This window comes from Streptomyces sp. NPDC059740 (assembly GCF_042733155.1).
GTDB lineage: Bacteria > Actinomycetota > Actinomycetes > Streptomycetales > Streptomycetaceae > Streptomyces.
Genome location: NZ_JBHWGP010000006.1, coordinates 157,767 through 215,437, shown reverse-complemented (window position 1 = coordinate 215,437; position 57,671 = coordinate 157,767). Strand labels below are relative to the sequence as shown.

Here is a 57,671-nt window from a genome sequence, read left to right as displayed (position 1 = left end):
GGCGTCAGCCATGATCTTGGCGACGGCCGTGCCCCACGATCCGGCCGAGAACACCGCCGCGCGGACCGCGTCGTGCTTGCTCACTTCAAGGGGTCCTTCCGGTGGTCGCCATCCTGCCGCCGCGTTCACCTTCGGGGCCGCGGCGCATCGGTGACCGGCTTGAGCGTGTGGGTCATCGGCGGATGGGGTCTGCGCTCAACTCGTCGCGCACCTGGGAAGGCAGTACTCGGTGCGTGGCGAGCGTCTCCTGGACGACCGCGCGCAGGCCGTCGTTGTCGACGCCGGCCGGCGCGGCGCCGCGGATCTCGGTCCACGCTCGGACGGTGCGCTGGGCGAGGGCGAGGAGCGTGGTGGGGGAGGACAGGTGGAGGTGGTCGCGGGCGACTTTCACTCCGTCGTCGTCGACCATGCTGCGGGGGGAGGCGATGACGGTGATGCTGCCGGGTGCGGGCTCGTCGAGGCCCTCGTCGGCGGCGAGAAGGTCGAGCTGGGTGTTCGCCTGGCGGATGTACTTCAGGCTGACGCCGCCCTCGGTCTTCTGCTCGCTCTTGGCCTCGATCGTGATCCAGGCGGACGGCCACATCCAGGCGGCGTCGGTGCGTCCCTGGCCCTGCGGTTTGTACGAGCGGGCGCCGAGGAGGTCGCCCAGGGTGACGAGGGCTTGCTCGTAGCCGGTGGCGTCGGGATCCCCCAGTGCGCGGATCATGGTGTTGGCGAGCTCGTTGAACTTCGCGGTGCTCTTCAGTCGCGGCATGGCCAGGGCGGCGATGACGCCGTCGACGCCCTCGGCGTCGAGGACGTCCAGGTCGCCGGCGGTGGCGCCGGGGCCTTCGATCTCGCGGAGCCAGGTGGTCCGGTTCGCGGCCTGGCGGGCGCGGCGCATCAGCTGGTCGGCGCGTTCGGCGGCGGCCGGCGCGTCGACGGCGAGGGAGGCCCAGGCGCTGCCGAGGTAGGCCCACAGGGCCTGGTAGGGGCGCAGTTCCTGGCCGGTGAGCTGGTTGAGGACCTCGACGGCTTCGCGGGAGGCGCGGTCGAAGTCCTGCTGCCACGCGGCCTGCCAGGCGGCGATCTCCCGTCGCACGCTGCCCGCCAGCTTCCCCGCGTACGGGGGGAGTTCCTTGGTCGCCTCGTTGCGCAGCTCGGTGATGTACGGCTCGGCGTCCTCCTGCCAGATGTGGTCGCGGTCCAGGGCGCTTTGTGCGAGTGCGACCAGGTCGTCGGCGGGCACCTCGCTGTTCTCCCGGCCGAAGGCGATCTCCGCCTGGAGTTCGGGCGGCATCCCGGCGCGGACGTCCGTACGGGAGAGCAACCGCTGCAAGTCGCGGCCGACGGCGATGACGAGCGCGAAGTCGCGCGGCCCGCGGGTGCAGCGGCCGGCGCCCTGCACGACCCGGGTCCGTACCCGCTCCAGGGCGACGTTGCTCGCGCCGAGCCGGGTGATGAGGAACCGGTCCTGGAGGTGGACGGCGTCGGGCAGGCCGTGCATCAGGATGATGTTGCACGTCTCGTCGGGCAGGTCCATGCCGTCGTAGCGGCTCGCGGCCAGGAGCATGCCCCGCTCGGCGTCGATGAACGGGCGCAGCCCCGTCTTGGCCTCGCCGGGACGGAACCGCTCGGCGGCCGGCACCCCGATCGTGCGGGCGGTGGCCTGCGCCGTCCGGTCGTCCGGGGTCAGCAGCACGCTCTTGTTCCGCAGCCGAACCAGCCGCCCGACAAGGCCGCCCTTCTGCGCGGCCGCGCCCTCTGACGCTTCCGTGGCCGGAGCGTCGGGCGTCGCGTCCTTGGCCGTTGTGGCCGGTTCGGCGGGCCCGAAGACCGGGTCGTCGGTCTCGGCGAGGTCGGGGAAGACGAAGAAGCGCCGGCCGCTGCCGGTCCGCTCCCATCCCTCCGGCGCACGGACCCGCGCGATCGGACTGCGGCCGAAGGCCCGCTCGAGCTCCCCGCCCTCGCCCAGGGTGGCGGACAGGTAGACCCGCTGCACGGGGCCGGTGAAGGCGTCGTGGTCGAACGTCGGCGGGATCATCGGCCGGATGTACCAGCCCTGGGAGCTGACGTAGAACAGGCACGAGCGCAGCTGCTGCCGGACCATGCTGAACCGGTACTTCGCATCCCCGCTCAAGGTGATCAGGACCTTGTCCAGGGCCTCGGTGCGCTTGGCCACCGTCGTCACCGGCAGCAGCCGCACCTCCGACTCCGCGGCCTGCCCATCCGTGAGTCGGGCTACCAGATGCCGGTCCAGGTCCGCACCGAAGGCGTCGATCAGCCCGTTGAACTGGTCTGTGCCGACCGGGATCTCCACCGCCCAGGCGTCGGCGACGTAGTTCTCCGCCGCGTGCGCGTCGTCGAACAGCAGACTCTGGGCACCGGCGAAGACGGGGTTGGTGTTGAACACGTGGCTGTAGACCGTGATGGCCACGGCCTCGGCGCCCTCATAGCGGGCCAGGTCCCGGTCGTCGAAGTCACGGGTGCGTCCGACGAACAGGGCAGCCGGAACGCCCTGGGCCTGCGCCGCCTCCCATACCTGGTGAGCGAGTTGCTTGGTCGGGCAGGCGTAGACCGATCGGTGTTTGAAGAACCGGCGCCGCCACTCGGCGATCAGCAGCCCGACCAACGTCTTGCCGGAGCCGGTCGGCAGCTCCAGGGCGACATCGGCCTTGTCCCGGAACACCGCCGAGGAGTAGTCGCGAAGGATGTCCGCCTGATGCGACCACAGCGCGCCGTGCCCCCCGGGCGTGCGCGGCAGCTCCCCGAACAAGGCCTCCGGCGTCGCGGGAGCGGGAATCTCCTTCGCACGGCGCCGGAACCGAGGCCGCTCCTGCTCGCTACTCACTCCACGACCTCCGAGCCCTCCGCCGCGGCCGAGCCCATCCCTTGCCGCCAGAGGACGGATCGTAGTACCTGACCAGGCATCTCGGAGCCGACACAGTGCCACACGCCCTGAGTCGCTCCGGGTGCAGGGTGCGAGCGTCTGCGCCAAGTTCACGTTCTGGCGCGCGCGAAGGCATGCCCCGCCACGACGGCCGCCGCCCCGGCCCCGCATCCGACGATGCCCGCTGCCCCGGGGGAGCGCCGGATGCCGTCCGAGAGATACCTCCGTACGATCGAGGCGCACTGGCAGGCTGTCCGCATCCCGGTAGATCCAGCAATCGCGGAGGCGGTGGAACGGCAGACCCGATGCGGGCGCTGAGCTGCCGGGCCTTCCCCGAGCCCGACATCGCCACGGCCGATGTGTCGGCCCCGGCTGAGCAGGCCCGCGCACAGCGCCACACTGAACCCTCGCGGACTGCATGCGCGGAGGCGCCACGCACACGGCGGCCTGCGGGACGCCCCCGTCAGGACGTCTGCGCCTGGGCGGGCGCGGGGCCCAGGGAGTCGAGGAGCTGGCCGAAGGTGATCTTCTCGTCGTCGTAGTCGAAGGTCATGGCGGCGGCGAGGGCCTCCCACCGGTCGGTGCTGCGCCCGCAGTGGTCCAGCAGTATCTTCAGGGCGACTTCGGGTTCGTGGCGGGCGAGGACCTCGTCGGCGGGGATCTGGCGCAGGTGCTCCAGGGTGCGGTAGCGGGACTTCACGACGGCGCGGTAGACCTCGGAGCGGGAGAGGATCTCACCGGCGGCGGGGGAGTCGAGCCAGGACTGCAGGACAGCCGCTGGGTCGGGGTGCTTGCCGAGTTCCTCGTCGTCCACCAGCCGCACCACACCGTCGTCCTCGTCTTCGGGCACCGGGACGGCGGCCGCCGCGGCCAGGAACCAGTCGGGGCCGCCGGCCTTCTCGGCGATCCAGGCCAGTTCGGCGGGGTGCAGCCCGGTCAGGACGTCCGCGACGGCGGCGGTCGGGGTGTGTGGGTTGGCGGCGAGGACGGTCAGGGCCTGGACCCGGCGGTGCTCGGAGTGGCGTTCCAGGAGCCGGGCCGGGCGGTCGTGGTCCGGGTCGACGTTGTCCAGGACGCGGATCAGGGTCCGGCTCGGCTTGGGGGAGACGACGGCCGGCGGATCCAGCCTGGCGAGCTGGGCGCAGGCCCCGGCAAGGTGGTCGGGGTTGGCGCTGAGGAGGGCCAGATCCTCAGCGAGGCGCAGGACGCGGCCCTCGAACTCGTAGTCGTTCTCCTGCTTGTCGGACCAGGTGAGCAGCTGGCCGCGGGTGACAAGCGCGTCGGCGGCCGCGTGCAACTGGTCGGCGGCGAGGTCGGCCAGGCGCGGGTTGGTGTGGACGCGGTTTGCGAGGTGGTGCAGGGTCCGGCGGGCGGTCACCTGCGGGTTGGGCAGGTCGGCCAGTTCGGGCAGGCACAGGGCCGGGAGACAGGCGAGCAGCAGTTCCTCGCTGAGCGCGGGCGCCGGGTCGGCGGGCAGTTCCTCACCCTCGGGGTCGGCGGCGCGGAGCCGGGCGTCCTCGAGGGCCTGCGTCTCGGCCTGGTCCAGCAGCAGGTGCTGGACAGCCGCCCCGAGCTCGGGGTGCGCGGTGAGCTGCGCCCACCGCTCGGGGCAACGGGCCAGCATCGCCCAGCCGTCGCGGCCGCTCAACTCCAGCGACCAGTCCTTCGAGTGCGCGGACACGGCCTCCCAGCCCTCTTCGGGCTCCGGGTGGAGCAGGTACGCGGCGAGAGGGGTGAGGCAGGCTTCCAGGACGGCGTCGAACAGCTTCTGCGGCACGGGCGGGGCCGGCGGAGTGTTCTTGGTGCGGGTGTAGCGGTCGGGGTCCCAGTCCCGGACGACCTGCTCCACCTCATGCTGGGGGAGGCGGGGCAGGAGCGCGATGGCCGCCTCGACCTGGCCGGGGTGCCGTGCCAGCGCGGAGATGAGCCCGGCCCAGGCCCGGCGGTGCCGGAGGATGGCGGGCACGTCGGCGGGGGTCACGGTGCCGTCGGCCGCCAGGGCTGCCAGCGTCTTCTCGTCGGCGTGCACCAGGAGCCGGCCGCGCAGCCGCTTGGCCGGGGTCCGGGCCAGCAGCGCGGGCAGCGCGTCCTTGAGGGCTTCCTCCCGCCACCGGTCGGCCTGGACGTCGAAGCCGTCCGGCGTCGTTGCCGGAGTGCACAGGGCTTCGATCACCGTCTTGAGGGCTTCGTTGGGGAGGTCCTCGCTCATCGCGAGATCCCGCCACAGTGGGTACGTACGGGCGTTGACCATCCTCGGATTCCCCTCCCATACCTGTCCCGGCGTCACCGCCTGGTCGCCATCCGTAGAAGCGACCGTACGGCGCACCCGGGCCCGAGCGGGGCGTGATCCACGAAGTCGCCTCGCCTTCATGCGCTGCGCCGGACCCCGGGAGGGCGCGGCGGGTCAGGAACGCGGGATGAGTTCGGGCATCGAGTGGGCTTCGGCGATGTCCGCGGGGTCCCCTTGACGGTGCCGTGCGACTTCTAGGGAACCTTAGCGAGGCTACGCCGCCTTCCGCAGCACAGCATGGCCACGCAGTGACGAGTGGCTCCCGCCCAGGACCGACTGTGGCGGGCGCCCCGGCCGGGTCAGGGGTCAGCTCTCGGCGCTCGACCCGCTTGCGTCTCCTGGCGGCGTGCGCATCATCCCTTCGAGGGCTCCCGGGCGGGAGGCGCAGCGCCAACCCCTCTGCGCGGGCCTAGAGTTGTCTCACGACATGCCCACCCGGGAGGTCCCCGTTGCATCACCGGTACCGCCCTGCCGCCGCTCCCACCGTGCCGGTCGCCCGGCTCGCCTCCTCATGACCTCGGCCCGCACCCCGCAGTCCTTACGGATCCTGTGGCTCGGCACTTCGATCATGGAACACCGCCAGGCCCACAGCCCTCGTCTGACCGACCCTGCCACGCTCGCCCAAGTCGGCGAGACGGTCCGGATCACGGAGCACCGCTCCACCGGCTACGTCCACCGCGTCCGCCTGGCGCTCCAGCTCGCTCACCCCCGCGTCTCCTTCATCTGCGACAACCGCGGTCAGGGCGGTGCAACCTCCCGCGACCTCGCCACCGCCGCCCAGGCTCTCCCGCCACACCTGCGGTACGACCTCGCGGTCTACGGTTGCGGCATCAACGACGTCTGGCGCGCCCACCAGGGGCGCACGGCCGAGGAAGTGTCCATCCAGGAGTACGCCGAGCACTACGCCGCCACCCTCACCATCCTGACTGATCGAGCCCGCCGCATCCTGTGCGTCTCCGAGACACCGTTCGGGCCCGTCGGTCCTCCGGCGGCAGTCGCTGCGATGAACCACGATCTCGAGCTCTACAACCGCGCCGCCGCCCAATGCGCCGCCACCGCCGGCGTCCCCTTCGTCGACGTCTGGACGCCGTTCGTCCAGATCGCCCGCGATTTCGCGCATCAGCCAGGGCGGGAGCGGCCGACGCTGTGGAGCGACGGTGTCCACCTTTCCGACCTCGGCGTCGCTCTCCTTGCGCAACACGTGGCAGGCCACCTGCGCGAAGAGCGCGTCATCGAGCAGTTTCTGCGAGCACCCGCCGACCCCAGCGAAGGGATGCGGGGGAGGAGGGCGACCACCCCGTGTACCGACGGACGCTGATCACGGGCCTGGCGGCCACCGCCGCCGCAGCCATTGCCTCCCCTCTCCCGGGAACCGCCGCATCCGCCCAGGTGGACCAGGCCGTCCTCGGCTCGCTCCTTGTAGCCCGTCTGCGCGACGCCATGCTCGGGGTCGGCCAGGCGCCCGCGGAGCCGCCACCCAAGTCGCTCGCCGAGCACTTCGTCGGCGCGCTCGCCGACTTCGACGCCTGCCGCTACGCCCGTCTCGCCGTCAGCCTGCCCCGCCTGCTCCGCGCCGGCCACGCGCTCACCCTCAGCGGAGGGGACACCGCCCCGTATGCGCTGCTGTCCGAGGCCTACCTGCTGGCCACGCGCATGCTCGTCAAACTCGACGAACTCCAGCTCGGCTGGCTGGCCGTCGATCGCGCCCGCCAGTTCGCGGAGGCGGCCGACGTAGCCCTCGCGGTCGCTGAAGCCGCCCGCCAGGCGGCCGTGCTCGCGAGGAAGGCCGGCCAGCACGACCAGGCACTGGCCCTCGCACTGTCCGCCGCGGACCGGCCCGACTTGCGCCGCGCCGGCCGGGCCGGCACCGCGCTGCGCGGCCTTCTGATCCAGAGCGCGGCGTACACGCTCACCCGCTGCGGCGACCGCGACGGAATGCGGGAACTGACCGATGAGGCCGCCGCGATCGCCGACGAGATCGGCCGTGCCACGCTGCCCGGCAACCAGGGCGGCTTCAGCCCGCTAACCGTTCGACTCCACCGCATTAGCGCCGAGAACCACGCTGGTGACCCGCGGGCCGCACTCGATGCCGCCCACTCGCTCCCGCTCAACGCGCTGCCCAGCGTCGAACGCCGCTCTCGTGCACTCGGCGACATCGCTGTCACCTACTCCTATCTCGGCCGACGAGCCGACTGCATCCAAACGCTGCTCGCCGGCGAACGGTTGGCACCCGAGGAGACCCACGCCCGCCCGGCGACGAAGTCGCTGATCTCCAGCCTGCTGCGCTTGGGCCCGACATCGACGGACCTGCGAGGCCTGGCCGAGCGCAGTGGCGTCCTCGTCTGACAACCGAACTTCACCGCAGCAACCGGACTCCGGCCGTGGCGTTGACGGTTGGGCAGAATGTGAACCCACCCGCCGTTCAACCACCCGGGGGATGTGTGCCTGACACGCGTGAGATAGCCGAAGCGATGATTCTCGTCGACAGGGCAAGGGCCGACGCAGGACGCACCCACCTGCGCAGCCTCTTCCGGGGCAAGGAAGTCGACGGTGCGGGCGCCCAGCGGCGCGAGGCCGAACGGGACGCCTTCGCGGCGGACATGGCGGTACTGGAAGGCTCGCCCACCCGGGCCGACATCGCGCGGGTAACCGCGCGCTGCGCGCACGTCCACGTACAAGCGGTCCGCGGTGCCGCGGTGGAGCCGCCCGCCGCTGCCCCGCCTGCGGGTGCCGCCGAGGCGGTGCTGCTGGACTGGGCGGGCACGGTGGCGCACCTGGAGAGCACCGACGAATGGCTCTCGGGTGCGCTGGCCGAGGCCGGGATCACTGTTCCGGCGCAAGACCGAGCCGCGTGGGTCCGCCAGGCGGAGGCCGCCGGGCTGCCGGGTGGCCGCCGGCCGGCAGATCTCTCCCCGCACGCCCTGGCAGCGTGGTGGCGGCGGGATCTGGACCCACAGGCCCACCGGTCCGTGTACGACCGCCTCCTGGAGGAGGCCGGGTTGCCCTGGCCCGAAGCGGCGGGGGCGTTGTACCGAAGGACGATGAGCGCCGATGGATGGCGGATCGACCCGGCCGCGCGCCGGGCGGTGGTGGGACTGTGCCGGGCTGGAGTACGGCTGGCGGTGGTCAGCAACATCGGCTGGGACCTGCGGCCGGTCCTCCGCCAGCACGACCTGATGACCTGGATCTCGGACTGCGTGATGTCCTACGACATCGCCGCCAGGAAGCCGGCGCCGACCATCTTCGCCGTGGCCTGCCAGCGGCTGGGCGTACAGCCACGCAACGCCCTGATGGTGGGCGACACCCCGGAAGCAGACCAGGGAGGCCAGGCGCTGGGAATCCGAACGATCATCCTGCCCAAGCTCAGCGGCGAGGACCGATGGGAGCCGGTACTCGACGCCGCTCTCGGGTCCAGCGCCGAGACCAGCAGCTGACTGCTGTCCTGCCGGACGCTGCGCTCGGAGAGCCCGCCCGGCACGCCGGTCTGCGCACACGCACGGTGGTCAGACGAACGCGCGGGCTCTCCCGGCCGGACCCCACGATCGGCTACTTGCCCTTCCGCTTCCGCTTTGAGGAGCGCTTGGGCTGGTTGCGCACCACGTTGCTGCGGTCCGGCCGGGGAGGGGTGCGCTGCGGGGTTGTTCCTGCCCGGAGGACCGTCTTGATTCGGGCGTCGAGGGCTTGCCGCTGTTCCGGAGTGGTGGCGTCCGCCGGGCACTCCAGGAGGTGCTGCGCTGCGATGGCGACGACATCGTGTTCCCACACCGTGCGTTCGCGGGGATCGCGCGGGATGGGGTAGTCGGGCCCGTAGAGCTGTTCGAGGAAGGCAAGTGCCTCCTTGTCGCTGACGGTGATGATCTCGCGATCGGGGACGCGCAGGGCTTTGGCCTCGCTCTCGCGGATCTCGGTGATCAAGTTGAGGCGGGTGCGCTCCTTGGGGAGCGGGAGCCGGCGGTTCTGGGTCAAGCCGGCGGCCATCGCGGCGAACGCCACGAGCCCGGCAGGACTGTTCGCGACGGCCTGGTTGAAGTCGACCCCCGGCTCTCCGGCGCCCCTGAGCGCTTGGACCAGTTCGCGCGCGGCTTGTTTGTACTCGTTCGGGGCGTATCGGTCGATCAGGGGGGCGGCGCCGTCGGCGGCTTCACGGTTGGTGATGTGGACGCCTGCCATCTCGCCCAGGCGCAGAAGCTGGTTCGCGAAATCCAGAGCTTGCTGGTTGGGGAACTCGAAGCGGAACTGCGGGGGTGGCGTGCGGCCGGGATCGTCGTCCCAGGTGGCGACCCGGTCGATGACCGCAGCGAGTGTCTCGGCGTCACGGTCGATGTAGGCGAGGATCGCGCGGCGGGAGAACGCGTACATGCGACCGGTCCGCTCGACGACGTCTGCGGGCAGCTCGTCCATGATGGCGCTGACCGCGCTGCGCAGCGCCTCGTCTTCCTTCGTCTCGCCGAGGGCGGCACGCCGTGCCGTCCGTCGGGAGGGGAGGGTACGAACGGCGGCGATGGCCCCTGCGAGCTCGAAGCACAGCATGCTCTGGTTGCCGGGGTCCTGGTCCCGGAACTCGGCGACGGCGTTCTCGGTCTGGCGTTCGTCGCCGGTGTGGACGGCCTGTACGGCGCGCAGCCAGAGCCCGACCGGGTAGCGGGGGAGGCCGGGGTCGAGGGGAGCGTCCATTTTGTCGAGGAACGCGGTGGACATCATCGAGGCGGCGACCTTCGGCCAGGTGTGCCACAGGTTGACGCCATGCCCGTCGTCGACCAGGCGCGCGATCCTGTCCGAGGCCAGGGTCGTCACCGTGGTGTTCTGGGCGTTCTCGGTCAGCGCGCCCACGATCCAGGTGGCGCCGGCGACCCACCCGGCCTCCGTGCCGCCCGCGCACCTGCGGTGGAGCGCGGCCGCATCGAGCAGTTCGTCCAGCCCGCCGGCCAGCCGGATCAGCGGCGACACCGCAATCGCCAGTTGCGCGAGGAGCTTGGCGCGGCCGTCCGGCCCCAGTTCAGTGGCACACCGCAGGGCGGCCTGTTCCAGCAGGCCCACGGCGCCCTGGTCGGCGGTCGCGGCGAGTTCGGCGCCGAGCTTCGCCCACGGCTCGTCGGCGTCAGGGTGCTTCGAGAACAGGGGAACCGAGATATTGGTGCCGGCGGCGTTGACCTGGGCCCAGGCCGCGAGGATCTGCGCGCTGCGCTCGGCGTCGTACACCACGCCTCCGCTCGCCGCCACGAGCGCGTCCGCTGACCACAGGGCCGCGTTCTGCATGAGCGTCTCGGTTAGGCGCCGTTGTTCGGCCTGTTCAATCAGCATGCGCGCCATGCCCCCCACGTCGTGCCTCGCGCCGACCTCCAGAGCGGGGTGCGCGAGCGGTGATCTCGATGCTCCAGCGTTTCAGCCCGGCCGTGATCGCGGCAAGGCGGCGGGCGGAGCATCAGGGCGCGACACCGTGAAGGGCCTGGGTGATGATGCCGAGCGTGGTCCAGTCGACCGCCGGGGTCTCGGGATGCAGGAGGTGAGCGACGCGTGCCACTTCCACGTGCGTCCGCTCGGTCTCCGCGGCGTTGCCGTGGCCGGCTTGGTCGGCGCGGAGTTCGTCGATCTCGGTGTCGCTGAGTTCGACGGCGTAGACAGCCTGGACATGGACGGAAACGGTGCCCGCCGACTGGCGGACTCCGACCGCGTGCAGACGGCTGGGGTCCAGGCGCAGTCCGGTCTCCTCCGCGAACTCGTCCGCGGCCACCTGCCGTGGGTCGCCGGTCTTCGGCGCGGAGCCGCCGGGAAGCTCGCGGATGAAGCCATCCGCTGTGCGGGCGGGTGAGCGGAACTCGCGGACCAGAACGACTTCGCTGTCCAGCCACTGCGCAGCGGGGCGGAAGGCGACAACGGTCGAGAGGTCCGGGCGGCCGAGCACGACTTCGTTGGACTTCTCGCGCTGTTCGGCCGCCACCCACACGCGCGCCGCGTACGCCCAGAACAGCACGTGAGTCCGCGTGGGGCCCACACGGAACGTCCAGGCGATCCGGCCGCCGAGCAGCTGGTTGCCCGCTTCCTCCTGTGCGGCCAGCCATGCGCGGAAGGAGGGGGTGCGCCACAGCAGCAACGGCACGTCACGCTGTCCGGCGATGCGGGCGGCGCCAGGGCCGATGCGGTCCAGGGCGAGGGCGACCGTCTTGGCCAAAGTGTCCGCGACGGGCGCCTTCAGGTCGTCGGCGAGTGCCTGGAGGAGGCGCACGTGCACGGCGTGCTCGGGGCAGCCCAGGACGGCGCGGCCGCCGTCCATGTCCTCCCCGAACTCGACGTTCGTGGACAGGCCCGGCAACGTGTCCATCGCGCGCGGCACCCAGTACAGGATCTCGTCGGCACGCCCCCGGTTGACGCGCTCCCAGTCGAGCTGCCCAATGAAATCGCTGCTTCGTGCCCCGCCCCGGGCCTCGGGGACGAACACCACGAGCGTGCCGGGCTGCCGCCACTGCATGGTGATCTCACGCAGAGCCTCGGGCCGCCACGAGGGGGCCTCGGCGGTCCGCGGAGACGGGCCCGCGAGGAAGATGCTGGCCACGTACGTCTCGGGGGGCTCCTCGCCGGCGAAGACGGGCTGGACGTCGCTGGCTGCGGGCATGCTTGTCGTCACTGTCTGTCCTTCATGTCATCCGCGTTTTCCGAGTGTCGGCAGGCCGCCTGACACCGTTCGGACACTGTGCCCACGGCGGGCCGACCTCTTCGCCAGCAGCAACTGGCGGGCCAGCGTGCCCCAGTGGGCGGCTTCGTCACCCTGCCCCGACGCCCGCAGCAGCGCTCCGGCCGTCAGCATCGCTGCCCGCGTCCGCGCGTACAAGGCGTCGGCCACCGACGACATCGCGCCGTGGACCCGCACCGCGCCGGGTGCGCCCCGCGCGCACAGCACCAGCCGCCGGCCCGGATCTTCCTCGTCCAGGCGCGCGGCGTACAGGGCGGCCCGGCTGTTGCCCAGGGCGATCCTCCCGAGCAGGATCAGCAGTGCGGCGTCGCACGGCAGGAGAACCTCCTCGGGCCGAGTCCCGCGGGCAGGAGCGAGCGCGACCAGGACGGTGTGTTCGTCCTCTCGGCGGACCCACATCCGCAGGGTGGGCCAGGAGGCGCCGGGGGAGAGCGCGGGATGGCGGGGGAGCGCGTCCACGAGCCGGCCTCCGAGGTCACGGGTCACGGGCGGGGTCTGCGGCGAGGCGACGGATCTGGGCGTCCGGTCAGAGCAGGAGTCCGGTGTGCTGCTCGGCGAGTGCCTTCGCCTCGGACTCGCTCGTGGCGAGACGACGGACGGGCTGGTCATCGTGCAGGTGTTCCGTGGTGAGCAGTTCCCAGACCTCCGCACGCCCCGCCGGGTCGTCCGCGTACCGGTCGGTCAACTCGTACCAGTGCAGCAGCAGTTGTGCGGTCGCGCGGTGCGGTCTCGGAGCGGCCAGGCGCCTGATGTCGAGGTGGTGGTGGCGCCGGGCGCCCCGGATGCTGCTCCGCAGATCCTCGGGTAGGACTTCCGGGTTACTGGCTCCGGCCAGGAGGCGCTCCAGGTCTTCTGCGCAGGACGGCACCGGCGGCAGCGCGGCATGGAGTCCGGGGGGCGGACCGTCCTTGAGGGTGCCCTCCGGCCGACCTGCCCACCGGAGGTCGGATCCGGGCTGAAGAAGCTCGGCGTCGATCCGCTCGGTGCCCTCGGTGTCGTCCAGGTCGACGACGTAGCCCTCGGGACCGGTCACCTGCTGGTTCCCGTCGTCGAAGCCCCAGCCGATGTCCCGCACGTAGCCGCCCTGGCCGGCGAAGCTCCCGCCGTGCACGCGGACCCGCTGAAACACAGCGAGGCCGCCCTGCTCGGCGCTGAAGACGGCACTGACCGCGGCCGCGGCCCAGTGCGTGCACACCTCGATCGCGGGGTCCGGCAGAGCCTCGGCGATCCCGCGGCTCATCCCCTCCCACCGCGGCTCCGGCAGGGGGCCGTCCGCCGCGTCGCGTCCCCGCCGCATCAGGGCCTCCCAGGGCGGGGGCGGCACGTTGCGGCGCCGGATGGGAGCGTCGGGATCCCACGTCCGGTTCAGCCACCGCCATCGCGCGAGCAGCGGATCCGACAGCTCGTCAGCCGGGGTGGTGAGGGCCTGTGCCGCGGCCGGGAACGAGTCTTCCACGAGGGTGATGACGTGCTCGTCGTCCCACAGCCACCACAGGACTTTCGACCACGGCACCTCGTCGACCGGCGTCTCGTGGCGCACGTGCAGCGCGTACAGGACCACCGCGATGATGTCGCGGATGGCGACGTCCTCCCAGCAGTCTTCGTTCATCCCGCCGGGCCGCTCGCGGTCGGCGACGACCGTCGCGCGGCGCACAGCAGCCTCCCAGGTACTGGGTGCCGGGGTCGTCTCTGCGGTCACCTTCTCCTCCGGTCTTCTCGGGTCGGCGGCGCGGTGAGGCCGGTGCTCAAAAGCGGATGTTGTGGAAGGAACGCGGGCCGACAACCGCGGCGAGGCCCACCAGCAGAGCGGGCTGCCGCTTGTCGCTGTAGGAGTCGAGGTGCACCTCGGGGCGTAGGTGCCGCCACATCCGGGCGACCGGGTCGTCGCCTGCATCGAGGTCGTGGCCGAGGGCCTGAAGCCGCGCGCCCCAGCGGTCGGCCGTCTCGGCCGCGGTGTCGGCCGTGGCGTCAGCGTTCTCGGGCTCGATCAGGGTGAGGACCTCGTCCCGGCTGATCTGCTCGACGCCGATCTCCCGCTCGCGGGCCAGGAGGTAGAGGGCGAGGGTGAGCGCGGCGCAGCCATCGCTCAGCCGGCCGTCGCGCACCTGGTACTGCTCGAAGTAGCGTCCGGCGACCTCGACCGTGCGCTCCCACGCGTCCTGCCACCCCTGCGGTCCGCCCTCGTCCCGCCACTGCTGCAGCCGGTCCGGGACCAGCTGGCGGGCCGGCGCCCACCGGTCACTCTCCTGCTTCAGGTCGGCCAGGAACGCGTGGACCGCCTGGGCCAGCCGCCGGCCGTCGTCGCTGTCCCGGACCACCGGTGCCGAGAGCGCGTAGATGACCTCCAAAAGGAAGAGCGAGAGGGCGTTGCCGCCGTGCCGCTCGGGCAGCCGCGGGCGCAGAACCGCTGCCAGGGCCTGCGCGAGATCGTCCTGCTCCAGGTCGACCGCCTCGGCGAGCGCGACCGTGTCGGCCTCGGGACCCAGGTAGGAGCGGAAGGAACGCCGGCTCCGCTCACCCTCCTGGAGTTCCGCGAGCGGGGGCATGAGCCGGCGGGCGGCGTAGGCGGGATCGGCTTCGCACAGGATGAGCCTCTGGAGGAGGCGGTGGCCCAGGTCGTCCGGGGCCCCGTCGATGGGGGACATGATCGTCACGCCGCAGCTGCAGTGGAGCGTAAGCGGGTCGCCCCAACGCCCCTCGACCAGGAAGGACTCCTGGTTCTTGCAGGCCGGGCAGGCGAATTGCTCCAGGCCCGTCTCGTTGTCGTAGGGAGGGGTGCCGCTGATGGAGGAGTCGTCGGCGATGTTCTCATTCCATCGCGCGATCTCGGCGTCCCACCGTGTCAGCAGGATCCGGTCGACGTTGATGTGCCAGAGGTGATCGTCGGGGTAGCCCTCGGGGGCCCCTTCGGTCGGCCGGTCCTCGCGGTAGCCGATCCGAGGCAGTACGACACGGCGTCCCTCTGTCGGCGCACCGGGAGCGGGGGTGGACACCGGCGCCTGGCTGCCCCCGCTGATCGCGTCCATCCGGTGGCCGACGGTGCACTCGTGGCCAGCCTCGCGTAGCCCGTACGGACAGGCCTCGACGTGCAGCGTAAGCAGGTGCCGGGCGTGACTGCACAGGTCGGTGACGAAGGCACGGTCACGGCGCGCGAGCCGTTTGATCGGCGCGATGATGGCTTCCGTCTCCGGCGGCGCCACGAACACACGAAGGATCTCCTCGGCCCGCTCCGGCGCCTTCAGTACCGGCAACGCGCGAGTGAAGACGAGTCCGCCGATGGTCTCGGTGCTGACCTTGTCCATGCGCGCCTGATGGTGGAGCACCGCTCCGAGGAGCAGCGCCACCGCGGCCGCACCGGTGCCTTCCAGCCCGGCCTCACGCTGACCGAACTGATACCTCTGCCAGGCCTCGGTCAGCTCCTTTTCGGCCATCGGCGCCGCCTGGGATGACCAGCCGACCATCACGGCACCGACTCGGCAGCACACCTCGGCCAGCGTCGCCACCGAATCGTCCACGTCCTCCACGAAGCGCAGGTGACCCGCCAACGCTTCGAGTGCGTCTTCAGCCGCGCGCCGACGCTCCGCAGGCGTCATCTGCTCGCATAGCTCGAACAGCGGCTCGCCGACGGTCAGGGCCAGGACCAGGCGCTTGAACTCGGGGGCGTAGGCGCCGACCCCGTCATCACCATCGGTCATGTAGTCGGGCAGCTCGCCGTGGTAGACACGCAACGTCGTCAGCCGGGCAAACGTCACCAGCCGGACCAGGCCGGGCAGGTCGGCGGCAACCTCGTCCAGGTGCTCGCCTACACATTCCTGGCCCTGGAGTGCAGCGCTCACCAAGGCTCCGAGGGCCTCCTCGTCGACTTCTCGCCCCTCGTCGTCCGTCGGCCCACCGGGCAGTTCCACCGACCCGTGCTGGTGTGTGCCCATGCCCGGCCCCCTCCTCCGCCGACAACGCCCGGGAAGTGGGCGCCGCGCCGGCCTGTTTCGTTCAACCAGATCTCAGGTGAGAGGCGGCAGTCTGTGGCCCCTCCACCCGTCAACGACTCGTCGAGCAACGGCAGATGGCCGGCAGCCGGACTGGCGACGACAGCCGTGCTCGCACTCACGGTATTCGCTCGCGATCTACCCGTCGTCGAAATCGCGCAACCTGGCACCCGCAGCCCTATCCGCAGGGACGGGAGTGGACCGTCTGGGAACCGCGTCCGCCGGGTGGTGAGGCCCGGCTCAGGGCGCCGTCACCGGTCAAGGTCCGATCCTGGCGGTGCCCGCCTGCGCACACAAGATCGTTGGCCGGTTCCCGACCTCGCCCTGGCTGACAGTGTGTGGTGGCCCGAGGTCTGGTCCCGAGACGGACACCGCGGGGACGAGAACGCCGTCTAGGGTTACGCCATGGCCGTGCATCCCCTCGCTGATCTGGCCGCCACGTTGCGGTCCGAGACCCTCACTTTCCTGCGGGCACCGGTGAGCCGCGACTTCTGGGGCATGCTCTTCGAGCACGGGCACACGTTCGTGATGCCGGCCGCGTGGTCGACACTGCCCCGCTCCCGCCAGATCGAGCAACTGCTCACCGCAGAGGCGAAGCGCATCTCGGACGGCACGACGTTCGCGATGACCACCGGCCTTGTACGGGCAGCGCGCGAGATCGGCCAGGACCGTTCGATCCCCCTCCCGTTCACCCCGGACGTGCTGCCCGCCCCGGCGGGCATGCTCGTCTTCTCCGCCGACGAACCACTGTTTCGGCTCCCCTCGGGCGACCCGGCGGTCGCGGTCACCTGGGGACCGCCCATGGAGGGCTTCTCCCCAGGAGCGCACCTGACCTGGTGGTCGCTTCTGCGCGAGGATGAGAAGGAACCTGACGCAGCCGCCCGGGGCCGGCTGATCCCGATCGTTCCGGACTTCGACCTCCACCTGTCCTTCCTCCCGCTGTTCGACACCCGTCTGCACCTTGAGCAACTGCCGTCCGGGCTCATCTACTCGGCGGTCCCACTGCGCACCGTCGTGGCCGCCTGGTACGCCCTTACCGCGGCCGCCACCACACTGCGCGAGGAACGCCCGCAGGCCACCGTCACCCAGACCTTGAAGGAGCAGAAGGCGAAGAAGCGCGGCGTCCAAGTCGCCGACGGCAACCACGACAGCGCGCGGCGGGACGTCATTGAGCGCGCCGCGCAGAAGATGAGCGAGGTGAGCGCGGGCAACGTTTTCGAACCTTCGCCGGAGCTGGCCGCCACTCCGAAGAGAGCCGATCACGGGGTCTTCGACGCGAAGCTCGACCACCGTCTTGAAGCCGGCCACCGGCGCATCGCCTGTGTCTACCGGGAAGCGGCCGACCACTGGCACCGCCTGGAGATGCAGGCCACCCAGCGGTACCCCGGGATCTTCGAGGGGCTGGAAGAACTGCGCATCCAGGAAGGGTCGCAGTGGCAGCCGTGGTGCTGGATGCCGAGTGTCCGGGTGTCCGCGTGGCTCATGCAGATGTACGACGCGCCGGTCGAACAGGCGTCGTGGGACGGGCCCCGGATCGCCGCGCTCGGGGCCTGGCGCAGCGGAGGGCGCCACAGCGTCCTGACCACGCTCCCGCTACAGACGACTTTCAGTGACCGTGTCCCCGCAGATCTGACCGAGACCATGCCCGCCCCGGGGGTCGGCATGGTCATCGACGACGGCGGCACCGTTCACGTGCTGCTGGCCTACCTCGACGAAGCCGGTGACCGCAGCACCGCGGACGCCGAACTCGTGCTCATCTCCAATTACGGCGAGCCGAATCGCATGATCGAGGACATCACCAAGCTCACCGTGTTCCTCACCGGGGACACCCTCCTCGACGCGGTGAAGATCACGCAGGCGTACTACGATTACGCCGCGGTCCAGAACGGCACGCAACCCCACCCCAATGACGAGGCCCTGTACGCCGAACACGCCTACGCGCTGGGCCTGTTCACAGGGCTGCTCGCCACCGTGTGCGCTCCGGGCTCTGAGCTGCAGGACGCTGGAGCGTTGACCGGGCGCAAACTGCCGGCGCCCTGGCCACCGGAGCCGAACGTGCTCTCCGAAACGACACTCTGGCTTCTGACCAGCGTGCCTACGGCGCACTGAGGTGGGGCGAAGCGGGACAAGGCACCGCCGACGAAGGGCGACACCACGTGACTGACCTCCCTGAGCCCGAGATGGCCACCGTGCGGATCCCGAAGGCCGCTCGGGAGGCGTTCGCGGCAGCCGTCGCCGCCGAGGTCGTTGCGACCTTCAAGGACGACGGTGGCCTGGACTGGTACTACCCGTGGGGGACGCGAGAAGTCGATCATCTTGAGGTCGCCCTCCTGCCCGGCGGCGACGAGGTCATGCTGCGGATGTCCTCCGACCGGGCCGCGACCATCGTCTGCCCGATCGAGCGGTGGTACGAGCTGGTCGGCCGGATGACGCTGCCCGGGCAGGGACCGCAGGAAGGCTGATCCGGCGTACGCTGCACCGGCAACGGACAACAGGAGGGGGACGGGGACGATGGGCTGGCGGTTCGGCAAACGGCGGGGGATCCGACAGGCCGCCCACCGCGCCCAGTGGGCCATAGCCGTCAACACCGGGTATATGGCCTGGAGAAGCGCGTGGAGCAAGGATCCCCGACCGTTCACGACCGACTTCGCCGAGACCCCTCGCGCCATCGCCGGCCCGTTGCTCGCGCACAGCCAGGAGATCGACAAGGCGCTGGGGGCCTTCCTCGCGTATGCCCCGCCCGCAGAGGTCACTGAGCTCATGGACCGCACACGTAGCTCGCTGAGACCTCTCGTCGACCTGCAACCGGCCTGGACCGCGTATCTCACCTCCCGCCTGGAAGGCCGCCGGGTTCCCGCGGAGGACTGGGAGAGCGCACTGGGCATGGATCGCGACTTCGGCGGTTTCTTGCTCCGGGGCTGGCCGCACGAAGAGACCGCGATCAGCGCGGCGCTCCGCGTTGGCCCCCTCCTTGATCGGGTGCACGACGCCCTCGTCCCCTATTCGGGAGTCAACTGGCGGGCTACAGCTCGTTGACCTGTAGCCCGCCACTGATGGCCGCGGTCGCTGGAGCAGGCGGTCTTCCACGCCCCAGGGGCGAGGTTTCCCGGCCTCGGAAAGGGACGCTGAAGAGAGCCTCTGCTGGGATAGGCGGCACTCGATGGTCATCGCCGATAGACTCATAGTGACCCTTGCCGTCTGTTTGTGACGGCGGCCAGTTACTTCAACCGGGGCGCCCTCGGCGGCCCTTAGATTGAGGCGTTCATGCAGGACGACCGACCCGTGGTCGGCGTGATCGACTACCGCACCGGCAACAGTCAGAGCGTGGTCCACGCGCTGAACTTCCTCGGCGTGCCGAACCGTCTGCTCACCTCGCCGGAGGGGTTGGACGGCATCGACCGGATCATCCTTCCGGGTGTCGGGTCAGCCGGGACCACGATGACCTACCTGTCCGAGGCCGGATGGCCCGATGCCCTGTACGACCGCGTGGTTGAGGGCGGTTCCCCGTTCCTCGGCATCTGCGTGGGTCTGCAGGTCCTGTTCGAGACGAGCGAGGAGCAGGACGCGACCTGTCTGGGCTGGCTGCCCGGCACCGTGCGCGCGTTCGACGGAGGAACCGTCCGGGTGCCCCAGATGGGCTGGAACCAGGTGCACCGCTCCTCGGCCCATCCCTTCCTGGCCGGGCTGCCGGAGGCAGGCCACTTCTACTTCGTGAACAGCTACTACGCCGACCCCGCGGAGGCCGGGGACGTCGCGGCGACCACGGAGTACGGCCTGCCGTTCACCTCCGCCGTCGCGCGCGGCAACATCATGGCCACCCAGTTCCACACCGAGAAGTCCGGCCCTCTGGGGCTGGACCTGCTCGAGCGGTTCGCGAAGACCCCGCAGGAGGAACTGTGCCCGGCCTGACCAGCACCAGCACGGGGCTGACCACTCGGCTGATCGCCTGCTTCGACATCATCGACGGCCGCGTGACCAAGGCGCGCCGCTTCGAGGACAACATCGATGTCGGCGACGCCGCGGAGGTCGCCGCGTCGGTGTACGCGGACGGTATCGACGAGATCATCTTCTACGACATCCTCGCCAGCGCCCAGCGCCGCCAGGCGGACCTGGCCACGATCCGCAAGGTCGCCGAGACGGTGTTCGTGCCGCTCACGGTCGGCGGGGGGATCCGGTCGCTGGAGGACATGCACGCGGTGCTGGCCGCCGGCGCGGAGAAGATCTCCCTGGACTCGATGGCGGTGCGCAACCCCTCGATCATCACCGAGGGCTCGGCGGAGTTCGGCCGCCAGTGCATCGTGCAGTCCATGCAGGTCAAGCGTGTCCCGGTCACGGCCGAGATCCCCAGTGGGTACGAGGTGTTCATCGACGGCGCCCGGCAGGCCACTGGCATGGACGCCATCGCGTGGGCGCGCCGGGGCGAGGAGCTCGGCGCGGGGGAGATCTGCGTCAACTCCATCGACCAGGACGGTACGCATGAGGGATACGACCTGGAGATCACCCGGGCGATCGCCGAGGCGGTCAACCTGCCGGTGATCGCTTCCGGCGGCGCGGGCTCCGCGGAGCATGCGGCTGCGGCGTTCACCGAGGCGGGCGCGTCGGCGGCGATCGTCAGCTCGCTGCTGTACTCGCCGCGTATGGAGCGCACCGTCCCGGTGAGGGAGATCAAGGCTGAGCTCGCCAAGCGGTACGGGCTCCCGGTCCGCTTGACCTGAACACGCTCCTTCCCGGAGCGGAAGCTGGGCCCGGCCGCGCGACGCGGCCGGGCCCAGCTGCGTTTCCGGCACCGCCACCACCGCGGGGGTGCGGCGGGTCAGGGGCGGTGCGCGGTGACGAGGTGGCGGCTGCTGTCGGCGGTGAGCGGGCTGGCGTCGTAGCCGCCGAACTGCTCGTCGATGACGAAGCCGGCTGCGTGCAGCAGCTCGGTCAGTTCGGCCGGGGTGTAGAGGCGGACCGAGCTGTGGCTGGTGCTGGTGGTTCCGTCACGGTAGGCGGTGATGGTGTGCCGGTTCAGCCGGCGGGTGGCGGGGTCCCAGGTGATGTGCTGGGTGGTCTCGGCGTTGGCGCTGCGAACGGTGCGGGTGCCCATGCCGGTGGTGTTCGGGTGGGGGGTGAAGTGGTCCATGGCCAGTCGGCCTCCCGGGCGCAGGACCCGGCGGGCTTCGCGGAGCACGCCGAGGTCCTCGTCGGTGGTGTCGAGGAAGCCGAAGGAGTTGAACAGCAGCAGGACGGCGTCGGCGTGGCCGTCATCGAGAGGCAGATCGCGGATATCGGCGTGCAGGAGGCTGAGCGGTTCGCCGGCGGCCGCGGCGGTGGTGGCCGCATGGCCGAGCAGGTCCGGTGAGAGGTCGACGCCGGTGGTGCCGGTGTAGCCGCGGCGGGTGAGTTCACGGGTGTGCCGGGCGAAGGCGCAGCACAGGTCGAGGATCGTGTCATCGCCGCGCAGAGCGAGGTGGTCGATGAGGAAGTCGACATCGCGTCGGGTGGTGGCGCCGTCGTGGCTGCCGTAGCGCTCGACGTAGCCGGTCCCGCGGTAGTTGGCAATCCACCACGGTTCGCGGTCGGCGGCGCGGGTGGTGGCGGGCTCGGTCATGTCCGTGTCTCCGTGGGCGGGGTGCGGTGGAGGCGGCCGTCGGCGTCGGGCAGGCCGCGGGGGGCCGTGAGGTAGGCGCGGCCGACGACGGCGCCCCATCCGGCGTGCCACAGGCGCTGCAGGTCGGACCATCCGGTCAGGCCGCCGGCGTACCACAGGGCGGCGCGCGGATAGCGGCCGGCGATGCGGTCGAGGACCGGCCAGGGGGGCTCAGTGCGGTGGGTCGCCGCGCGGGCGTCGGTGATCAGGACGGGCTGGAGGCCGCCGGTCGCGTCGAGGAGGGCGTCCAGGGCGTCGGTCAGCGGCAGGCTGGTGGTGCGGGTGAAGCCGTCGGTGACGATCCGTCCGTCCACCGCGTCGAGGGACAGCATCAGCTGTCCCTCACCGGCGAGGGCGGTGAAGTCCGGCCAGGCCCGCGGGTCGAGGCGCCCGTCGGGGACCAGGCCGGTGGAGCCGAGCAGGACCCCGGCGGCGCCGGCGTCCAGGAGGCGGCGGACGGCCGGGTCATGCGGGACCAGGCGGCCGCCGGCCCACAGTCGGCCGGGGTGGCGGCGGACGGCCGTCTCCAGCAGTGCGGTGCTGGTGCTGGCGCCGGTGGAGCGGTCGAGGTCGATGACCGCGGTGGGCACGTCGTCGCTAAGCACCTCGGCGATCAGCCGTCCCGGGGGAATCCCGGGCTGGGCGGTGACAGCGCCGTGCTGGACGTCGATGTTGACTCGCCAGCGGTCGGCGGCCACCGGGGAAGACAGGGGCATGGGCGGGGGCTTCCGGTTCAGGCAGCGGCCACGAGGGCGGCCGGGCGGGGGATGGGCGGTTCCGTCCAGGCGGCGGCGTGGGCGAGCTCGGCGCGCATGGCGGTGAGCTGGCCGCCGCTCCAGGTGCCGGTGCTGACTGCGAGGTCGAAGGAGTCGGCCATCTGCTGGCGCAGCGTGCCGCGGGCGCGGTGCGCGGGGTCGCCGGCGTAGGCGCGGCCGTCACCGCGCAGCAGGTGTCCGATCAGGCGGGTCTGGATGCTGTGGTGGAGGTTCGGGCGCAGGCTCGGCAGGTCGGCGGCGTCGGCGATGTCGTGCCGGCCCGCGCGGTGGTAGAGGGCCCACGCGGATTCGACGCTGCGGGTGACGGCCCGGCCGCCGAGCTGCTCGACCAGCCGGCGGGCGGCGCGCAACGTGTCGCCGTAGCCCACGTTGTCGTCGACGACCAGGACGGTCGAGCCGGCCACGGCGTCGGCCAACTGCTGCCGGTAGGGGCCGGGTGCGGTGGGCCGCTGCAAGACAGCGCCGGTGGTGTCGAGGTAGGAGACGGAGGCCTGGTCGTGGAAGCCGATGCGCACCAGGTGCACGTCTAGAGGACGGCCGAGCCGCGCGGGCAGGACCGCCCGGGCGGCGACGGCCAGGGACAGTGACCCGTACAGCGGTGCGAGCAGGCTGGTGATCTCCGGGCGGGACGCGAGGAGGTGGTCGGCGAGGAACGCCAGCTCGTTACCGATCTTGGTGTGGTTGTCCAGTTCCCGGAAGGTGCGCCAGCCGCCGTCGGTGCGGGACAGCAGTTCCAGGTCGCCGGCCGGCACGGTGAGCGGCCCGCCCGGGGCCGGCAGGCCGTGCAGGTGGGCGGCGGTGGTGGTCGCCGCGGCGATCAGCCGTTCCAGCGCGGCCGGGCGGGGGTCGCCGGGCGGGGCCGGGCGGTCGGTGAGGTCGTGCCACAGGGCGTAGGCCCCGGCGGCGGCGAGGTTGTGGAGGTTGTCCAGCAGGGCGTGCCGAACGGCCGGGGCGTCGCCGGGAGCGCGTTCGTCCAGGGCGGCAACCGCCCGGGCCAGGGCGGTGGCCGCGGGCAGCGCGGTGCGGGGCCGGTAGTAGCAGGCGCCGCGGCCCAGCCGGACCCCGCCGCTTGCGGCGGTGGGGAAGAAGTCGTCCAGCAGCCGGCGGTTCAGGCCCGAGAGGCTCGCGGCGCGGATCTGGTCGGCGGGGATGCGCACGGTGCCGAGCAGGTCGGTGCGCACCGTGGTGTCGGCCGGTGCGGCGCCGGGCCAGGCGGTGGCCGAGAGGCCCGGGAGGGTGGGGCTGGTCATGATCGCTCCGTTGGGAGGGCAGCGTGCTCGGCCAGGGCGTTCAGGCAGGACAGGACGTCGGGGAAGCAGGCGGCCGGAGGCCGGCCGGGCGGAATCGGCGTGTCGTTGGGGATGATCCACACCGGGTGCATCCCGGCGGCGTGGGCGCCCACCACGTCGTTGGCCCAGCTGTCCCCCACGTACAGGCACTGCTCGGGGGCGACAGACAGTTCGGCGGCGGCGTGCAGGAACGGCGCCCGGTCGGGCTTGCGGGTGCCGATGTCCAAGGCGCACGCCACCGTCTCGAAGTGGGCGTCGAGCCCGGCATGTTCGAGCTTGGCGTGCTGGCCGGCACTGTCGCCGTTGGTGACCACGCCGAGCCTAAAGTGCGGCGCGAGCCGGTCCAGCGCGGCGGCGACCCGCCGGTCGGGGCGGATCGCGCGCAGTTGCCGGCGGGTGAAGTCCTTAACGAGGAAGGCCAGTTCGCTCTCGCCCAGCCGGATGCCGCATTCGTGCAGGGCGCGGCCCCAGACGTAGGCGCGGATCGCGGGCATCGGGCCGAGGTGGGCGAGAGAGCGTTCGTAGTCGTGCCACAGGACGTTGGAGATCCGCGTGTAGGAGGCGGCGATGCCGGGGCCGGTCGCGCCGGGGTGCGCGGCGGCGAGGTTCTGGCTGACCGCGTCCAGGGCGGTGCTCCAACAGGTCAGGTAGGGCACGAGGGTGTCGTCGAGGTCGAAGAGCACCGTGGTGATGCCCGTCGGCAGCACCGCCCGGCGCCCCGGCGCGCCGCCGGGGGAGGCCGGGGCACTCACCGGCCGGGCCCGTGGCCGGTCATCCGGGCGCCCAGGGCGAGAGCCGCCAGCCCGTACGGTCCGCCCGGGCCCGGGGCGTCCGGCGGGGTGAGGCGGAAGAAGAGGTCGGGCAGCAGCAGTCCCAGGATGCGACCGCGGTCCACCGGCAGGCCCTCGAAGCGGTCCAGCAGCCACGGCGTGGCCAGGAGTCGTTCCGCCAGCGGGCCGGCGAGCGTACAGGTGATGTCCACGATGTTGCCGCGGACGGTGGCGGCCGGCTCGCTCATGAGGCCGGTGTGCTTCAGGCAGGACCCGACGAGCTTGGACAGCGACTGGTCCAGGTCGTGCAGCCCGGCGAACTCCGCGTCGATCACCCGCCACCGGCGCGGGTCGGCGCGGTCGACCAGGACGTTGCCGAGGTGGAGGTCCCCGGTGTTGTAGGCGAGGTGGGTGCCGGGGGCCAGGGAGCGGCGGGCGAGGTGGACCAGTCCCGCACAGGTGAGCTGGGTGGGCTCGCCGTTGAGGTGGAGGGGGTGGTTCCACCAGGGGCGCATCCGGCGGGCCAGGTCCTCCACCCATCCGGACAGCACCGCCGGGGTCTGCAGCGAGTGGTCGGCGTCCTGCTCCCGGTAGGGCCGGGCGGTGGCGGTGGCCAGGTGGACCAGCCGCGCGGACAGGTCACCCAGCACGTGCTCGAAGGCCGCCGGGTTGGTGACGGCCAGGTCGCGCAAGGGGACGGCGTCGAGGTGCTCGGCGATCAGGGTGGCGTTCTCGCCCTGGTAGTGCAGGGCGGTGGCCGGGACGGGCACATGCCGCGCCAGCACTTGCAGGCCGGTGTGCTCGCGGACGGCGAAGACGCTGCCGCGGCCCGGTTTGATGATGACCTCGCCGACCGGGGTGCGGGCGGCGAAGACCGGGCCGCTGCTGGGCCGCAGCTGCCGGATCGCCCCGTCCGGCGAAGTGTAGGCGGGGGCCGGGCCGTGGCAGTCGGAGGTGGTCTGCCAGTACGCGGCGGGCACGTCGGCACGCACCCGGGCCACCGCGGTGTCGATGTCGGCGCTCACCTCCAGCGGACAGGGCCGCTGGAGGAGCAGGCCGGACTCGAGATGCCCGGCGTCCAGCAGCACCCAGCGCCCCCTCTCGTCCTCGCCCGCGTACAGCAGCCGGGCCCGCCCGGACCGGCCGGGGACCAGCGCGGGGTAGAAGGCGTAGCGGGCATCCGGGGAATCGGCACCGCCGCGGTGCAGGATCGTGCCCAGCGGCCGCCAGGTCCGCCCGTCGGTGCTGTGCGCGGCGGCCAGGCACCGGGCGGTGCCCGCGCCGTAGACCATCAGCAGCCCGCCGTCGGCCGTCGGCGTCACCGCGGGGCAGTCCGCGGCGTACGCGTCCGGCGCCCCCGGCACGCCGGTGTCCACCACGACGCCGTGGCGCTGCCAGGTGACGCCGTCGGTGGAGGTGGCCAGGTGGATCCGGCGGTGGTGGCCGTCGCGCCCGGCGTACCACATCCACCAGGCGCCGCCGCGCCGCAGCACCGCGGGCATCAGCACGTGCTCGCCGTCGCTGGCCTGCGGCCCGGCCGAGGGCTCCAGCACGGTGTGCGGGGTGGCCCAGGTCGAGCCGCCGTCGCGGCTGAGGGTGCGGTAGATCCGCCAGGTGCCGCCGTCGGCGCGGGCGCTGAGGAAGGCGTGGAGCACGTCGCCGTCGCTGACCAGGCTCGCCCCGGTGACGTCGTCGCAGCCGTCCGGGACGGGCAGCGGTCGGGCGTCGGCCAGCGTCACGGGACCGGCCTCCGGCAGCGGGCACAACCAGACCCGGTTGCGGCCGCCGGTGTACCAGGGCTCCGGGGCTCGGCCGGGCAGGTGCCGGGGCTCGTAGGTGCGTGCGGAGCCCGGGCCCGCGGTGAGCGCGAGCAGGTGCCGGCCGCGGTGGTGGACCGCGGCCGGCGCGAAGCACACCGTGTCTTCGGCGGCTGCCAGCACGGCGCGGTGCCGGCCGATCACGTCGACCCGCCCGCCGCCCGGCCGCGCCGGCGCGGCCGGGCGGGGCAGTCCGGCGCGAGTGGCGGCCAGCAGGAAGTGGTCGCCGGCCTCGATGAGTTCGGGCAGGGCGGTGGTGGCCAGCACCGCCTGGCTCAGCCCGGCGAACGCCGCCGCGTCGGCAGCCTCCTGGTCGACGTACGGACGCATCCACGCCGCGACGCCCTCCAGGGAGTACCGGTCGGTGACCTCCAGCCCGGCGCCGCGCAGCAGGTCCTCGGCCTCGGCCAGGGTGTGGGTGCGGGTGGGCGGCATGTAGTCGGTGTCGGCGACGCCCGGCGGCGGCTGGTAGCGGCCGTGGCCGAGGTACCCGGAGCTGGTCAGGGCGGTCATCTGGGCGAAGTCGCCGCGCTTGAGCAGGTCGCGCAGCACGGAGGTCCGGGTCAGGAAGATCGCGAACAGCCGTCCGCCGGGCGCCAGGGCGGCCGCCGCGCGGCGCACCGCCTCGGCGGCGTCCGCGTCATCGAGCAGGTGGTACAGCGGTCCGAACAGCAGCACCGCGTCGAACTGCCCGCGAGGCGGCTCCAGAAGCTGGGCGGGGCCCGCCCAGGTGCCGAGCAACTGCCCCTCCAGGCCGGCCTCCCGGAAGCGGTCGCGGGCCATGTCCAGGCTCGCCGCCGACAGATCGGACAGGGCGACCGCGTGGCCGCGCCGGGCCAGGGCCAGGGCGTGGACGCCAGGGCCGCAGCCGATGTCCAGGACGCGGCCGGCCGCCGGGAGGCCGGCCAGGACCTGGCGGTGGATCACCTCGGCCTCCAGCCGGTGGTAGGGGCCCGAGCGAGTGCGCTGCCACTCCCTGCCGGGGGCCGCGTCGTAGAAGGCGGCCACGCGCCGCAGGTCAGGGCTGCTGCCAGTGGGAACCGTGGCGGTGGAGCCGTCCTCGGCGGGCGAGGTCGGCGAGGCGGGGCTCAAGAAGGTCGGGGCCGAGGTCATGGCCGAGGTCACGCAGCCTCTCGTCGAGCTGGTCGGTGGTCAGGGGACCGGCGGCCAGCAGGCAGGCCGCGGTCTGGTCGATGTCGCGCAGGACCCGCCACGGCAGGACCAGCGCCGGAAGGTCGCTCATCGTCCGCGCGGCGAAGCACGGCGCCGGATCGGCACGGTCGGACGCGGCCAGGCACGCCAACTGCGGCCGGTGGGCGGCGAGCTGGGCGAGGAAGTAGGCGGCGGTGCGGCCGGAGTCGACGACCTCGTCGACCACGATGACCGGCTGCCCGGCCGGCGGCATGGCGGGCACCAGCAGGCCATCCGCCGCGGCGAACAGCGCGATGCCGTCGGTGCGCCCGTCGTGCTGGCGGGCGGCTGCGGCCAGCACGAGCGGGCCGGGCAGGAGGTCGGCCAGGGACTGAGCGGTGATCCAGCCGCCCTGAAGGACGCCGACCAAGGTGACCGGGCCCGGGTGGGCGGAGCGGATCTGCGCGGCGACGTCGGCGACCATCACCTGGTAGGCCCGCCACGACACCATCCGGGCCCGGCGGCCGGCCTCCGCCGTGAAGACCAAGTTCTCGGCCGCCACCTCTCCCGCGCCGTCCGCGGGTGGCTGGAGGTCAGGCACGGCGGATCTCCGGGGCGTACCGGTCCCACAGCAGCGCCAGCAGCCGGTCCGAGCCGCCCGCCACCCGCGCGAACGCCTCGCCCCCCGGCGGGACTTCCGGCCCGCTGCGGGCACCTGGAGTCGGGGTGGGGGTCTTGCGGCGCGCCCACAGGCTCGGCGCGGGCGGCAGCGCCCCGCCCACGGCGCGCACGGTGGTCTCCAGGCCCGCGAGGTGCTCGGCCACGCCGCGGCCGAGCACGGTGATCTCCTCGGGATGGTTGAAGGGCGTGCCCACATCCAGCGTCAGCGGCACCAGGTACACCGCGGCCGGCGTGCCGGTCAGGGCCCGGCGCAGCCCGGCGTGGGTGCGGCCGGTGAACACGCTGTCGTCCAGGTGCACCACCACCCGCCCGTCAGCCTCCAGGCGCCCGGTGCGCCACGCGGTGCCCGAGACCCGGGCCATCTCCTCCTCGTGGACCGATCCCCGGGCGAGCGCCAGCCGCACCCGGGCCCGCTGCGGCTGCGGCAGCATCCCGGCCAGTACTGGGCCTGCGGCCATCGCGCCGAACGCCTCGCTGACCAGCAGCACCGGCGCGCCCGGATGCGCTGCCTCCAGCGCCGGCCAGCGGGTCTCGAAGGCCGCGGCGATCTGCCACAGCACGTCGCCCTCGCGCACGGCGCGCACCGCATCCGCCGTCACGCCGGTCCCCTCCAGCTCCCGGCCCAGTTCGCCCAGGACCTCCGGCATCCGGGCGTCGCCCGTCACCGCGGAAGCCCGCTCCGCCCAGCCGGCCGGATCACACGGGCCAGCCGCACGGCCGGCGGGCTGCCACCGGTTCCAGGCCGCCTCGGCCAGCAGCGCGCCGAGCTCCTCCAGGAGCCCGTCCAGCACGCCGGCCGCCTCCCGGTGATCGAGGACCGCGGCGCTCCACCGCGCGGTGCACACGTCCTGCACCGCCGCCTCCAGGAACGCCAACCAGGCCAACCACGCGTACCACCCGGCCGGCTCCCGCGCCGCGGGCTCGGCCAGCGAGCGGGCGAAACGCGCGTACCGGGGCCACCGTTGGCGGAGCGCGGTGAACCGGTGGGCGGGGGCGGGTGCTTGGCCGGGCAGGTACATCTGCGCGTCGGCGGCGTAGTAGCCGAACCCCCGCAAGTACACCCATCCGTCGTGGACGATTCGGTCGGCGAAGAAGGCGCGCGTCGCGGCCGGGAGTCGGCCGTCCGCCGCGGCCGGGAGCCGGAACCCGCCGCCGTCCGTCAGGTGCTGCGCCGCCGCCGGCATCCCCGGCGGGGGCAGGCTGACCGTGCCGCTGGCCCGCAGCCCGGCCGTCCAGCGTCCCTCCAAGTCCTGGCGCAGGGTGGCCATCTCCTGCGACCAGCCGAACAGCCGACGCCGCGCCGCCGCCCCGGGCCCCGTGCTGCCGGGCGCGCGCCGTGCGACCGCCGCAACGTCCGTTGCCGTGGGCGCGGTCATGTCGCCACCGGCCGGGCCAGCGCCTGCGACGCTGCGGCGAAGGCGTCGCCGTAGGCGTCGATCGTCTCCTCGGTGTCGCGGTCGGTGACGCTCACGCTGATCCGGCCCGCGTTGTAGGCGCTCTCGCCGGGGAAGGGGCCGCACAGCCGCGGCCGCCACGTCCCGGACACCGCCCGCAGCGGCACCGGCTTCGTGAACAGCGGCATCCCGGCCAGAGAACCGATCGACGGGTAGTGCGCCGGGACACCGAGGTTCTGCAGGCGCTCCAGGTAGGTGCCCGCGTCGACGCCCGGCTTGAGCTCGCCGGGCTGGATCTCCGGGCGGAAGGAGAACCAGCCGCCCATCGTCGCGCCGGGCCGCACCACCGGCGGGCGCACCCCTGCAAGGCCCTGAAGGCGCCGGCTCAGCCGTTCCAGCAGCGCGCGCCGCGCGGCCAGGCGCTCGGCCAGGCCTTCGGCGTTGGCCAGACCCACGACCGCGGCGAGCGGGTGCATCCGCATCTTCAGCCCGAGCCCGGTCTCGCCGAACGCGGCCAGCTCCGGGTCCTTCAGCGACAGGGCGCGGCCGCGGTAGTGGCCGGCCAGCAGCGCCCGCTCGCGCCACTGCGGGCGCGCGGCGCTGAACAGGCCGCCCTCGCCCGCCGGCCAGGCCTTCTTGTCCTGCATGCTGCCCACGCAGATGTCACCGAACGTTCCCACCCGCTGCCCGTTCAGGGTGGACAGGTAGGCGTGGCTGATGTCCTCGATCAGGTGCAGGCCCCGCTCGCGGCAGATCCGGGTGATCTCCTCCATCGCGGCGGGGTGCCCCAGGTAGTGCGTCACCGTCACGCACCGCGTCAGCGGGGTGATCGCCGCCTCCAGCGCCGCCGGGCACAAGTTCCCGGTATCCGGTTCCACGTCGGCCAGCACCACGTTCACCCCGGCGTGCACGGCCGGCGACAGCGAGGCGTGGAAGGTCGTGACCGGGCCGATCACCTCCGAGCCGGCCGGCATGTCCAGCGCAAGGTAGGCCGCGTGCAGCCCGGCGGTGCCCGAGGAGAACGTCAGCGGGTCCCGCAGCCCGAGCATCTCCTCGATCCGCTGCTCCAGCTCCCCGATCACGCCGGACCCGTCCGCCACCGACAGCGCTCCTCCCCGGCGGACGTAGGAGGCGAGCGCCTCCGCGATCCGCTCGCGCTGCGGGTGCGGTGCCGAACTGTGCGGACTGTGCGGCATGGCGTCCTCCAACTCCCGTGCAGCAGACGCCGGTAGGCGGCCGTGCGCGTCATGAACGGATGGCGGCGACGGCCCAGATCCGGGCCGGCCAGGCCGTCGGCGCGGTCGGCCGGCGGCGGGCTCACCAGCACACCGCCCGCGCTGTCCCGTCGGCAGAGGGGACCGGAGAGAACGTTGAGAATTTCGCGGCGAGAGCGAGAAAAGCCGAGAATTCCCGCCCGTGACCGGCGTATTGACGTAGCGTCCCGGCGTGACGACCCTCCGCGACACGACGTCGGCGGACGCTGGGTCGGCGTCCGCACCCCCCTCGAACCAGGCCCTGGCCGCCGCCCTCCAGGCAGCCCAGTGGACACCGCGCGAACTCGTCCGGGCCCTCAACCCCCGCCTCGAAGCCGCCGGTCAGCCCACCCTGCACCCGACCGCCGGCCGGGCCTGGCTCAACGGCGCCCAGCCCCGCTCCGCGACCGTCCGCCGGCTCACCGCCACCGTGCTGACCGAGGCCACCGGCACCCCCTTCACCGCCGCCGGCCTTTGGGGGGAACGTGCCGCGACCGGCGCGAAGGCCGAGAAGACCGCCACCGACGACCTGCTCGGCCGGCGCTCGATCGCCGACGTCCTGGACACCGCCACCGCATGGACCGCCACCGACCCCCACGAACAGGCGATCCTCCACCCGGCCGGCGACAGCCAGCTCCTGAGCGCCGTGTGGGACGCCACCCGCCAAAACGCCCGGCCCATCCTGGCCCCCGGCGGGCAGGAACAGGTCCTTCCCGCCTTCGTCGACGTCCTCGAAGGCCACCTCGGCCGCCTACGGCGGCTGGACGACACCGCCGGCGGCGGCGCCCTCTCCCAGCGGTACGTCCGCACCGAACTCGCCGGCGTTCTGGGCCTGCTCCGCCACGGCACCTACAGCACCGACGTCGGCACCCGCCTCCTGGCCACCGCCAGCGGCATGGCCCAACTGGCCGGATGGATGGCCTTCGACGCCGACCTCCACGCGGCCGCCCAGCGCTACCAGCTCCTGGCCATCCGCCTCGCCCGCGCCGCCGATGACACCACCACGGTCGGCAACGTCTTAGGAATGCTCGCCTACCAGCACGCGGCGGCCGGCAAGCCCGCAGCAGCTCTGCGCTACGCCGAAGCCGCCGTCGACCACACCACCCGCAGCAGCCCCCTGGTCCGGGCCCGTGCCTGGGGCCGCATGGCCACCGCCCACGCCGCCGCCGGCGACATCACCGCCTTCCGCGACGCCACCGACCGCTGCCGGATCCTGCTCGAACGCCGCCGCGACGACGACCCGCCCTCCCTGTACTACTTCACCCCCGAACAGGTCTCCGCGGAAGCCGGACACGCTCTCGTCGAACTCGCCGCCGCCACCCCCGCCCACACCAGGCGCCTGCTCACCGAGGCGACCACCCTCCTGTCACCCCTCACCGACCACGGCCCCACCAGCGGATTCCCCCGCTCCGCCCTCCTGCACGGCATCCACCTCGCCCGCGCCCACCTCCTCGCCCGCGACCCGGACTCCACCGCGGCCACCCTCCTGCAACTCGCCGACCACGTGCCCGACGTCCAGTCCATCCGCTGCCGCAACCTCCTGCGCCACATCCGCCGCTTGGCCGGCACCCGCATGCGCTCCGCAGACCGCGCCCATGCGCTCACCGCCGTCGACAGGGCACTATCGGCTTCATGACGTCCACGCCCACCGCCACCGACGATCAGGCCGCGATACACCTGACGCCCTCCGTCAGCGCCGTTCCCTACGACCACCCGGACGCCCGCCGCCTGACCCAGGCCCTGCGCGCCGAGCAGCTCGGTCTGTATGGATTCGCCGACGACCCGGACACCACTCCCGAGGCCGACTTCGACCCTCCCCACGGCCTGTTCCTCATCGCCCGCATCGGCGATGACCCGGTCGGCTGCGCAGGAGTACGCCTCCTCGACGACCACACCGCAGAGATCAAGCGGATGTACGTCTCCGGCGAAGCCCGCGGCCACGGCATCGGCCGGCGCCTCCTCGAGCACCTCGAACAACACGCCGTCCGGTGCGGCGCCAGGCGGATCATGCTGGAGACCGGGCGCCGCAACACCGCCGCCCTGGCCCTCTACCACCGCACCGGATACGTACCGTGCCCGCCCTACGTCCCCGGCCGCGACCACGCCATCAACCGGGCCATGACCAAGTCCCTCAGCAGCGCCTCACCGTGACCTCGTCGGCGAGTCGGGCCGGTAGGCCGTAACAGCCCGGTCGAAGATCTCGTCGACGCGTGCGCGGTCGTCGGCCGGCCCCTGGACGAGGATCACGTGGTAGCGGCCGGCGAGGACGGTGGCCCGGTTGCGGGCGTACAGCGGTGTGCCGTCGGCGCTGGTGTAGAAGTACCGGCCTTCGGCCAGCGACTGGTCCGCTCCGATGTCGATGCGCCGCACGTCGTCGGCGGTGCCGCCGGGGTCCGCCCGGTACGGCGCGAGCTCCGGCTCGCCCTGCTGGTAGTCGAGCGGATCCGGGTGCTCGCTGGTGCTGTCGCGGCCGGGTACGACGATCACCGTGAGCCCGTCGCGGGTGAACCGGACGCGGGATTGACCGGGCTCCGCATGGCGCCTCCAGCCGCCGCCGATGTCGATCAGGAAGCCGGCCGGATCGTGGAGCCCCGGACCGGTCGTCCGCTGGGGCGAGTCCGGGCTTGCGGTCGATGGGCGGCTGCCCCGGGGCACAGCGGCCGGCGAGGGCGAGGCCACGTCGTGAGGAACATCCGCGGACCCGGTTCGCGTCAGTGCGAGAGCCCCGTAGGCCGTGACCCCCAGGGCCACAGGGAGCGCGGCGACGAGGAGAGTGCGTCCGCGTCGGCGTGAGGTCGCGCGGGCCCGCCGGCGCCGCCCCTGTCGTACGGCTGACTGCCCCACGGGCCGGCGGCGCACGAGGTGGCCGCGGAAGCGCAGCACCGGCAGCCGGCGCGATCGCTCCGGCAGTTCATCGTCCGGATCGTCGGGGAGCGGCGCGGGTTCACGGGCGTCGCGCAGCAGGGAGACCAGCCAGCTGTCGGTCTCGGCGAGGGACGGCCGCCGTTCGGGCTCCTCGCGCAGCAGGGACTCCATCACCGGGCGCAGTTCGCCGCTGGCCTCGGCGTAGGCGGGCGGTTCCGCGCACACCATGGCAACGAGCTCGGCGGCATCCTCTTCCGGGTAGGGCGGATGCCCCTGGAGGACGCGGAACAGAAGGGCGCCCAGGGCCCACAGATCTGCGGCCGGCCCGACGGGCGGCGCGAGCCGCCACGTTCCGTCGGGGACCGGTGCGGCCTGTTCGGGTGCCCACCGCTCGGTCACCGCGCCGATGCGCGCGATCCGTGCGTCCCGTGCCCGGCGGGCCTCGATCGGAGTGAGCGGCGCGGCGGGAACGTCGTCCTCCGTCACATCGCCGAGGGCTTCAGGGCGAGGCCGATGTGAGGTGCCGGGCGTGCCGGCACGGTCCGGCTGGCGGTCGGCGGCTGCCTGGCGCTGCGCGTCGGCTTGCAGGGCGGCCCACCCGCCGGCGCTGCGCGCCGGCAGGAAGCCCGGGGGCAGCGGCGGTGAGGCATGCCGGTCGGGGACCGAGGGCGCCTCGGGTTCACCGGGCGGGCGCTGGGTGGTCTCGTTCTCCCGGTCGTACGGAAGCAGGCGGGGCGGGAAGCCGGACAGCGCGTCCTCGGCGACGCTCTGGGCGAGGCCGTCGAGGACAACGCTGCCGTTGCCGCAGATGAGCAGCGCGCTGGCGGTGATGTTTCCGTGGAGCCAGCCGCAGGAGTGCAGGTGCCGGAGCGCGCTGAGGACCTCGCGCGCGATCTCTGCGGCCCGAAGGGGCGTGGGCGGCCGTCGTTCGGCAAGGAGATCCGACAGCGGGCGACCAGCGACGTGCTCACTGACGATCCACAGCGCCTCGCCCTCGACCACCACGTCGAAGACCTGGGTGAGACGAGGGTGGTCAGGAAGGAGGGTCAGGGCTCGGACTCCGGCAACGGCGTTCTGCACGTTCCGTTCCATCGACGGCATCCGGGACGGGGTGTCGCATACGCCGTACGCCGCCGGGTCCGCGGTGAGGGTCTCGGGGAGTGCGATGCGGGTGACCTGCACCTTCTGGCCGCTGAGCGTGTCCAGGCCGTGCGTGCTGCGCGGCTCGGCCGCGTCTGGCTGGATGCCGTCCACGACCAGCCGGTACCGCTTGCCGAGCATGAGCGTCGTCGGGGTGTCGTTCATCGGTGTCCTTCGCGGCCCGGTCTGCCGCCCATGCCAGGAGAGTTGGGGCAGCAGAGCCGGGGATCGGCCTTATCGGCTGACGCCGAGGTCTTCTTCGGTGCGCACCGGCGGCCGCGCGCCGCGCCGCGCCACCAGATCTGCTGCGGCAAGGACCGTGGTGATCTGGTACGTCACGGCCTGGGCGACGGGCACCGGCTCCGGTCGCAGCGCGGTCTGGGCCCGGCGGCACCACGCGTCGAACTCGCCTTCCAGCGCGTCGTGTTCGCCGTGCAGGGCGCGGTTCCCGGGCTGGTCGGCGCAGCGGGCCCGGAGGTGGCGCAGCAGCATGCCGGCGGCGCGCAGCGGCACCGTCAGCGTGAGCGGCTGGTCCGCGGCCAGGGCGGGGTGCTGCTGCACCTGCCCGATCATCCACGCCATGATCGCGACCTGGTCGCGGACGGCTGTGGTGAAGATGCTCTCCCGGCCGTCGTCTGCCGCCAGGGTCCGGGCCAGCGCCTCGTTCACGAGGGTACGGGCGTGGTCCAGGACGGCGATGCTCTCCTCGGCGGCCAGGGTGAGTGGGCGGGTGCGCCACATCGGCACCTCGGGGAAGATGCCCAACCCGCCGTGCCGGGAGGCGTAGTGGGCGCTGCTCATGCCGGTGGGTTCCCATTCGGCATCGGCCGGGACGGGCTGCGGGCGGGGGAGGACGAACACGCCGGGGCCGGGGCTGTCCCAGCCGGCGCAGTCGCTCGGCGCGGCGGCGACGGGCAGGCCGCCGCGCTCGGCCGCGGCGGCGAGCACGTCCACCAGCTGCTGCTCGCCGGGCGTGATCATGTAGTGGCAGTGGTCCCAGTTGCCGCTGTGCAGGGAGACGAGCAGGCGGGGCCGGACGGTGTCGATGACCGACATCATGGCCCGTGTCTCGGGGAGCGGGGCGGTGAAGTGCGCGGTGGGGAACGTCCATTCGGGCTGTTGCGCCCCGGCCGGCCGGTAGAGCCCGCGGTGGTAGGACTCCATGGTAGGGGGCCACGCCGCCCACCAGGTCTCGTTGAGCACGGTTCCGTCGGGGTCGGTGCACGGCACGAAGTGCCAGCTGAAGGTCTCGCGGGTCTCGGCGTGCGTGGCCACGTACAGGGCGAGGGCCTCGATGGTGGCAAGGCCCAACGGCTCGTCCGGGTGCGAGGCACCGAGAAGGAGCACGTCGACGGGCCCGCCGTGGACGCTGAGCAGGTCCACCGGCCGGCCCGCCCGGGAGCGGCCGATGGTCTGAAGGCGGCACGACTGCGGGTGCTCGGCGGCCACCGCGCGCAGCCGCGCAGTCAGCTCTTTCAGCGTCGGCGGCCGGTCGCCAATGAGACGGGTCGCGGGATGAAGGTCCACGAACGTCCTTTCCTCCATGGGCGGGGTGACAAGAAGGGGTGGGGCGCGGTCAGCCGCTGGTGGCGAACTCCGCGAGGGTGGAGCGGATCTGCTGGTGGTGGTGCTGGTCGGTACCCAGCAGTTCGGTGATCAGGGCGCTGTCGGCAAGGGTGTGGCGCGCCAGGCCGGCGGCCTCCTCCGACTGGCCGGTGCGGTACAGGAGCACGGCGAGGTCCGCCTGCGCCCGCAGGGTGTGCGGGTGCTCGGGTCCCAGCGTGGCGGCGCGGGCGGCGGTCAGGTCGCGGGCGACGTCGAGGGCCTCCGGGTAGCGCTCCTGCTCGCGCAGCAGGCGCACCAGCAGGTGCCGCGAGGCCAGGGTGGTGCGGTGCCGGTTCCCGAGTACCTGGGCCGACTCCTGCGTCAGGACGCTCAGGACTTCCTCAGCGGTGTCCGCCCCGGTGCGCTGGAGCACCCAGGCCAGGGCCAGCCGCGCGGCCAGGGCCTCCTCGTGCGTGGCCGGCAGCCCCGACTCGGCACGCGCGACGGCCTCGCGCGCCAGCGTCTCGGCCTCCTCCCACCGGCCCTGCTCACCGACGGCCTCGGCCAGCCGCGCCATTGCCCCGACCGTCTCGCCCGCCGTGGGCCCCGCGAGCTGCTCCCGGCCCCGCAGGACCTCCCGCTGCCGGGCTTCGCCCGCGGCCCACCGTCCCTGGCCGTAGCAGACCAGGGCGTGGCCGTGCAGCGCTTCCAGGTACGGCGCGGTACCTGCCGCCCCGGACTGCTCCAGGGCGTTCAGGACGTGTCCGTACAGCACGTCGGCGCGCGAGAACGCCCCCTCGCTGAAGGCGCGTTCGGCCCGCGAGTGAAGGCGCTCCAGGAGCCCATCGCCTCGGCTGGCGGCCGCGGGGAGGGGCCTGGTCCGGGTGGGATCCGGCGCAAGGCGCATGCGGGCGTACGTCCGGTCGTCGAAGCTGTCCGCGCCGGGCCGGAGTCCCTTCGTGCCGGGATTCACCCCGATACGCAGGGAGTCCTGGGCGAGGGCCTCCCGCAACTCGGCCTCGGCGGCCACCAGCGTCGCCGCCGGCGACAGGAAGCCGTCGGTGGCCAGCACGACCTCCTCCACGTCGCCGTCGAATGCGATGATCTCCACGAAGCCGGCCGGTACGGGGGTGCCGTCGAAGACGCCGTAGCCGTACGGGCCCGGCCGGTTGGCCAGCCGCCCTTGCTCTTTCAGGATCGGCAGGATCACCGCGCGGCCCGGGTCGTGTTCCGCGATCTCCTCCTCCGACCGGCCGCTGGCGAGCATGCAGTGCGTGTACGCGGCGCGGCTGCCGGCCAGAACATCGTCGATCCGTTTCGTCGCGGGCAGGCGCGTCCAGGTCGCTCCGCGCCGCAGCGCCACGTGGACATCGCCCACCCGCCAGATGAGACCAAGGGCCGGGACCACCACGGCCGCGACCGCGCTGGGCGCGACCGGATCGCCGGCCGGGACGTTCCACCGCTCGCGCAGCTCGGCGAACGCAGCCGTGATCTGCTCCACCGCCGCACCGGGCGTCGTGCCGGGCGCCATGCGGGCAAGGGTGTCGCGGACGCACTGCGCGGCACGCGCACCGCCGGTAAGCCCTCCGTAGTTCCGTCCGCTCTTGTCCGTGGCCCCGTCGATCACGGCCACCAGCTCGTCCGTGATGAGGAGTTCGTCCTCGTTCGCGCCCGCAGCCCCCTTGGGGACCGTGACGTGCTCGACCACCTGCCAGGACCCGGAGCCGCCCTCCGCCGCGGCCGGCCGGGGCGGAGGCACCGCCGTGCCGCGGACGGGGAGGGGGAGCAGGAGGGTGCTGGTGAAGGGGAAAGCACCGTAGCGGGCGTAGAAGGAGCTGGCGTCGTTGCCGTCGATCACGCTGATCCGCAGGGACGTGGCGCCCCGGGCCCGGCAGTGCTCGCCGACCGCCTGGAGCAGCCGTCGCCCCAGCCCGCGGCCGCGGGCTTCGGCGGCCACCACCAGGGTCTCCAGAACTCCGACGCGGTCGCTGAACTTCCACGAGCCGGCCGCCGCCACGATCCGGGCGAAGGCGTAGCCAAGGAGCCGGCCGTCCTCGCGGACGGTGAGGACCGTCGCGTCGGGCTCCTCCAGCCAGGCCAGGTACTGCGCTCGGCGAATCTGCCAGGATTCGGCCGCCGAGCGGACCTCGCCGAACTTGCCGAGGTGAGGAGCACAGGCCACGTGGTGGTGCAGAAGCTCGCGCCACAGCGGGGCGAGGTCGTCCAGGGCATCAGACGGGTGCTCCCCGACAACGAGCGGGAGGGATATCGGTGTTGACGGCGGCATCGACTTCCTTCGATGGGTTCGGAGGGGCGAGCCAAGGGCGCGGTGCTCGGAAGCGCCGCGCCCCTGGTGGGCAGGGCTGGGGTGATCAGGCGGCGCCCAGGGGGATCGCGGCGACGGGGGACCAGGAGATCTCCCACGCCGTCAGGCCGCCTTCGCGCGGGTGCTCGTGGAACGTGACGTCCAGCAGGTGCGCGTGAGCGACGTGGAACGGGACATGGCTCGGGGTGATCGTGCGGAGCGCGCTCTGCAGGGAGTCGCCGTCGGCTGTGTCGTACGCGTAGCCGAGGGACATGTGGTGACGGCCGCCGTCGTGCTGGAGCACGTCCCGGCCGCGGGCCTCGACGAGCGCGTCCTGGACGTGCCCCTTGAGGTCGACCAGCGGCTCGTCGGGGGAGAGGTCCAACAAGGCGCCGGCCTTGTTGGCGATCGGGGAGCCCGCGGTGACCTGGAACGGCACCACGTCGGCGAGGTGCTTGCGCAGCGCCTCGACGAGGTCCTCGCGTTCAGCGGCCGGGATCTGGTCCGCGGTGGTGTCGGCGACCATCTCCACGGTCGCGTGCAGCTGCCCCCCTTTCAGGAGGGCGATCGGGTACGGCTCCATGGACGCGTGGCAGGCGCCGGCGAGCCGGTCGAGTTCGCGATCCACTGCCAGGTCGGGCAGCAGGTAGACGTGCAGGACCCGCTGCCCGTCCGCCCACGGCGCTCCCTGGAAGTGTGGGACGAACCTCTTCATGATCTCGGTTTCCTTCCGCTGTGGCTGTCGGGCTGGTACGAGGCGCTCCCGCACCCCGGGGGCGCGCCGTTGTGCGCGCCCCCGGGGCGGGGCTGCTCAGTCGCCCGGGCCGAAACCGACGCAGGCCAGGGCCTTGTCGTCGGAGATCTTGTAGCGGGGGTGCTTGATGCCGTCCGGGTCGTCGGTGTGCTCGTAGGTGTGGATGGCCTCGACCACCTGCTGGGGCCCGATTGCGGTGCAGGCGTCGGCGAACGCCTCCCAGGACCAGAGCCCGTAGGGCTCGACACCGGCCAGGGCGCCGTCCGTCATGACCCACATGCGCTTGATGTCCGAGACCGGCCAGGAGCGCACCACGGCGTGGCGGGCGGCCGCCGGCGTCGCCTCGGCCACCCAGTAGGCCAGCGGGTCACCGTCCTGGTTGATGTGCTGCATCTGGTGATCCCGCAGCTGCTGCACGACTCGGCGGTGTTCGGGCGCGGTGAACCCGCAGCCGGCGTGCAGCTGTTCGGCCATGACGTCCCGGTCGGGGGAGAGACGGACGAGGGTCTCGAGGCGTTCGTCGCGCAGCACCTCGATGCCGTTGCGCTGCTCGACGACCACGGGTGAGTCGCACAGGACGAGCGCGTCGACCATGTGGTCGTGGGGGCGGTGGCGCACGATCGCCACGGTGGCCGCCGGCGAGGAGCCCGGGACCAGATTGTGCTCGCCGGCCACCGCGGCCAGGGCTACGTGGAGCGTGTCGCGCAGGTCGAGGTGCTGGGCTCGATCGTGCACGGCCATGACTGCCTCGCCGAGCGTCTGGGCGTACCAGCCGCCACGGGGGGTGTCATCGGTCAGGGTGGAGACGCCGTCGAGGACGACCACCAAGGTGGAGTCGGCGTTGACGAGGATGCGGTCCTCGGACGGGCGGCCACCGCCGGAGAGTTCCCCGGTCGATATCTGCACAGGAATGCCCTTCAGTTCTCGTACGGAGGTCGGGGGCGTCGGCGCGCGTCGGTGCGGGCGACGGGAGGGGCTACGTCCGCGCGCCGCGTTCGCCGAGCGGTACCTCGGCGATGACCCTCCAGGTGTACTTGTCCCGCCAGGCCTGTTCCTGGTCGACGAGAACAGCTCGGGTCACGATCATCCGGGGGCGCGGCGGGCGGAGCCTGACCAGGGCCCGAGCCAGGTCGTCGTGATTCCACTGGGCGCCGCTGTAGGCCAGGCTCAGGTGGGGCCAGAACCTCTCGGGGGGCTTCGGCATCGTCTCCGCGCCGACCACGCTCTCGGTCGCGCGACGCAGCGCCCAATACAGCTCGGAGATCCCGTCCTCGGGGTAGATCGCCGGCACGACGCCGTTGTGGATCGCCTGAGCCGGTCCGATTTCGATCTCGAACGGCTCGATCCCGGCCAGTGCCGGCCGAGCGGCCTCCGCCACCGCGGTCGCAGTCTCGGGCGTGAGCGGGCCGATGGACTGAAGCGTCGCGTGCAGCCACTCCACCGGGACCGGGCTCAACTCTGGGTACTCGGCTAGGAGTTCGGCGTGGGACCGCACGAAGTCGTGCACGGTGGGCTGGTCCTCGAACAGCAGGTGCCAGTGCGCCCGCCGCTCCCCCTCGGGCCAGTGATGGGTCTCCCAGAAGTCCCGCATCACACCTCCCCGCTGATCTTGGACGGGTCGATCTCGCAGATTACCGGCAGGTGATCCGAGGCGGTCCTCGCCGCCGGGCTGGTGTGCGTGCGGTAGCTGACCAGGGCCGGCACGACGGGCCGGGTGGCGTACACCAGGTCGATGCGGCGCGCACCCCACGGGTCGGGGTCACCCTGCCCGTCCTCCCAGTGCCCGACCGTCGCCTGCCACTCCGCCCCGAGATGGGCCGCGGCATCGACCATGAACCCGCGCCGTAGGAGCACCTCGCTCTGGCGGCGGTCGGCCAGTTGCGTGGTGCCGATCGTCCCCTCCAACAGCTGGTACTCCAGGTCGTCGTGGTCCTGGTGCAGGTAGGGCTCGGGGTCGTAGTACTGCTCGCCCTCCGGCCCGTCGGCCTTCGCGGCCGACAGGGCGTTGAAGTCACCCAGCACCAGGCCGGGCTTGGCGCCGCCGGTGGTGCGGAAGGCGCTCTTGATGCGGAACGCCTCGTCCCGCCGCCAGTTCCCGCGGAACGGGTCACCGTGGTACGAGGCGACCGTGACCGGCTCGGCGGCCCCGACGTCCAACCGCATGGTCGTGAAGCCGTGCCAGAAGTCTGGCGCCCCGTACGGGCGGAAACCCCCGGGGATCGGCGTGACGGTGCTGGGGTTCCACAGCAGCGCCGTATACCAGCCGCGCGCCAGGTTGTTGGCCATCGCGGTGGGCCCCGGCGCGCCGTCCGCGTGCACAGTGGTGGCGCTCAGCCCGGTCTCGGCGGCGAGCTGCTGAATGACCGTTGACGCCTCGGTCGCCCATTCGGCGGATGGCCGGGTCTCGTCGACGATCACTTCCTGGAGGGCCAGGATATCCGGGGCGATCTCGCCGATGGCGGTCACGCGCGCCTTCCACGACGCGGTGTCGATGGTGTCGCGGCCGAGCTTGTAGGCGTTGAGGTTGGCAAGACGTATCGTCCGCACGAAGTCCCCTCCCGTTGTCGGTTGTTGAGTTGGCTGCTGGAACTGGGCGAACTGGCGGCGCGGGCGGGGCGCGGGCCGGAGTGAACGGCGCGCTCATGCGTGCGTGGCGCGCAGTTCGGTGACCGGGCCCAGCACCGCGTGAGGGATGCCCCACCGCTCGTGCGCGCAGCGGGCGGCGAGCTCGGCCTGCCGGTAGCCGGTCTCACCCCAGCCCAGGAGCGCGGCCGCCTGGTCGGGGGTGGCGAGGAGCCGGGCGAAGGTGCGGCCGGTGGCCGGATCCACCCCGCCCGGGCCCACGGTCGTGACGGGGGCGGCCAGGCGGAGGCGCGCGCACGGCCCGATACCGCCGTAGACCTCCCCGGTCGCGTCATAGACCCAGCCCAGCCGCACGATGTCGTCGCCGGTGGTCACCTGGGCTTCCTCGAACGACTCACGCTTCAAAGCCTCCTCGGGCGAAGCGTCCGTGCTTTCGACGGTTCCTCCCGGAAGGGCAGGGAGCCGGTTACCGGGATCCACGACGAGGACCACGCGGCCGTCCGGCACGAACAGCCACCCCCACGCCTGCTTCACCTGCAGAGCGTCCGGCACCGGTTCCGGGTGCCAGGGCCATGTCCGGCCGGCCCGCGGCCGGACGTACACCTCGTGGCGGTCCAGCACCGGCAGCTCCCCGACGTGCCGGCCGCTTTCCAGGTGCGCGGTCGTGCCGGACAGCCGGGCGCGCAGCGCGGCGAGCATGATCTGCGCGTCGACCGGGATCATCCGCTCGTGGGCCCGCGTGGAGTCGACGAACTCGAAGCCCAGCAGCTCATCGGCGGGTACGCGCAGCGCCGCGATCTCCTCCTCGGTCAGGGTGCCGCCGTCCAGGACGTAGCGGACCTCACCGGGCACGATCTTCCCGGCATCGATGTCCGGATGATCCGGAGGAAGCCAGTGCACGGCCAGCAGTCGGCCCGGCGTCCGCTCTACACCGAGCTCTTCGCCGACCTCCCGCACCCACGCCTGGGCGGCGCTCTCCCCGGGCTCGGCGCCACCACCGGGCAGCAGCCACTGCTCACGGTAGGTGGGCTTCACCAGCAGGATGCGCCCGAGCGGATCGGTGAACAGGGCCGCGGCGCTGAGCCAGACCGCGTGCCGGGAACGTGAGTACTCGGCGTGCGACATCAGCCGCGGCGCGGGAAGAGCGGCGGGACTTGTGTGGTGTGAGGCGTCCATCAAAGGCTCCTTCTGTGCGGATCACGCGAGGCGGTCCGGTGCACCGACCGGTGACGGGATCAGGGCGCAAGATGCGTCAGGCCGGGGGAGTGGGCCAGGCTGATGCGGGTGTAGTACTCGGTGCCGATGACACGGTGACGGACCTCTTCCGGGAGCCGAGACAAGATCCCCGGCAACGGCCGCTCCCGCTCTACCTGGCTGCGATGCGCGAGGATCGCGGCCCACTTGTGGGCCAGCCACGGCCGCACGTCCACCGTCGCGCTGACGTGTTGGTCGGGGACGCTCAGCACCGATTTGCCGACCTGGTGCAGCAGTTCGCCGAGGTATCCGGTGCCCGAGTCGGGGTGGGTCGCGAGGTAGAGAGCGGCTGGCTGCCATGGCGGGCCGGCATCCGGGTATCGCCGAGCGAGCCCGGCGGCGGCCACCGCGAGCAGGGTCATCTGGTGGGTGTACCGGTGGCCGGGGTGGCCGGTCAGCTGCCCGTAGGCGTCGTGTGTGACGACGACGTCGGGCCTCACCTGCCGGATGTGGGCTACCAGCTCGCCGACGGCTTCCTCCAGGGGCACATCGCACCATCGCGGGCGCCCAGGAGCGGAATCGGGAACACGGTGGTCGGCGTAACCGAGCATGCGCGGCGCCTCGCCCAGCCCGAGGGCTGTCACGGAGTCGGCGAGCTCGCCGGCGCGGGGGCTGTCCGCCGCCCAGGTCGCGGTGACGACGGCCGCGCGGGCGCCCGCTTCGGCGTGCTGAGCCAGGACACCCCCGCACATGAGTGCCTCGTCGTCGGGGTGCGCGAGCACAGCAAGTAGGCTCGGCAACACACCTGTCTCCTCTCGTCGTTGCGTCACAGCAGGCCCGCTCATACGGAGCCCCCGAACGGAGTTTCGGGAATCAGCGGCAGCAGAGAGCGAACGTCGCGCAGCAGGTTGCATTCGGAGAACGTGCGCTTCAGGTCCAGCACCGGTGCGCCCGAGCGGTTCTCCACCCGGACGGTCACCGTCACCTCGCCGAGGCCGTCGCGGGGACCGTCCTCGACGACGAACTGCCGGTACAGGCGGGCCTCCTCGGCGCTAATGGGGCTGGAGCGTTCTCCGGCGTATCCACAGGGCTGCCCACCATGGGGCTCTTGAAGTCGGGAGTGGATGTGCCCGAACGTCATGCTGTTGGAGATGTGCGCGCGGGGCGCGTGGTCCTCGACGAGCACGGTGTGTTCCCGGGACCGTCCGGAGGGCACCTTCATGCGGATCGACAGCAAGAAGTAGGGGCGGCCGTGGGGACCGACCGGCGCATGCTGGCGCAACTGCAGCGGCCAGTGCGCTATCCCGCTCCTGACCGCGGGCGAGGGCGCACCCTCGCGCGGGCGGAAGCGCAGTACGTTCGGCGGGTACTCGGCGTCATTCATCCAGTCGTCCTTGCACGCTCCCGACAGCGGGGAGCCGGTTGGTCGCCGGCGCGGTGCGACGATTCCGCCATGGGCCGCAGGAAGAAGCGGTCTGCTGACGGGACTCATCTGAGGGCGTCACGCAGGACCCCCTCCACCTCGGGCAGCCGGTCCAGCAGCATCAGCGCCGCCTCGTGCCGCGCCCGCCCATACGCCTCGAGCGGCGCGTCGACGGCAGCCGGGTCGTCCAGCGGCTCGGCCAGCGGGTAGGTCGAGGCCAGCGTGTAGGCGCAGCCCACGGCCACGCTGCAGAGCAGATCCTCAAGGGGTAGGCCCGGGTACTCGTCCCGGTAGGCGGCCAGGAGCGCGGGCAGCCCGGTGAGCCACTCGTCGCCGAGGAGGACCGTCCGCGGATCGCACCCGATCCGGGCCACCTCCCACGCGAGGTAGCGCGGCCGCGGCGGCTGGAAGTCCACCACGGCCGCCACCTTGTCCCCGCGCAGCAGTAGATTCGGGGCGGCGAGGTCCCCATGGACTACCTGCTCCGTCAGCGCAGGCAACCCGTCCAGGATGACCGCGACGCGATCGAGTAGGGCCAGGCGCTGCCGGGCGGCGTCCAGGGCCCACTCCTCGAACGGGCTGAGTCGGCCGCAGCGACCGTACTCGCTGACCAGATGTTCGAACCGCGCCCGTGCCCGCTTCAGGTCACATACCTCGGCACCATCCCGCACCCGCGGCACGGCCGCGGGGTGGGTGCCGAGATGGCGGTGCAGCCGTCCCAGAACCGTCCCGACCGCCGGCCACCGTGCACCAGCAAGACCGCCTTCAGCGGTCTCGGCAACGTCTACGTACTCCCACAGGGACATCGGCAACCGGCCCACCTTCTCGACCAGAGCGCCCTCGCGGGTGGGGTGGACAGCGGGCACCGGCACACCGCCGCTGCGCGCGAAGGCGGCGAGCTCCACCGCTTCCCGCTCCCGAGCCACGGAGGCGTGGCAGAGGTAGACCTTGGCGAAGTACCGGCGCCCCGACCCGGTGGTCACCAAGTAATTCCAGGTCGCGGTGCCGACTGGGATCTGGGTCACCTCAGCCGGGTGCACGCCGTACGCCAGGATCAGTGTCCCGGCGACCGCGGTGATCATCTGCTCTGCGACCCTCATGCTGACGTCGTGTCCGGCTGCGGGGCACGCGGGTCGGGGGCCAGAGCGATGGTCATCCACGGCACCGCCTCCTTGCTGTGCGAATGACCGACGGGATCGGTGCCGCTGCGGTCGTCGAGGCTGAAGCCGGTCACCATGACCATGTCCGAGCCGTCGGCGACCGAGACGAGCTGGCTCCCACAGCGAGGGCAGAAGCCGCGGTGCAAGGTCGGCCAGCTCGGATACCAGGTCGGCTCGCCGCCCGGCCCGACCCACTTCAGGCTGTCCTTGCGGAATCCGACCCACAGGACGGCGGGCCCGCCGGAGATGCGCGTCTCATGCCGGCACGAGCACAGATGCGGGTCGTCCGGATCACCCGTCACCTCGTACCTTGTGTGGCCGCACTCGCAGCGCCCGGTTCGCACCTTGAGTGTCGGTTCAGCGGCGCTGGCTGCCGATGCCGCGTCACTGTCGGAGCGGTCGCCCGAGTCGGCGGCGCCGGTGGGGTGGTCGGGTCCGGGCGGGTGGGGTGCGCTGGGCATGGTCTCCTCGTTCGGCTTCGCTGGCCGGGTTACTTGGTGCACGGTCGGGCTCCGGGTTGGTCAGGGAGCGGGTACGGGGGTGCCGGTCAGGTACTCGGCCCGGCGGGCGATGAGCGGGGCGAGAACCGGGTGGACGCCCCTGTGGCACGCCTGCAGGAGCTGGCCGAGCGCGACAAGTTCCCCGGCCCGGCCGGAAGCAGTGTCAAGGACGTGGGCGAACTCGCGGCGAATCCGCGCCGCGGTCACGGGCGCGGCAAGGGAGTAGGCGTGCAGCAGGCCCACGTCATAGCCGACGGGCAGTCGGCCCCAGTTCTCCCAGTCGAAGATCACTAAAGGGGCCTTCGTGAGATTCGCCCAGTGCAGATCACCGTGGCCGGTGGTGTAGTCGTGAATCTGCATCGGGTCGATACCGAGGAACCGGCGGAAGTTGGTGTCGACCCACCGCTGCCGTACCGACTCCCGATCAGTGGGCACTGCGGCGAGCGTGTCCAGAGCGGCGCGCAGATCCGCCCACCATGAGTCAGGGAGGGGCACGTCCCCTGCGAGCGCGGGGGTGCCGTCGGCGAGCGGACGCGCGCCGACGTATTCGGTGAGCTCGGCACGGTAGGCCTGATCGTCGGCGCTCCAGTCGAGCAGGCCCCGCAGCCGGGGCCGGGGCACCGGCCGGGGAACTGCCGTGTCCGCGAGCGCCGTGCCCTCCCACAGCCGTCCGCCGGCCTTGTCCACCGCGGCGGCGACGACCCGCAACCAGCAGTCCCCGGCCCGGCGTCCCAGGGTGCGGCCCTGCCACCCCCACACCTCCGGCCCCGACACCGGCACCTGGAACTGGCGCGCGGCAGCCGCGTGCGCGCGCCGCATCCGCTCCCCGTCGTTGTGTTCCGTCGGCGGGGCGAACACCGCCTCGCGCACTGCCGGTTCCACCGTCACACCCCCTCCGCCGCTACGGCGGCCTTCGCGGCGCTCAACGGGGCGGGGGAGCAGCGCGTCACGCCCCGGCCACCGGAACACCAGGCGGCAGTGCTCCTTGTCCAGGACGTCCCCTGCGGGCAGCAGATCGTCAGGCGTCCCGGCCGGGTAGACCGTCAAGGCGGGATCAGCGTGCTTGCTGTTGTCGTCGGCGCGCACGTGGCGGTCCCAGGCCCGCACTGTGATGGCCAGTTGCTCGGCGAGTCGCGGGCCCTGCTCGCCGAAGGCGCGGACCACCCACTCCCACTTCTTGTCCTCGCGGCGTTCGCCATCCTGAATCTGGACATGAGTGAGGTAGGCGAGCGAAGCACCGCCGACGATCGCGGGTACGTCACGGCCCTTCGCGATGCCGGTCACGCCCTGGTCCGGGTCCTGGTGGGCGGCCAGCCGGCAGAAGCCGGGCAGCGTGGTGGCCGCGTACAGCTGCAGGGAGCCGAAGAAGACCCCTGCCCCCGTGGTCACGCCGGTGGCGACCTCATGCCGCGCCCCGCGCAGCGCCTCCTCCAGGCCGTCCGTGTCAGCGGCGGTGCCGTGCTCGAAGCGAAGCGTCAGGCCGCCGCCGAGCAGGGTGGCAACCGGAATACTGCGGGCCTGCTGTCCCTGGTCGCGGACGAACCCGCAGTACGTGAAGTGCCGCGCCTCCAGCACCTGCCCACGCCGCTCGAAGGCGATCGCCCGGGTGTAGCCGCCGATCTCCAGCGGCAGGACCAGGCGTCCGCCCTCGGCCAAATGCTCCCACCAAGCCGGGGCGATGTCCCAGCAGTTGTAGGTGACCACGCTGGCGTCGAAGCCGCCGCGGGGCACGAGGCGGGCGGGTGCGCCGAGGGCCGCGTCGGCTTCGACGACGGTGACCCGGCCGCTGCCGGCCTCTGTAAGGAACCGGCGGGTGCGGCGCACCACCCAGGGGTCAATGTCGACGGTGACCACGCGTCCATCGGGCCCGGCGACGTGGGCGATCAACTCGGCGTTATAGCCGCCGGATCCCGCCTCGAACACGACCGCGCCCGGCGTCAGGCACAGAGCCTCGATCATGTCAGCCTGGAGCCACGCCGCGGACACCGAGCTGATCGCCGCTCCGGTCTCATCGCGCCGGGTGATCACGTCCCGGTCGCCGCCGTCGTACGCGTCCGCGAGGCTCGCCTCCGGGGCGAAGCGGTGACGCGGCACGGTCCGCAGCGCATCGCGGACCGGATCGGACGGGGCCCAGCCACCGTCGATCACCATCTCGGCCATCGCCTGACGCAGCCGGGCCGCCGCCGCCGGCTCACCCGGCACGGGCGGCTGCTCGACGGCGAGCAGGTAGGAGTGCACGGGCGGCAGGTCGGGGATGATTCCGGGCCACACGGCATCCAGCGTCTGGGCGGCCGGGACGAACACGGCACCGGCGCAGGCGAGGGCGTGCAGGTCGACGAACTCCCAGCGGGCGAACTTGTCCGCCTCCGGGTTGGCGAGGGTGCCGGACCAGTCGGTGATGCGGACGACCGCCGTGAGCCGCGGGACGCCGGCGGCGGCGTCGGCGAGCATCGTCACCACATACGCGTTTTCGGCCTCGGCGGTGAGCCCGGTCTCCTCGGCGAGTTCGCGTACCGCGGCCGCCTCGAAAGACTCCGAGCCGTGGCTCTTACCTCCTGGCAATTCCCACATTCCCCGGTGCGAGCGCCCGAGGAGGACCCGGCCGGCCTCGTCGGTGACGACCGCGAGGGCGCCCGTCACGGCCAGACCGGTGGGCGGTCGCTGCCGCTCCACCGCCCGGGTGCCGGTGTGGCAGGGGCCGCGCAGGACCAGGACGGCGAGCTGGTCCGCTTCCAACCGCTCGACCGTCTCCCACCCCTCGGTGAGCAGAGCGATCTCGTCCTCATCGAGAGCGATCCTGCGGCGCTCCTCAGGCGTGTGCTCGACCACCGGGGTGATCACGACGAGGGCGCCGCCGGGCCGCAGCCGCTCACCGAGCGCGTGCACGGCACTCATCCGGTTGGCCAGGAAGGGATACATCAAGCGCAGCGTGACCAGGTCGTACCCGTCCTCGTGGAGCGGTTCCGGGTCGTCGCGTTCAAGGTCCAGACATAGCCAGCGAACCCCCTCGACCGCAGCGTGCTCCGCCCGGGCCCGATCGAGGGCGCCTTCGGCGAAGTCCACAGCGTCCACGGTGTAACCGAGCGAGGCCAGGAACACCGCCAACTCGCCGGTGCCGCAGCCCGCATCGAGGGCCCGGCCACCGGCGGGGGCCGGTGCGTGCTCGGCGAGCAGGGCCTTCTCCTTGTCCCCGAGCTGTCGGAAGCCATTCCCATCGGCGTAGTGCTTGGACCAGTCAGTCCGCGTGTATCCCACAGATCCCTCTCCTGATACGTCAACGGCGGGTAGTGCCGTGCTGCCGCGGCAGCACAAGAGGCCCGTACAGGGCGAACGGCTGTTTAGTGGCGAACGCCCAATATCGGTCGCCATATGACCAATGCCAGTATTCGGTCGGGTAGTTGACCAGTCCGGCCGCGGACAGCGCGGCCTTGAGGGTGTCCCGGTTCGTACGGGCCCGATCGCTGAGACCGACGGCATCGGTGTAGCAGGCGCCCGCCGACTCCTCCGGCGACGCATTGACCCGGACACCCATGTCCAACTCGCGGCCCTGGTGGTCGACAAGCGTCACGTCGACAGCCGCACCGGCGGAGTGCGGCGCAATCTCCGGAGGCGACACGAAACGGCTAGCGGCCTCCCGGATCGCGGCGGCCTGCCAGTCCGGATGGGTGCGGGCCAACTCGTCGGAGTACTCCTCGAAGTACCTCCGCTGCAACGCCGGCGGCCGATACCCCTCGACAAAGAGCAGATCCACCCCGGTGGGCAGCAGTGACTGGGCGTGCAGCAGCCGGGTCAGCACCCCCTGCCGCACGTGGGCAAAGGCCCCGGCCGCATCCTGCTTGCGGGCATCGACCTTCAGACCGTGCACCCGCACGTCCACGAGCCCCTCGCCACAGTCCGTGAGGGGGATCGCGGCGATCCGCCGATCGGACATCAACACAATGCTGCTCACTCGGTCCCCCAGTCCCAGGCGTCGAAATAGGCGGCCACGCCGGTGCGACGGGCCTCGGCCACGGCGCTCAGCCGGGCGAAGTCGCGAGGCGGCATCAGCGCCTCCCACTTGGCCAGGGGAAGCACGCGCGCCTCGTCGTGCTCACGCGGATCCAGCACTATGCCGCGGATCTGATCTGCGGTGAGCCGGCCGCCGTCGAAGACCAGGCCGAGCGTGCTGTAGGGCCACTCGGCACCGGGCAGCCCGTACACCGTCGCCAGCAGACGCGGCGGGCCAGACACCGTCAGCCCGGTCTCCTCCCGGCACTCACGCACCGCCGTGCCAAAAGGCCGCTCGCCGGGATCCATCGTGCCGCCCACCAGCTGCCACGGGTGCGCGGGCGAGTAGACGGAATGCAACTGCAGCGGCTGGTCGTCCTCGTCGGTGAAGTACAGGCACGCGAAACAGGTCGCCTTCAGCACCGTCTCGGCATAGACCTCGGGCGGCATCCACCCGGAGCCCTCGCCGCCCTCCGGCAGGCCGCGGCTGGCTGCCTGCTCGCCCATGGCGGCCGACACTTCCAGGCGCGTCATCCGCATCAGCGCCGCACTGCTGGCGAACCCCAGGTCGCGGTACAGCGGGGCGGCCTCCTCACTGGCGTGGAGCTCGAACAGCGTGATGTGTTCGGCATGGAGCTGCTCGAGGAGCGCGGTCACCACCGCCCGGGCGTAGCCGCGACGCCGGAAGCCCGGGTGTGTGGCGACGGCATGCACGCGCGCGGCCAGCCCCTTGGGATAGGCGGGCGCCGGGAGCACGGGATGGATCAGGCCGAGGGCGCAGGCGGCCATCGAACCGTCCGGGGCGTTGATGACGAACGCCCGCGCATCCCCGCCCGTGGCCAGCCGAGGCGCCAGCTGGGCCGTGCACCGCCGGATCCACTCCTCGCTCAACGGCTCGGACAGGATGTACTCGGAGCGCATTCGCACGATGGCCTCGGCATCGGCAGGCGCCGCCGCGCGGACCGGCGCCTGCTGCACGGCGCCCGGCGCCCCGACGGTAAGTGCGGGCGAATTGTCGCGGCTCATGAAGGATCTCCCGCAGGCGAGTTGGCTTCGTGCTCGGCGCGCAGGCGGGCCAGCGCCCGGTGGCCCCGTTCGACCAGCTCCGGATGGCCGTGGGCGGCACCGAACTGGATGCCGCTCACCGCATCGAGCGTCGTGTCGATGACCAGGCGGGCTTCCTCGGCAGCCGTCAGGGGCCTGCCGTACCCATCCATGAACGCCTCATACAGGTCAGGCCGACTGGCCCAGGCATCGGACAGACGGACCAGGTCGCGCACCGCAGGACCCGGTTCGCTCCGCTCCAGATCGATCACGGCCACGCTGTCCTCGGCGTCCTCGGGGGCGTCGAAGTCGTTGTGCAGGATGTTGCGGAGCTGGAAGTCGCCGTGGGTCTCCACCCACTCCAGCGGCCGGTCCTCGGCCTGTCGGACCAACGCACGAACGAACTCCTCATCGCCAGGGGCGAGATGAGGGCGCGCCGCCTCCAGGTGCCGGTCGGCCTTATCGACGGCCGGGCCGCTGCCCGCGGGAGCGGGCCGCGGAGGCGAGGCCTCATGGATACGGCGCGCGAGCACACCAATCCGGCGGAAGACCTCTCGCTCCCGAGCCGGGGCGAGGATCCTGCCGTGCAGGGGCCGGCCGGGCAGCGCGGTGACCACGACGGCCCGCAGTTCCGCGTCGGCGGCCACCAGCCGGGGCGCGGCCGAACCCAGCGACCCGGCCCAGGTCCGCAGCGCCCGGACCTCCCGGCCATGGAACTTGTCGTTCTGATGGGCCTTCACGTACCAGGTGCCGCCGCCGGCACCCCGCACACGCCAGACGCGGCTGTTCTCCCTTGTCCACGAGGTGTCGGTCCACTCAGTGATCCGGCCCACCGCGCGCTGCGCGAAGGCCTCGAGGGCAGCATCGGGACGGGTGCCGCAGGCCGGGCCGGTCGCGTCCGGGACCAGGCGCAGACGGTCTGCGCCGGGTTCGTAGGCGATGGCGTCACCGGGCAACTGGAAGTGCACGGCGATCCGGGCGCCAGCGCGGTAGGCGTCCAGGCCAGCACGGCAGTACGCCACCATCCCGTCCGGCAGGGCGTCGAGCCGCGCCCACATCATGGCGTCGCATACGTCCGGCTCGGCGACGTGCGGCTCCCCGAGCCAGTTGCGGACCTCGAAGAAGTAGCCGCTACGCGAGGCGCCGCCCGGGCTGCGGTGGTGGACAACGACGGCTCCCCGCACGTCGCCCGGGACGATGACGACACGGGTCTCCTCGCGTGCCTCACGCACCAGAGCGTCTACGACGTCCTCGTGCGGGCCGTCCAGGTGCCCGGACGGCAGGTGCCACAGCCCGGCCGCATACACCTGCCCCGCCCGCCGCGACAGCAAGACCTCCAGCCCCTGCGCACCCTCGCGCAGCAGCATCAGATGAACGTCCACCGGCTCGGTGTGCCGCTGCCCTGTGTTCACCGCGCACCTCCGCCGCGCCGGGCGAGGAGGACCGTGAAGACGGCGTGCTCAATGAGGGAACCACCGCAGGCGTGGGCGTCGAGCAGCGTCCGGGCCTGGGCCTCGAAGGCGGCGTGCTGTTCGCCGAAAAGCTCCGGGCCCGCGAAGGACGTGCTGCGCAGGTAGCCGATCACATCCTTCGGCGCCCAGGCACGGTCCACGGGGAAGGCGTGCTCGGTGACCTCATTCCACGCCGATGCGGCGAGGTCCTCCTCGTACGAGCGGCCAGGCTCACGGTAGGCGGCACCAGTGCCGGCCCGGCGCTCGGCGCCCAGGTAGTGCTGGATTAGTTCGCGGAGCGCCCGGGTCCAGTCCGCCTCATGGGTCCACAGGCTACCGTCGCCCATGATCGCGACAGCGGCGTCCGGCGCGGCCACCCGGTCCGCCATCGCCAGCACCGCCGCACGGTTCATCCAGTGGAACGCCCGGCAGCAGGTGATCAAGTCCGGGGAGTGCGCCTCGTCTCCGGGCAGCGGTGTGTACGCCTCGGCCGCTGCGTGGACGAGGCGGAGGGTGCAGCCGCCCAGTTTCGGCGCGAGAGCGTCGCGGGCCTGGTCCAGCATCTGCTGGCTGGAGTCGACCGCCTCGATGTGCGCCAACCCGGGTGCGGCGGACAGGAGCGCCCGGGGCACCTGCCCGGTGCCCGTGCCCAGGTCCAGGAGGACCGGGTTCGGCCGGCCCTGCAGCACGTCGGCCAGCAGTTGTACCGCAGGCGTCGGAACACCGGGCCGGTAGCGCTCGTAGTCGGTGGCCGCAGCCCCGAACAGGGGATGCTGCTCCGGTGTGCGGCCTGGAGAGGACGTGCGGGGACCGGTCACGAGGCAACTCCCTGAGCAGTTGGACGGGGGACGGGCAGGTGCCAGGTCAAGCGGCCGCACGGCGACCGGACGCGCTGCCCGCCGTCCGGGGCGATGACGAGGCCGTAGCGGTCGGGTGAGCCTGCCGCCCGCCATCGAACGGCGAGGTCTTGGATTTCCTTCCAAATGTCCCGGGGCCCTTGGATGCTCACGTTCCACCGCGTCGGGCCGGTCGGCTCGACCCGCAGCCAGGATCCGCAGCCGGGCGCCCCGATCACCAGGTGATCGGCGCCGAAGTCCCTTACCAGTCCGCCGAGTAGATGGTCGGCCGCAAGCCACAGGCCCCGGTCGCTGTCGGCCGGCGGCCTCAGCTTGCTCCGCTGCGTCCAGGTGCCCGGCTCGGCGGCGATACGCTGCCGGAACTCCTCGCTGAGCCAGATCCTCTCCAGATCACGGCCGGCCTGGTGGGCAAACTCCACGGCCCGCAGCTCCGCCTGGATCTCCTCGTCGGCGGTGCGCTCGACGATCGCAAGGGCGGGCCACGATGGGGAGGCCGTGGTCACATGCGCCAGCAGCCGGCCCCCGGGCGCGAGCTGCGCGACCAGGGCGGGCGGTACGTGATCGACTGTGTACGACATGAGAATCCTGTCGAACTGCCGTCCCGGCACTCCCTGTTCACCAGCGCCACACACCACCTCGGGCTGGAAGCCGAGGTCGCCGAGCCGCAGCGCGGCCGATTCGACGAGGTGCTGGTCCCGGTCGAGGGTGACCACTCCCTCGTCGCCGCACACATGGCAGGCCACTGCGGCCGTCACCCCCGCGCCCGTGCCGACGTCCAGCACCCGCTGACCGGGGCGCAGATCCAGCTCCTCCAAGAGCGCGGTGGTCAGGCTCATCAGCGTGGCCGCCGACGTGATCGACTCGCCCGACCGCGACCCGCGGGCTCGTCCCACCAGTCGCTCCCCGTTGTGCTGGACGAGCACGCTGGCCCCGCCGTACAGAATCCCGAGCAGCTCGGGCTGGTCCTGCGGCTCCGCCCAGTCCAACAGGTCCCAACGGCCCGGCTTTTCCTCCCGGGCGTTGCGACGCACGTAGGCCTGCGGCATCAGTCGCTCACGAGGCAGCACCAGCAGCGCATCCCGTACGAGCCCCGCGCCCAGCGCGCCTTCCGTTTCGAGCCGGGTGACCATCGCCGCCCGCGCGGCCGCGGTGTCCACGGGCGCGTCCCCATCGGCTGGTCGCGCCTCCTGCTTTGTGCCCGGGCCGGCCTGTGCCGGGCTCGTGTCCAGGGTGCTCACCGCCTACTCGCCCCATCCCGTCTCCGAGTACAGACGCCCGGTGACGATCCCTTCGATCGCCACTCGGCTGTACGGCACAACGGCGGATGGAAGATCCGTCGGGTCCCACCACTGCCACTCCACGCACCGGTCGGGCTCCAGGAGCTTCGGGGTGCCGGACCATGAGTGGGCCCGGAACACGAGCCCGATGCGCGGCCGCGCAGTCGGCGAGTCGCTGTGGTGGATTACGTGTACGAGCTCGACGCTGTCGGGATCGACGAGTAGACCCGCCTCTTCCTCCGCCTCTCTGACCAGGCATCTGACCGCGGCCTCTCGCTCGCAGTGCCCAGCCAGGAAGTGCCACTCGTTCGCCCCGAACTTGGAGTCCGGGTGACGCAGGCCCAGCAGGATCTGGCCGTGCGAGTTCTGGAGGTAGAGGTGGACTCCGATGATGTGGAGTTCGGTCCCTTCGGGCGCCTCGTCACACGGCCGACCGGCGCCGGACGGAGCCTCGCGTAGCTGAGGATGACCGTCCGGCGCGGTGTCGGCGACCTTCCGGACGTGGGGTCGGGTGGGCGGCACGCTGGTTCCTTACATGCTCGGGGAGGTTGGGGTTCTGTCCAGGCCGTCGGGGTCGTCCGCGGACCGTGGACACCTGGACACGGGTGAGACGGTCATCGGGCTCGTCAGTCGTTCGTCGGGAGACGGGCAAGGGGAAGCGTCATGTGTCCGCGACCTCGGTGGCCTGGTAGCCGGCGGCCTGGAGGGCGAACATCGCTGCGTACTCGCCCTTGAGACTCAGCAGCTCCTGGTGTGTGCCGGATTCGATGATCTGGCCGTTGTCGAAGACGTAGATGTGGTCGCAGTCGATGACGGACGCGAGCCGGTGAGAGATGAGCACGGTGATCCGGTCGGGGCGGCGCTTGCCGCGCAGCACGGTCTGGTAGACGGCGTGTTCAGCGCGCGGGTCCATGCTGGCCGTCGGCTCATCCAGCAGCAGCACCGGCGCATCCTTGTACTCGCCGCGGCCCACCGCGACCTTCGCCCACATGCCCGCCGACAGCTCCTGGCCGCCGCGGAACCGCTTGGACAGCGTGGCGGACCAGGTGCCCGGGAGGCCGGCGATGACCTGGTCGGCCCCGGAAGCGACAACGGCGTCGAGGACGCGCTGTGGTTCCGCCCTTGTCAGGGTCCCTCTGGAGACAGTGATGTTGGACAGGGCGGAGAAGGGGTACCGGGTCGGATCTTGCAGGACCGAGGCGACCTGGGCCTGTACGGATTCCGTGTCGTAGTGCGTTGTGGGCACGTCGTCCCAGAGGATCTCGCCGTCCGTGGGGTCGTACAGGCCGGCCAGCAGTTTTGAGCAGGTGCTCTTTCCTGATCCGTTGGCTCCGACGAAGGCGACCGTCTGCCCGGCGTGCAGAGTCAGGCTGATCCCGGCGAGAGCGGGTGTGTCCTTGCCGGGGTAGGTGTAGTGCACGTCGTCGAGGGTGATGGTCGTGATGGTGTCGGGGGCCGCGACCCCGGTTCGGCGCGGCAGCAGGTTTCGGCAGCGTTGCTGATGTTCCAGCAGATCTCCCACCCACAGGCTGGTCTCGTACAGCAGGTGGGCGACGTCCACGACGCGGGTCATGGACGAGCGGGCACTCTGCAGAGCCAGGACGGCGCCCGCGCCAGCGGCGAGTGGCAGCCAGCCGTGGATCAGCATCAGGCCAAGGACCACGTAGGTGATGCCGGTGCCGATTCCCCCGGCGCTCCTGCCGATCAGGGACATGCGGGCTTCGGCGAGGTTCAACCGGATGTCCTCGGCGGTGATCTGCTCGGTGAGCCGGGCGTGCTCGTCCAGCAGTGCCCGCTGGGCGGTGTGGGAGCGCAGTTCGGCTGCCGTGTCGCGGTCCAGCATCAGCCACGAGAACACGTCGGTGCGCCGGGACATCTCGTTGAACTGGCGGAAGCTGTGGAACCGGGCCTTTGCCGACTTCACCGCGGCCGCGCCGACAGGCAGGACGGACAGCGGCAGCAGGAGCAACAGCAGCGGATGCAGGACGGCAAGGACGCTCGCGGTGCCGACGAGTACGAGCGCGGCAGCGGCGAGCGTCACGACGTGACCGACGATCTGCCGTGCGTAGTGGAGCCCTTGGTTGCGGGCTCGGTAACACTCGTCCTGCCAGGTCGGACTGTCGACCGCTTCGAGCTTCACATGCGAGGTGAGGCGGTAGAAGTCGCGCTCCAGAGCGGCCCGGATCAAGGGAGTCAGCTTCCCCTGCGCGACCGTGACTCCGTACTCGAGCGCCGCGCGCAGGGACAACAGGACGACAACAAGCAGCAGTTGGGGTGCAGCCGCGCGCACCCGGTCAGGGGTGGGGCCGTCGGCGAAGATGTGCTGCGCCACCCCCACCGTTGCGACGAGCCCGAAGGCGGACAACACGGCCGAGGCGGTCTGCAGCACCACCAGGGCGACGGTTGCAGTTCGGTTCGCCCGCCAGGCGAAGCCGCCGACCTGCCGCACGGTGCGGGGCAGCTCGCCCAGGATCTGCCACACGCTGGCACGGGCGGCCGCGCCCTGGTGCAGCAGCCACCAGGCCTCGACCATCGCCTCCTCGTCCCCGTTCTGCACGATGCTGGGCGTCGTGGCGGGCGGTGGGGGGAGGATCTCGGCGCGCGGGCGCGGCACCTCGGCCGTTGTCTCGCCGTTGTCCACGTCGGTCTGTTCACTCATCGCCGCCTCCCCACGGATTCGCCTGCCGCGGCGCCGGACCGCACCGGAAGCGACGTGCAGGGCGTCGTCCGCGGCCGCGCTGCGCACCCTCTCCTTCTCAGGGCCAGCGGGCACGTCCCGGCGCGTGGCCGCGCGGAGTGGGGCACCGGCCAGGGGTGAGGGGAGGGGGTATCGAGGCCGGGATCGGAAGATTCGGGGGCGTGCATGGTGGGGACTGCCTCCAGCAGGTGACGGTACGGGGCGCGGCGTCGGAACGGGCAGGAGTGATCCGTGCGGTCGGGCCGGACGGACTCAGAGCAGTCGGGCACTCACCCGCTCGAGGATGCTCACTGCCCGGGCGATCTCGGCACC

General features: G+C 72.3%; 47 protein-coding genes (2 of these 47 cut by a window edge). 10 read left to right on the top strand and 37 right to left on the bottom strand.

The window, feature by feature from the left end; translation table 11 throughout:
- The 3 genes from ACFV3R_RS10715 to ACFV3R_RS10705 all read right to left on the bottom strand — a co-directional run.
- Nucleotides 1-84: the 5' portion of an NAD(P)H-dependent glycerol-3-phosphate dehydrogenase gene (locus ACFV3R_RS10715; protein WP_385578893.1), read on the bottom strand. 930 nt of this gene lie to the left of the window's left edge; only the first 84 of its 1,014 coding nucleotides appear in the window; the start codon lies at nucleotides 82-84; its stop codon lies beyond the left edge, outside the window.
- 88 nt (nucleotides 85-172) lie between these two features.
- The gene (locus ACFV3R_RS10710) at nucleotides 173-2,830 is read right to left on the bottom strand and encodes a DEAD/DEAH box helicase (RefSeq protein ID WP_385578890.1); all 2,658 of its coding nucleotides are present in this window, start codon (nucleotides 2,828-2,830) and stop codon (nucleotides 173-175) included.
- 502 nt (nucleotides 2,831-3,332) lie between these two features.
- Nucleotides 3,333-5,078 (bottom strand): hypothetical protein, encoded by a 1,746-nt coding sequence (locus tag ACFV3R_RS10705; RefSeq protein WP_385578887.1) that lies wholly within the window; start codon nucleotides 5,076-5,078, stop codon nucleotides 3,333-3,335.
- Between the two features lie 508 nt (nucleotides 5,079-5,586).
- Here ACFV3R_RS10705 and ACFV3R_RS10700 point away from each other — a divergent pair.
- The 3 genes from ACFV3R_RS10700 (at nucleotide 5,587) to ACFV3R_RS10690 (ending at nucleotide 8,593) form a co-directional block, all read left to right on the top strand.
- The gene (locus ACFV3R_RS10700) at nucleotides 5,587-6,477 is read left to right on the top strand and encodes an SGNH/GDSL hydrolase family protein (protein ID WP_385578884.1); all 891 of its coding nucleotides are present in this window, start codon (nucleotides 5,587-5,589) and stop codon (nucleotides 6,475-6,477) included.
- On the top strand, nucleotides 6,459-7,505 hold the full coding sequence (locus ACFV3R_RS10695; RefSeq protein WP_385578881.1) for an XRE family transcriptional regulator: 1,047 nt from the start codon (nucleotides 6,459-6,461) through the stop codon (nucleotides 7,503-7,505). The genes ACFV3R_RS10700 and ACFV3R_RS10695 overlap by 19 nt, the downstream gene beginning before the upstream one ends.
- Before the next feature lie 95 nt (nucleotides 7,506-7,600).
- Nucleotides 7,601-8,593 (top strand): HAD family hydrolase, encoded by a 993-nt coding sequence (locus tag ACFV3R_RS10690; RefSeq protein WP_385578877.1) that lies wholly within the window; start codon nucleotides 7,601-7,603, stop codon nucleotides 8,591-8,593.
- A 112-nt stretch (nucleotides 8,594-8,705) separates the two neighbouring features.
- Here ACFV3R_RS10690 and ACFV3R_RS10685 read toward each other — a convergent pair whose 3' ends face one another.
- From ACFV3R_RS10685 to ACFV3R_RS10665, 5 genes are all read right to left on the bottom strand, one after another.
- Nucleotides 8,706-10,460: a hypothetical protein gene (locus ACFV3R_RS10685; protein ID WP_385578874.1), complete on the bottom strand. Its 1,755-nt coding sequence runs from the start codon at nucleotides 10,458-10,460 to the stop codon at nucleotides 8,706-8,708.
- 121 nt (nucleotides 10,461-10,581) lie between these two features.
- Nucleotides 10,582-11,769: an NUDIX hydrolase gene (locus ACFV3R_RS10680; RefSeq protein ID WP_385578871.1), complete on the bottom strand. Its 1,188-nt coding sequence runs from the start codon at nucleotides 11,767-11,769 to the stop codon at nucleotides 10,582-10,584.
- Between the two features lie 27 nt (nucleotides 11,770-11,796).
- Complete coding sequence (locus tag ACFV3R_RS10675; protein WP_385578868.1) at nucleotides 11,797-12,333, bottom strand: hypothetical protein; 537 nt, start codon at nucleotides 12,331-12,333, stop codon at nucleotides 11,797-11,799.
- 40 nt (nucleotides 12,334-12,373) lie between these two features.
- Entirely contained in the window at nucleotides 12,374-13,546 is a 1,173-nt protein-coding gene (locus ACFV3R_RS10670; RefSeq protein ID WP_385578865.1) for a hypothetical protein, read from the bottom strand.
- Between the two features lie 46 nt (nucleotides 13,547-13,592).
- On the bottom strand, nucleotides 13,593-15,776 hold the full coding sequence (locus tag ACFV3R_RS10665; RefSeq protein ID WP_385578862.1) for a hypothetical protein: 2,184 nt from the start codon (nucleotides 15,774-15,776) through the stop codon (nucleotides 13,593-13,595).
- 462 nt (nucleotides 15,777-16,238) lie between these two features.
- Here ACFV3R_RS10665 and ACFV3R_RS10660 point away from each other — a divergent pair, with 462 nt between their 5' ends.
- From ACFV3R_RS10660 to hisF, 5 genes are all read left to right on the top strand, one after another.
- On the top strand, nucleotides 16,239-17,942 hold the full coding sequence (locus ACFV3R_RS10660) for a hypothetical protein (protein ID WP_385578859.1): 1,704 nt from the start codon (nucleotides 16,239-16,241) through the stop codon (nucleotides 17,940-17,942).
- Between the two features lie 47 nt (nucleotides 17,943-17,989).
- Nucleotides 17,990-18,295: a hypothetical protein gene (locus ACFV3R_RS10655; RefSeq protein WP_385578856.1), complete on the top strand. Its 306-nt coding sequence runs from the start codon at nucleotides 17,990-17,992 to the stop codon at nucleotides 18,293-18,295.
- Nucleotides 18,296-18,428: 133 nt separating this feature from the next.
- Entirely contained in the window at nucleotides 18,429-18,869 is a 441-nt protein-coding gene (locus ACFV3R_RS10650) for a hypothetical protein (protein ID WP_385578852.1), read from the top strand.
- 228 nt (nucleotides 18,870-19,097) lie between these two features.
- Nucleotides 19,098-19,742 (top strand): imidazole glycerol phosphate synthase subunit HisH, encoded by a 645-nt coding sequence (hisH, locus tag ACFV3R_RS10645; RefSeq protein ID WP_385578849.1) that lies wholly within the window; start codon nucleotides 19,098-19,100, stop codon nucleotides 19,740-19,742.
- The gene (hisF, locus tag ACFV3R_RS10640; RefSeq protein WP_385578846.1) at nucleotides 19,730-20,548 is read left to right on the top strand and encodes an imidazole glycerol phosphate synthase subunit HisF; all 819 of its coding nucleotides are present in this window, start codon (nucleotides 19,730-19,732) and stop codon (nucleotides 20,546-20,548) included. The genes hisH and hisF overlap by 13 nt, the downstream gene beginning before the upstream one ends.
- Nucleotides 20,549-20,646: 98 nt before the next feature.
- Here the strand turns inward: hisF and ACFV3R_RS10635 are convergent, their stop codons facing one another.
- The 8 genes from ACFV3R_RS10635 to ACFV3R_RS10600 are packed head-to-tail and all read right to left on the bottom strand — an operon-like array spanning nucleotide 20,647 to nucleotide 30,519.
- Entirely contained in the window at nucleotides 20,647-21,426 is a 780-nt protein-coding gene (locus ACFV3R_RS10635) for a class I SAM-dependent methyltransferase (RefSeq protein ID WP_385578844.1), read from the bottom strand.
- A complete protein-coding gene (locus ACFV3R_RS10630) occupies nucleotides 21,423-22,181 on the bottom strand; it encodes a HisA/HisF-related TIM barrel protein (RefSeq protein WP_385578841.1) in 759 nt (252 codons plus the stop codon). Before ACFV3R_RS10630 ends, ACFV3R_RS10635 begins: the two co-directional genes overlap by 4 nt.
- Before the next feature lie 17 nt (nucleotides 22,182-22,198).
- On the bottom strand, nucleotides 22,199-23,491 hold the full coding sequence (locus ACFV3R_RS10625) for a phosphoribosyltransferase (RefSeq protein ID WP_385578838.1): 1,293 nt from the start codon (nucleotides 23,489-23,491) through the stop codon (nucleotides 22,199-22,201).
- Nucleotides 23,488-24,282: an HAD family hydrolase gene (locus ACFV3R_RS10620; RefSeq protein ID WP_385578835.1), complete on the bottom strand. Its 795-nt coding sequence runs from the start codon at nucleotides 24,280-24,282 to the stop codon at nucleotides 23,488-23,490. Before ACFV3R_RS10620 ends, ACFV3R_RS10625 begins: the two co-directional genes overlap by 4 nt.
- Nucleotides 24,279-27,242, bottom strand: coding sequence for a methyltransferase domain-containing protein (locus tag ACFV3R_RS10615; RefSeq protein ID WP_385578832.1), 2,964 nt, complete (start codon nucleotides 27,240-27,242; stop codon nucleotides 24,279-24,281). The genes ACFV3R_RS10620 and ACFV3R_RS10615 overlap by 4 nt, the downstream gene beginning before the upstream one ends.
- A complete protein-coding gene (locus ACFV3R_RS10610) occupies nucleotides 27,136-27,849 on the bottom strand; it encodes a phosphoribosyltransferase family protein (RefSeq protein ID WP_385578829.1) in 714 nt (237 codons plus the stop codon). Before ACFV3R_RS10610 ends, ACFV3R_RS10615 begins: the two co-directional genes overlap by 107 nt.
- Nucleotides 27,842-29,305, bottom strand: coding sequence for a hypothetical protein (locus ACFV3R_RS10605; RefSeq protein ID WP_385578825.1), 1,464 nt, complete (start codon nucleotides 29,303-29,305; stop codon nucleotides 27,842-27,844). The genes ACFV3R_RS10610 and ACFV3R_RS10605 overlap by 8 nt, the downstream gene beginning before the upstream one ends.
- Complete coding sequence (locus ACFV3R_RS10600; RefSeq protein WP_385578822.1) at nucleotides 29,302-30,519, bottom strand: DegT/DnrJ/EryC1/StrS family aminotransferase; 1,218 nt, start codon at nucleotides 30,517-30,519, stop codon at nucleotides 29,302-29,304. Before ACFV3R_RS10600 ends, ACFV3R_RS10605 begins: the two co-directional genes overlap by 4 nt.
- A 250-nt stretch (nucleotides 30,520-30,769) precedes the next feature.
- On the opposite strand from ACFV3R_RS10600, the gene ACFV3R_RS10595 reads away from it, so the two are divergent.
- Together ACFV3R_RS10595 and ACFV3R_RS10590 are read left to right on the top strand one after the other, a co-directional pair.
- Complete coding sequence (locus ACFV3R_RS10595) at nucleotides 30,770-32,212, top strand: hypothetical protein (RefSeq protein ID WP_385578820.1); 1,443 nt, start codon at nucleotides 30,770-30,772, stop codon at nucleotides 32,210-32,212.
- Nucleotides 32,209-32,727, top strand: coding sequence for a GNAT family N-acetyltransferase (locus tag ACFV3R_RS10590; RefSeq protein ID WP_385578817.1), 519 nt, complete (start codon nucleotides 32,209-32,211; stop codon nucleotides 32,725-32,727). The genes ACFV3R_RS10595 and ACFV3R_RS10590 overlap by 4 nt, the downstream gene beginning before the upstream one ends.
- On the opposite strand, the gene ACFV3R_RS10585 is transcribed toward ACFV3R_RS10590, so the two are convergent.
- From ACFV3R_RS10585 to ACFV3R_RS10485, 21 genes are all read right to left on the bottom strand, one after another.
- The gene (locus tag ACFV3R_RS10585; RefSeq protein ID WP_385578814.1) at nucleotides 32,719-34,746 is read right to left on the bottom strand and encodes a protein kinase; all 2,028 of its coding nucleotides are present in this window, start codon (nucleotides 34,744-34,746) and stop codon (nucleotides 32,719-32,721) included. The two genes, ACFV3R_RS10590 and ACFV3R_RS10585, sit on opposite strands and share 9 nt — an antisense overlap.
- Nucleotides 34,747-34,815: 69 nt before the next feature.
- Entirely contained in the window at nucleotides 34,816-36,108 is a 1,293-nt protein-coding gene (locus tag ACFV3R_RS10580; protein WP_385578811.1) for a M14 family zinc carboxypeptidase, read from the bottom strand.
- Nucleotides 36,109-36,157: 49 nt separating this feature from the next.
- Complete coding sequence (locus ACFV3R_RS10575) at nucleotides 36,158-38,413, bottom strand: GNAT family N-acetyltransferase (protein WP_385578808.1); 2,256 nt, start codon at nucleotides 38,411-38,413, stop codon at nucleotides 36,158-36,160.
- Nucleotides 38,414-38,498: 85 nt separating this feature from the next.
- Nucleotides 38,499-39,146, bottom strand: a complete 648-nt coding sequence (locus ACFV3R_RS10570) for a hypothetical protein (protein ID WP_385578805.1) — start codon at nucleotides 39,144-39,146, stop codon at nucleotides 38,499-38,501.
- Nucleotides 39,147-39,242: 96 nt separating this feature from the next.
- Nucleotides 39,243-40,091, bottom strand: coding sequence for a hypothetical protein (locus ACFV3R_RS10565; protein WP_385578802.1), 849 nt, complete (start codon nucleotides 40,089-40,091; stop codon nucleotides 39,243-39,245).
- A 70-nt stretch (nucleotides 40,092-40,161) separates the two neighbouring features.
- Nucleotides 40,162-40,776 (bottom strand): 2'-5' RNA ligase family protein, encoded by a 615-nt coding sequence (locus ACFV3R_RS10560; protein ID WP_385578799.1) that lies wholly within the window; start codon nucleotides 40,774-40,776, stop codon nucleotides 40,162-40,164.
- Nucleotides 40,776-41,732 carry an endonuclease/exonuclease/phosphatase family protein gene (locus ACFV3R_RS10555; protein ID WP_385578796.1) on the bottom strand — a complete coding sequence of 319 codons (957 nt, stop codon included), beginning with the start codon at nucleotides 41,730-41,732 and terminating at the stop codon, nucleotides 40,776-40,778. Before ACFV3R_RS10555 ends, ACFV3R_RS10560 begins: the two co-directional genes overlap by 1 nt.
- 93 nt (nucleotides 41,733-41,825) lie before the next feature.
- A complete protein-coding gene (locus tag ACFV3R_RS10550) occupies nucleotides 41,826-42,944 on the bottom strand; it encodes an NUDIX domain-containing protein (protein ID WP_385578793.1) in 1,119 nt (372 codons plus the stop codon).
- 59 nt (nucleotides 42,945-43,003) lie between these two features.
- Nucleotides 43,004-43,807, bottom strand: coding sequence for a PIG-L deacetylase family protein (locus ACFV3R_RS10545; RefSeq protein ID WP_385578790.1), 804 nt, complete (start codon nucleotides 43,805-43,807; stop codon nucleotides 43,004-43,006).
- Nucleotides 43,804-44,346 carry a hypothetical protein gene (locus ACFV3R_RS10540; RefSeq protein WP_385578786.1) on the bottom strand — a complete coding sequence of 181 codons (543 nt, stop codon included), beginning with the start codon at nucleotides 44,344-44,346 and terminating at the stop codon, nucleotides 43,804-43,806. Before ACFV3R_RS10540 ends, ACFV3R_RS10545 begins: the two co-directional genes overlap by 4 nt.
- A 104-nt stretch (nucleotides 44,347-44,450) precedes the next feature.
- On the bottom strand, nucleotides 44,451-45,485 hold the full coding sequence (locus ACFV3R_RS10535; RefSeq protein WP_385578781.1) for a phosphotransferase enzyme family protein: 1,035 nt from the start codon (nucleotides 45,483-45,485) through the stop codon (nucleotides 44,451-44,453).
- Nucleotides 45,482-46,006, bottom strand: coding sequence for a GFA family protein (locus ACFV3R_RS10530; RefSeq protein WP_385578778.1), 525 nt, complete (start codon nucleotides 46,004-46,006; stop codon nucleotides 45,482-45,484). Before ACFV3R_RS10530 ends, ACFV3R_RS10535 begins: the two co-directional genes overlap by 4 nt.
- A 60-nt stretch (nucleotides 46,007-46,066) precedes the next feature.
- A complete protein-coding gene (fxlM, locus tag ACFV3R_RS10525; protein ID WP_385578775.1) occupies nucleotides 46,067-49,300 on the bottom strand; it encodes a methyltransferase, FxLD system in 3,234 nt (1,077 codons plus the stop codon).
- A 19-nt stretch (nucleotides 49,301-49,319) separates the two neighbouring features.
- On the bottom strand, nucleotides 49,320-49,976 hold the full coding sequence (locus ACFV3R_RS10520; RefSeq protein ID WP_385579148.1) for a M15 family metallopeptidase: 657 nt from the start codon (nucleotides 49,974-49,976) through the stop codon (nucleotides 49,320-49,322).
- Between the two features lie 14 nt (nucleotides 49,977-49,990).
- Complete coding sequence (locus ACFV3R_RS10515) at nucleotides 49,991-51,058, bottom strand: GNAT family N-acetyltransferase (protein WP_385578772.1); 1,068 nt, start codon at nucleotides 51,056-51,058, stop codon at nucleotides 49,991-49,993.
- Nucleotides 51,055-52,488, bottom strand: coding sequence for a phosphotransferase (locus ACFV3R_RS10510; RefSeq protein WP_385578769.1), 1,434 nt, complete (start codon nucleotides 52,486-52,488; stop codon nucleotides 51,055-51,057). The genes ACFV3R_RS10515 and ACFV3R_RS10510 overlap by 4 nt, the downstream gene beginning before the upstream one ends.
- On the bottom strand, nucleotides 52,485-53,345 hold the full coding sequence (locus ACFV3R_RS10505) for a class I SAM-dependent methyltransferase (protein WP_385578766.1): 861 nt from the start codon (nucleotides 53,343-53,345) through the stop codon (nucleotides 52,485-52,487). Before ACFV3R_RS10505 ends, ACFV3R_RS10510 begins: the two co-directional genes overlap by 4 nt.
- Nucleotides 53,342-54,541, bottom strand: a complete 1,200-nt coding sequence (locus tag ACFV3R_RS10500; protein ID WP_385578763.1) for a methyltransferase domain-containing protein — start codon at nucleotides 54,539-54,541, stop codon at nucleotides 53,342-53,344. The genes ACFV3R_RS10505 and ACFV3R_RS10500 overlap by 4 nt, the downstream gene beginning before the upstream one ends.
- An 84-nt stretch (nucleotides 54,542-54,625) precedes the next feature.
- Nucleotides 54,626-55,183, bottom strand: a complete 558-nt coding sequence (locus ACFV3R_RS10495; protein WP_385578760.1) for an NUDIX domain-containing protein — start codon at nucleotides 55,181-55,183, stop codon at nucleotides 54,626-54,628.
- Between the two features lie 139 nt (nucleotides 55,184-55,322).
- Nucleotides 55,323-57,320 (bottom strand): ATP-binding cassette domain-containing protein, encoded by a 1,998-nt coding sequence (locus ACFV3R_RS10490; RefSeq protein WP_385578757.1) that lies wholly within the window; start codon nucleotides 57,318-57,320, stop codon nucleotides 55,323-55,325.
- A gap of 291 nt (nucleotides 57,321-57,611) precedes the next feature.
- Nucleotides 57,612-57,671, bottom strand: partial view of an aminoglycoside phosphotransferase family protein gene (locus ACFV3R_RS10485; RefSeq protein WP_385578754.1) — the final stretch only. The gene runs 831 nt beyond the window's last position; 60 of the gene's 891 nt are visible here — the last part of the coding sequence; its start codon lies off the right edge, out of view; the stop codon is at nucleotides 57,612-57,614.

What these genes read in the sequence shown, in the direction of transcription:
- ACFV3R_RS10705 (WP_385578887.1), bottom strand. Translation starts at nt 5,078, where the DNA reads ATGAGCGAGGACCTCCCCAACGAAGCCCTCAAGACGGTGATCGAAGCC.
- ACFV3R_RS10520 (WP_385579148.1), bottom strand. Translation starts at nt 49,976, where the DNA reads ATGTCCGATCGGCGGATCGCCGCGATCCCCCTCACGGACTGTGGCGAG.
- ACFV3R_RS10545 (WP_385578790.1), bottom strand. Translation starts at nt 43,807, where the DNA reads ATGAGCGGGCCTGCTGTGACGCAACGACGAGAGGAGACAGGTGTGTTG.
- ACFV3R_RS10590 (WP_385578817.1), top strand. Translation starts at nt 32,209, where the DNA reads ATGACGTCCACGCCCACCGCCACCGACGATCAGGCCGCGATACACCTG.
- ACFV3R_RS10635 (WP_385578844.1), bottom strand. Translation starts at nt 21,426, where the DNA reads ATGACCGAGCCCGCCACCACCCGCGCCGCCGACCGCGAACCGTGGTGG.
- hisH (WP_385578849.1), top strand. Translation starts at nt 19,098, where the DNA reads ATGCAGGACGACCGACCCGTGGTCGGCGTGATCGACTACCGCACCGGC.
- ACFV3R_RS10625 (WP_385578838.1), bottom strand. Translation starts at nt 23,491, where the DNA reads ATGACCAGCCCCACCCTCCCGGGCCTCTCGGCCACCGCCTGGCCCGGC.
- ACFV3R_RS10680 (WP_385578871.1), bottom strand. Translation starts at nt 11,769, where the DNA reads ATGCCCGCAGCCAGCGACGTCCAGCCCGTCTTCGCCGGCGAGGAGCCC.
- ACFV3R_RS10650 (WP_385578852.1), top strand. Translation starts at nt 18,429, where the DNA reads ATGGCCTGGAGAAGCGCGTGGAGCAAGGATCCCCGACCGTTCACGACC.
- ACFV3R_RS10530 (WP_385578778.1), bottom strand. Translation starts at nt 46,006, where the DNA reads ATGCCCAGCGCACCCCACCCGCCCGGACCCGACCACCCCACCGGCGCC.
- ACFV3R_RS10585 (WP_385578814.1), bottom strand. Translation starts at nt 34,746, where the DNA reads ATGAACGACACCCCGACGACGCTCATGCTCGGCAAGCGGTACCGGCTG.
- ACFV3R_RS10605 (WP_385578825.1), bottom strand. Translation starts at nt 29,305, where the DNA reads ATGACCGCGCCCACGGCAACGGACGTTGCGGCGGTCGCACGGCGCGCG.
- ACFV3R_RS10570 (WP_385578805.1), bottom strand. Translation starts at nt 39,146, where the DNA reads ATGAAGAGGTTCGTCCCACACTTCCAGGGAGCGCCGTGGGCGGACGGG.
- ACFV3R_RS10600 (WP_385578822.1), bottom strand. Translation starts at nt 30,519, where the DNA reads ATGCCGCACAGTCCGCACAGTTCGGCACCGCACCCGCAGCGCGAGCGG.
- ACFV3R_RS10575 (WP_385578808.1), bottom strand. Translation starts at nt 38,413, where the DNA reads ATGCCGCCGTCAACACCGATATCCCTCCCGCTCGTTGTCGGGGAGCAC.
- ACFV3R_RS10550 (WP_385578793.1), bottom strand. Translation starts at nt 42,944, where the DNA reads ATGGACGCCTCACACCACACAAGTCCCGCCGCTCTTCCCGCGCCGCGG.
- ACFV3R_RS10490 (WP_385578757.1), bottom strand. Translation starts at nt 57,320, where the DNA reads ATGAGTGAACAGACCGACGTGGACAACGGCGAGACAACGGCCGAGGTG.
- ACFV3R_RS10630 (WP_385578841.1), bottom strand. Translation starts at nt 22,181, where the DNA reads ATGCCCCTGTCTTCCCCGGTGGCCGCCGACCGCTGGCGAGTCAACATC.
- ACFV3R_RS10540 (WP_385578786.1), bottom strand. Translation starts at nt 44,346, where the DNA reads ATGAATGACGCCGAGTACCCGCCGAACGTACTGCGCTTCCGCCCGCGC.
- ACFV3R_RS10700 (WP_385578884.1), top strand. Translation starts at nt 5,587, where the DNA reads ATGCCCACCCGGGAGGTCCCCGTTGCATCACCGGTACCGCCCTGCCGC.
- ACFV3R_RS10665 (WP_385578862.1), bottom strand. Translation starts at nt 15,776, where the DNA reads ATGGGCACACACCAGCACGGGTCGGTGGAACTGCCCGGTGGGCCGACG.
- ACFV3R_RS10685 (WP_385578874.1), bottom strand. Translation starts at nt 10,460, where the DNA reads ATGCTGATTGAACAGGCCGAACAACGGCGCCTAACCGAGACGCTCATG.
- ACFV3R_RS10560 (WP_385578799.1), bottom strand. Translation starts at nt 40,776, where the DNA reads ATGCGGGACTTCTGGGAGACCCATCACTGGCCCGAGGGGGAGCGGCGG.
- ACFV3R_RS10535 (WP_385578781.1), bottom strand. Translation starts at nt 45,485, where the DNA reads ATGAGGGTCGCAGAGCAGATGATCACCGCGGTCGCCGGGACACTGATC.
- ACFV3R_RS10515 (WP_385578772.1), bottom strand. Translation starts at nt 51,058, where the DNA reads ATGAGCCGCGACAATTCGCCCGCACTTACCGTCGGGGCGCCGGGCGCC.
- ACFV3R_RS10660 (WP_385578859.1), top strand. Translation starts at nt 16,239, where the DNA reads ATGGCCGTGCATCCCCTCGCTGATCTGGCCGCCACGTTGCGGTCCGAG.